General features: G+C 58.4%; 48 protein-coding genes and 1 riboswitch (2 of these 49 only partly in view). Of the genes, 21 read left to right on the top strand and 27 right to left on the bottom strand.

Going from position 1 to position 57,671, the window contains the following annotated elements; translation table 11 throughout:
- Positions 1–356, top strand: partial view of a response regulator transcription factor gene (locus ACR3E7_RS22745; protein WP_170789956.1) — the end only. Its footprint begins 376 nt before the window's first position; only the last 356 of its 732 coding nucleotides appear in the window; its start codon lies off the left edge, out of view; it ends in the stop codon at positions 354–356.
- A 9-nt stretch (positions 357–365) separates the two neighbouring features.
- Here the strand turns inward: ACR3E7_RS22745 and ACR3E7_RS22740 are convergent, their stop codons facing one another.
- The 3 genes from ACR3E7_RS22740 to ACR3E7_RS22730 form a co-directional block, all read right to left on the bottom strand.
- Positions 366–1,781: an FAD-binding oxidoreductase gene (locus ACR3E7_RS22740; RefSeq protein WP_480503738.1), complete on the bottom strand. Its 1,416-nt coding sequence runs from the start codon at positions 1,779–1,781 to the stop codon at positions 366–368.
- Between the two features lie 91 nt (positions 1,782–1,872).
- A complete protein-coding gene (locus tag ACR3E7_RS22735; protein ID WP_170773377.1) occupies positions 1,873–2,130 on the bottom strand; it encodes a DUF4242 domain-containing protein in 258 nt (85 codons plus the stop codon).
- A gap of 29 nt (positions 2,131–2,159) precedes the next feature.
- The gene (locus ACR3E7_RS22730) at positions 2,160–5,708 is read right to left on the bottom strand and encodes an adenylate/guanylate cyclase domain-containing protein (RefSeq protein WP_480503739.1); all 3,549 of its coding nucleotides are present in this window, start codon (positions 5,706–5,708) and stop codon (positions 2,160–2,162) included.
- A gap of 353 nt (positions 5,709–6,061) precedes the next feature.
- Here ACR3E7_RS22730 and ACR3E7_RS22725 point away from each other — a divergent pair, with 353 nt between their 5' ends.
- The 15 genes from ACR3E7_RS22725 to ACR3E7_RS22655 all read left to right on the top strand — a co-directional run bounded on the left by ACR3E7_RS22725 (position 6,062) and on the right by ACR3E7_RS22655 (position 24,095).
- Positions 6,062–7,312: an ABC transporter substrate-binding protein gene (locus tag ACR3E7_RS22725; protein WP_170773381.1), complete on the top strand. Its 1,251-nt coding sequence runs from the start codon at positions 6,062–6,064 to the stop codon at positions 7,310–7,312.
- A gap of 102 nt (positions 7,313–7,414) precedes the next feature.
- Positions 7,415–8,308, top strand: a complete 894-nt coding sequence (locus ACR3E7_RS22720) for a carbohydrate ABC transporter permease (protein ID WP_170773383.1) — start codon at positions 7,415–7,417, stop codon at positions 8,306–8,308.
- Positions 8,308–9,189, top strand: coding sequence for a carbohydrate ABC transporter permease (locus ACR3E7_RS22715; protein ID WP_170773385.1), 882 nt, complete (start codon positions 8,308–8,310; stop codon positions 9,187–9,189). The genes ACR3E7_RS22720 and ACR3E7_RS22715 overlap by 1 nt, the downstream gene beginning before the upstream one ends.
- Before the next feature lie 6 nt (positions 9,190–9,195).
- Positions 9,196–10,308 carry an ABC transporter ATP-binding protein gene (locus ACR3E7_RS22710; RefSeq protein ID WP_480503740.1) on the top strand — a complete coding sequence of 371 codons (1,113 nt, stop codon included), beginning with the start codon at positions 9,196–9,198 and terminating at the stop codon, positions 10,306–10,308.
- Between the two features lie 26 nt (positions 10,309–10,334).
- Entirely contained in the window at positions 10,335–11,924 is a 1,590-nt protein-coding gene (locus tag ACR3E7_RS22705) for a GMC family oxidoreductase (RefSeq protein WP_480503741.1), read from the top strand.
- A 285-nt stretch (positions 11,925–12,209) separates the two neighbouring features.
- Positions 12,210–13,139 carry a sugar kinase gene (locus ACR3E7_RS22700; protein ID WP_480503742.1) on the top strand — a complete coding sequence of 310 codons (930 nt, stop codon included), beginning with the start codon at positions 12,210–12,212 and terminating at the stop codon, positions 13,137–13,139.
- A 93-nt stretch (positions 13,140–13,232) separates the two neighbouring features.
- The gene (locus ACR3E7_RS22695; protein WP_480503743.1) at positions 13,233–14,210 is read left to right on the top strand and encodes an NAD(P)H-dependent flavin oxidoreductase; all 978 of its coding nucleotides are present in this window, start codon (positions 13,233–13,235) and stop codon (positions 14,208–14,210) included.
- A gap of 74 nt (positions 14,211–14,284) precedes the next feature.
- Positions 14,285–15,463 (top strand): acetyl-CoA C-acyltransferase, encoded by a 1,179-nt coding sequence (locus ACR3E7_RS22690; RefSeq protein ID WP_480503744.1) that lies wholly within the window; start codon positions 14,285–14,287, stop codon positions 15,461–15,463.
- A gap of 95 nt (positions 15,464–15,558) precedes the next feature.
- Positions 15,559–17,064, top strand: a complete 1,506-nt coding sequence (locus tag ACR3E7_RS22685) for a class I adenylate-forming enzyme family protein (RefSeq protein ID WP_480503745.1) — start codon at positions 15,559–15,561, stop codon at positions 17,062–17,064.
- Entirely contained in the window at positions 17,057–18,244 is a 1,188-nt protein-coding gene (locus ACR3E7_RS22680; RefSeq protein ID WP_480503746.1) for an acetyl-CoA C-acyltransferase, read from the top strand. The genes ACR3E7_RS22685 and ACR3E7_RS22680 overlap by 8 nt, the downstream gene beginning before the upstream one ends.
- A gap of 5 nt (positions 18,245–18,249) precedes the next feature.
- The gene (locus ACR3E7_RS22675; protein WP_480503747.1) at positions 18,250–18,978 is read left to right on the top strand and encodes an IclR family transcriptional regulator; all 729 of its coding nucleotides are present in this window, start codon (positions 18,250–18,252) and stop codon (positions 18,976–18,978) included.
- 15 nt (positions 18,979–18,993) lie between these two features.
- Positions 18,994–21,054, top strand: a complete 2,061-nt coding sequence (locus tag ACR3E7_RS22670) for a 3-hydroxyacyl-CoA dehydrogenase NAD-binding domain-containing protein (RefSeq protein ID WP_480503748.1) — start codon at positions 18,994–18,996, stop codon at positions 21,052–21,054.
- 2 nt (positions 21,055–21,056) lie between these two features.
- On the top strand, positions 21,057–22,244 hold the full coding sequence (locus ACR3E7_RS22665; RefSeq protein WP_480503749.1) for an acyl-CoA dehydrogenase family protein: 1,188 nt from the start codon (positions 21,057–21,059) through the stop codon (positions 22,242–22,244).
- A gap of 3 nt (positions 22,245–22,247) precedes the next feature.
- Positions 22,248–23,306, top strand: coding sequence for an acyl-CoA dehydrogenase family protein (locus ACR3E7_RS22660; RefSeq protein ID WP_480503750.1), 1,059 nt, complete (start codon positions 22,248–22,250; stop codon positions 23,304–23,306).
- 3 nt (positions 23,307–23,309) lie between these two features.
- Positions 23,310–24,095 carry an oxepin-CoA hydrolase, alternative type gene (locus ACR3E7_RS22655; protein WP_480503752.1) on the top strand — a complete coding sequence of 262 codons (786 nt, stop codon included), beginning with the start codon at positions 23,310–23,312 and terminating at the stop codon, positions 24,093–24,095.
- 79 nt (positions 24,096–24,174) lie between these two features.
- On the opposite strand, the gene ACR3E7_RS22650 is transcribed toward ACR3E7_RS22655, so the two are convergent.
- From ACR3E7_RS22650 to rtcR, 4 genes are all read right to left on the bottom strand, one after another.
- The gene (locus ACR3E7_RS22650; protein WP_237215859.1) at positions 24,175–25,518 is read right to left on the bottom strand and encodes a TRAP transporter large permease; all 1,344 of its coding nucleotides are present in this window, start codon (positions 25,516–25,518) and stop codon (positions 24,175–24,177) included.
- A 15-nt stretch (positions 25,519–25,533) separates the two neighbouring features.
- Positions 25,534–26,865 carry a TRAP transporter small permease subunit gene (locus ACR3E7_RS22645; protein WP_170789970.1) on the bottom strand — a complete coding sequence of 444 codons (1,332 nt, stop codon included), beginning with the start codon at positions 26,863–26,865 and terminating at the stop codon, positions 25,534–25,536.
- A gap of 74 nt (positions 26,866–26,939) precedes the next feature.
- A complete protein-coding gene (gene dctP / locus ACR3E7_RS22640) occupies positions 26,940–28,040 on the bottom strand; it encodes a TRAP transporter substrate-binding protein DctP (RefSeq protein ID WP_480503754.1) in 1,101 nt (366 codons plus the stop codon).
- Positions 28,041–28,193: 153 nt separating this feature from the next.
- On the bottom strand, positions 28,194–29,771 hold the full coding sequence (rtcR, locus tag ACR3E7_RS22635) for an RNA repair transcriptional activator RtcR (RefSeq protein ID WP_480503756.1): 1,578 nt from the start codon (positions 29,769–29,771) through the stop codon (positions 28,194–28,196).
- A 173-nt stretch (positions 29,772–29,944) separates the two neighbouring features.
- Here rtcR and ACR3E7_RS22630 point away from each other — a divergent pair, with 173 nt between their 5' ends.
- Positions 29,945–31,501 carry a vWA domain-containing protein gene (locus ACR3E7_RS22630; protein WP_480503757.1) on the top strand — a complete coding sequence of 519 codons (1,557 nt, stop codon included), beginning with the start codon at positions 29,945–29,947 and terminating at the stop codon, positions 31,499–31,501.
- 478 nt (positions 31,502–31,979) lie between these two features.
- Positions 31,980–33,392 carry an RtcB family protein gene (locus ACR3E7_RS22625; protein ID WP_237218015.1) on the top strand — a complete coding sequence of 471 codons (1,413 nt, stop codon included), beginning with the start codon at positions 31,980–31,982 and terminating at the stop codon, positions 33,390–33,392.
- A gap of 54 nt (positions 33,393–33,446) precedes the next feature.
- Here ACR3E7_RS22625 and ACR3E7_RS22620 read toward each other — a convergent pair whose 3' ends face one another.
- From ACR3E7_RS22620 to ACR3E7_RS22560, 13 genes are all read right to left on the bottom strand, one after another.
- Positions 33,447–37,469, bottom strand: a complete 4,023-nt coding sequence (locus ACR3E7_RS22620) for a beta strand repeat-containing protein (protein WP_480503758.1) — start codon at positions 37,467–37,469, stop codon at positions 33,447–33,449.
- Positions 37,470–37,970: 501 nt separating this feature from the next.
- A complete protein-coding gene (locus ACR3E7_RS22615; protein ID WP_170773424.1) occupies positions 37,971–38,228 on the bottom strand; it encodes a hypothetical protein in 258 nt (85 codons plus the stop codon).
- A 13-nt stretch (positions 38,229–38,241) separates the two neighbouring features.
- A complete protein-coding gene (locus ACR3E7_RS22610) occupies positions 38,242–38,943 on the bottom strand; it encodes a NapC/NirT family cytochrome c (RefSeq protein ID WP_170773426.1) in 702 nt (233 codons plus the stop codon).
- A 29-nt stretch (positions 38,944–38,972) separates the two neighbouring features.
- The gene (locus tag ACR3E7_RS22605; protein ID WP_170789976.1) at positions 38,973–39,410 is read right to left on the bottom strand and encodes a nitrate reductase cytochrome c-type subunit; all 438 of its coding nucleotides are present in this window, start codon (positions 39,408–39,410) and stop codon (positions 38,973–38,975) included.
- Positions 39,411–39,422: 12 nt separating this feature from the next.
- Positions 39,423–40,340 (bottom strand): quinol dehydrogenase ferredoxin subunit NapH, encoded by a 918-nt coding sequence (gene napH, locus ACR3E7_RS22600; RefSeq protein ID WP_480503759.1) that lies wholly within the window; start codon positions 40,338–40,340, stop codon positions 39,423–39,425.
- Positions 40,337–41,155: a ferredoxin-type protein NapG gene (gene napG, locus ACR3E7_RS22595; RefSeq protein ID WP_480503760.1), complete on the bottom strand. Its 819-nt coding sequence runs from the start codon at positions 41,153–41,155 to the stop codon at positions 40,337–40,339. Before napG ends, napH begins: the two co-directional genes overlap by 4 nt.
- A gap of 27 nt (positions 41,156–41,182) precedes the next feature.
- On the bottom strand, positions 41,183–43,675 hold the full coding sequence (napA, locus tag ACR3E7_RS22590) for a nitrate reductase catalytic subunit NapA (RefSeq protein ID WP_480503761.1): 2,493 nt from the start codon (positions 43,673–43,675) through the stop codon (positions 41,183–41,185).
- Positions 43,672–43,965: a chaperone NapD gene (locus ACR3E7_RS22585; protein ID WP_170773436.1), complete on the bottom strand. Its 294-nt coding sequence runs from the start codon at positions 43,963–43,965 to the stop codon at positions 43,672–43,674. Before ACR3E7_RS22585 ends, napA begins: the two co-directional genes overlap by 4 nt.
- Entirely contained in the window at positions 43,962–44,477 is a 516-nt protein-coding gene (locus tag ACR3E7_RS22580) for a ferredoxin-type protein NapF (protein WP_480503762.1), read from the bottom strand. The genes ACR3E7_RS22585 and ACR3E7_RS22580 overlap by 4 nt, the downstream gene beginning before the upstream one ends.
- Before the next feature lie 205 nt (positions 44,478–44,682).
- On the bottom strand, positions 44,683–45,696 hold the full coding sequence (locus ACR3E7_RS22575) for a FecCD family ABC transporter permease (RefSeq protein ID WP_170773440.1): 1,014 nt from the start codon (positions 45,694–45,696) through the stop codon (positions 44,683–44,685).
- 1 nt (position 45,697) lies between these two features.
- Entirely contained in the window at positions 45,698–46,645 is a 948-nt protein-coding gene (locus tag ACR3E7_RS22570) for an ABC transporter substrate-binding protein (protein ID WP_480503763.1), read from the bottom strand.
- A complete protein-coding gene (locus ACR3E7_RS22565; RefSeq protein WP_170789982.1) occupies positions 46,642–47,448 on the bottom strand; it encodes an ABC transporter ATP-binding protein in 807 nt (268 codons plus the stop codon). The genes ACR3E7_RS22570 and ACR3E7_RS22565 overlap by 4 nt, the downstream gene beginning before the upstream one ends.
- Entirely contained in the window at positions 47,445–47,789 is a 345-nt protein-coding gene (locus tag ACR3E7_RS22560) for a DUF1636 family protein (protein ID WP_170789983.1), read from the bottom strand. The genes ACR3E7_RS22565 and ACR3E7_RS22560 overlap by 4 nt, the downstream gene beginning before the upstream one ends.
- A gap of 102 nt (positions 47,790–47,891) precedes the next feature.
- Positions 47,892–48,091, bottom strand: a riboswitch (cobalamin riboswitch).
- 237 nt (positions 48,092–48,328) lie between these two features.
- Between ACR3E7_RS22560 and ACR3E7_RS22555 the strand changes: the two genes are divergently transcribed.
- The gene (locus tag ACR3E7_RS22555; protein ID WP_480503764.1) at positions 48,329–49,723 is read left to right on the top strand and encodes a bifunctional enoyl-CoA hydratase/phosphate acetyltransferase; all 1,395 of its coding nucleotides are present in this window, start codon (positions 48,329–48,331) and stop codon (positions 49,721–49,723) included.
- Positions 49,716–50,888 (top strand): acetate/propionate family kinase, encoded by a 1,173-nt coding sequence (locus ACR3E7_RS22550; RefSeq protein ID WP_170789985.1) that lies wholly within the window; start codon positions 49,716–49,718, stop codon positions 50,886–50,888. Before ACR3E7_RS22555 ends, ACR3E7_RS22550 begins: the two co-directional genes overlap by 8 nt.
- A gap of 1 nt (position 50,889) precedes the next feature.
- On the opposite strand, the gene ACR3E7_RS22545 is transcribed toward ACR3E7_RS22550, so the two are convergent.
- From ACR3E7_RS22545 to ACR3E7_RS22515, 7 genes are all read right to left on the bottom strand, one after another.
- Complete coding sequence (locus tag ACR3E7_RS22545; protein WP_480503765.1) at positions 50,890–51,360, bottom strand: phage holin family protein; 471 nt, start codon at positions 51,358–51,360, stop codon at positions 50,890–50,892.
- Between the two features lie 9 nt (positions 51,361–51,369).
- Positions 51,370–51,612, bottom strand: a complete 243-nt coding sequence (locus ACR3E7_RS22540; protein ID WP_480503766.1) for a hypothetical protein — start codon at positions 51,610–51,612, stop codon at positions 51,370–51,372.
- A 92-nt stretch (positions 51,613–51,704) separates the two neighbouring features.
- Positions 51,705–52,703, bottom strand: a complete 999-nt coding sequence (locus ACR3E7_RS22535; protein WP_480503767.1) for an endonuclease/exonuclease/phosphatase family protein — start codon at positions 52,701–52,703, stop codon at positions 51,705–51,707.
- The gene (locus tag ACR3E7_RS22530) at positions 52,700–53,746 is read right to left on the bottom strand and encodes an ABC transporter ATP-binding protein (protein WP_480503769.1); all 1,047 of its coding nucleotides are present in this window, start codon (positions 53,744–53,746) and stop codon (positions 52,700–52,702) included. The genes ACR3E7_RS22535 and ACR3E7_RS22530 overlap by 4 nt, the downstream gene beginning before the upstream one ends.
- An 11-nt stretch (positions 53,747–53,757) precedes the next feature.
- Positions 53,758–54,651 (bottom strand): ABC transporter permease subunit, encoded by an 894-nt coding sequence (locus ACR3E7_RS22525; RefSeq protein ID WP_480503770.1) that lies wholly within the window; start codon positions 54,649–54,651, stop codon positions 53,758–53,760.
- Positions 54,652–54,662: 11 nt separating this feature from the next.
- Positions 54,663–55,544 carry an ABC transporter permease subunit gene (locus tag ACR3E7_RS22520; protein WP_170773471.1) on the bottom strand — a complete coding sequence of 294 codons (882 nt, stop codon included), beginning with the start codon at positions 55,542–55,544 and terminating at the stop codon, positions 54,663–54,665.
- Positions 55,545–55,616: 72 nt separating this feature from the next.
- Entirely contained in the window at positions 55,617–56,921 is a 1,305-nt protein-coding gene (locus ACR3E7_RS22515) for an extracellular solute-binding protein (protein ID WP_170773473.1), read from the bottom strand.
- A gap of 219 nt (positions 56,922–57,140) precedes the next feature.
- Between ACR3E7_RS22515 and ACR3E7_RS22510 the strand changes: the two genes are divergently transcribed.
- Positions 57,141–57,671, top strand: the 5' portion of a protein-coding gene (locus tag ACR3E7_RS22510) for a LacI family DNA-binding transcriptional regulator (RefSeq protein ID WP_480503771.1). It continues 483 nt past the right edge of the window; only the first 531 of its 1,014 coding nucleotides appear in the window; its start codon is at positions 57,141–57,143; its stop codon lies off the right edge, out of view.

The following is a 57,671-nucleotide window of genomic DNA, read 5'->3' as shown; positions in this document are numbered from 1 at the left end:
CCCAGATCATGGTCGACCGTGAGATTCACCAAATTCAGCGGGATCAAAGCCGGTCGGGCGAGGCGCTGACCGAGGTCGAACTGGCGATCCTGACCGATCTTGCGCTAGGTCTTCCAGACAAGGCCATTGCCGTGCGCAGAAAACTGGCGCTGCGCACTATCCAGAACCGTTTGCTGTCGATCTACGAAAAACTGGACGTCAACGACTTGCTGATCGAAGCCGGAGATATTGCGATCAACAAACGCGTGCGCGCCGTGTCCAAGGCGATGACCTCGCAGATTTTGAACAACGAAGCCATCGTCGCTGCTGAAAAGGACCTGAGCGCGTGGCTGGCGCGCTCGGCCTTGTCGCTCTGAAATCTGCGCTCAGGTTGGCACGATATTGTGGTTGATCCGAAACAGGTTCTGCGGGTCGTATTGTCCTTTGATCTGACCCAGTTTTGCGCCATTGGAACCATAGGCTCCAGCCATGTGATTGGCCTCATCTTCGGGCATGAAGTTCACATAGGCGCTGCCTGTGGCGTGAGGTGCCATCTGATCGTACAACGCCCGCGCCCAACTGATGCAGGTAGCGTCTTTTGAGGGATCTTCCCATCGGGTGTGAACGTTCATGATGAAATGAGCGCTGCGCTCGGGATAGGCCGTTGCATCCGCGGGTACCCGCGCCATGGCACCGCCTACATGTGCGATGAACACTTCGCAAGCCGGATCAGGTAGCGTGGCGATTGCGGCAAGCAGGTCGGATGTCGCGTGGGATGTCAGCGTGCTGAAATCGTGGCTTTTCCAGTAATTGCGCGCGCCGGGCGTCAGAAGCCCATCAAAGGCCGCTTGCCAGTCCACGAATGCATGGGGCGAGATGACATCTGCAATCGGATCACCAAGACCGCGCAAGCCGGCCATAGCTTTTTCGCCGTCGGCCATTGGTCCGGCATAACACGCGGCAAAGATTAAGACCTCGCGCCCATGCCATTCCTCGGGCAAGAAGGGCAGAGGCGGGGCCTTGCGCATCACGGTCCAGACCGTCAGTTCATCTGGCGCGGAATCCGCGATTGTCACGTATTCCGGCAGTAGGTCGGGGGCCGCTTCGATCGGGTGAACGACCAAACCTGACAAGACATCGGGGCCCAGCGGATGCAGTTGGAATTCGAACGATGTGACGACGCCAAAGTTGCCACCTCCGCCCCGCAGGGCCCAAAACAGGTCAGGGTGACTTTTGGCAGATGCGGTGACGATTTCGCCGTCGGCGGTTACAACCTGGGCAGAGATCAGGTTGTCGATGGTCATCCCGAATTTCCGGGTGATCCAGCCAAAGCCGCCACCCAGTGTCAAACCAGCCGTTCCGGTGGTCGAGTTGATGCCCAATGGGACCACCAGCGCATGGGCTTGTGTCTCGCGGTCGACATCGCCCAATACGGCGCCGGGTTCTACGCGCGCAGTTCGGTTGACCGGGTCCACATGTACCGAACGCATCTGCGACAGGTCCAACATAACCGCATCGTCGGCGACAGCATGGCCCGCGATCTGGTGACCACCCGACCGAATGGACATGGTCAACCCGGCCTCGCGCACGAAATTCACCGCTTTTTGCACGTCACTGGACCCAAGCGCGCGGATCACGAAACTTGGGTGCCGCTCCACGATGCTATTCCAGGTTGTGCGGGCCTGATCATACTCGGGACTGCCGGGCAAATGGACGCCGCCGCGCAGCGTTGCGTCCAAAGTGTCCAAGGCAGCGCGCTCGATCCGAGCGGCGCTGCCGTCCAATGTCTTGACGTCAAACATCTTAAATTCCTTCCTGGTTCAAGGAAGGTTTCTTGCCCCTGTGCCCCGCCTGTTGTCCGGCGGGTACGCGCCTTTCGTCGTTTGCGAAAACTCAGGCAAAAACGCCGGGGTCGATGCGATCTACCGGAGTAATCACATCTGCCGGAATATTCAGCCGTTTGGCGGCCTGTCTCAGGCTTTCTTCGTCAGGGGCCTCGTAAAGGCAATAAGTCTTGCGCTTGTCCGCGCTGAGGAAAGAAAAGATCCATTCGATCCCTTCTTCGTCATTTATTTCTTTAATATGTGCTTTGTCGCCTTCGGTCAGGTTTACCTGTTCGGCGAATTGGCGTTCAATAATATACCTTGGCATATTTCCCCCCCAGGAAATGAAAACAGGGTTCAGCTTGCAGTTCCTTCAAGCCTTTCCCTAAGGGAAACCATACTCAATTTCTGAGCTGTTGCCAACGCCTCGGCCTCGAGATGGATGGCCTGTTCAAGGTTGTCCTTGCCGCCAAGCCTGCGCAGAGCCGCCGCATAGGCGGCTTTGCTGTGTGCCACCCAGGGCGGGCAATCCATGTCCGTGTCAATCTGGATTGCCTTGGTAAACATCCGTTCTGCAGTTGGCCAATCTTCAAGCAATGCAGCCAGATTTCCCAACCGCCGCGCACCCGCGCCAGTACATACTGTCGTTGCCCCAGCGGTAATGGTGAGGTCTTCGTAAGGGGCCAACATCTCGAACAGCGTTTGCGCGTGCGTGGTATGACCGACTGCGACGCAAATATCGGACAGATAGGACAATGTGGTCGAATACATGGCGTCTGACGGCAGATAAAATCCGCTCTCGGCGACCTCGTTCAGGATGCGTTCAGCGGGGTCATGAAACCCCAGTTCAGCTGCGATGACGCCAAAACCGGGCTTCCAGGTCATGTCGTCAGCGTTTTCATCCATCAGTTTTTTTATGACCGGAGCCACTTCGTGCAAACGGCTTTGTTCTCGGCGCAGGGTGAACATCTGAACGCCAAACACGCCCTCGATATGTTTCCCGTGGGTTTTGCGGCCGATTTTCACCGCCTCGGTAGCTAGCTTTTCGGCCTTGCCAAAGTCGCCCTCCATGATCGCTATCATTGCCCGGGCATGGGTCTGAACCCAATAGAGCTGCAAGTGATTGTCTTTCTGGGACACCTCGGTCAGCAGTTTCAATGACCGGTCCAGCAGAGCCCGGTCAGCCATTTCGGCCCCAACAAACAGGCTGAGTGTGCGGTCCCGACCCTGATCAATCGAGCCAAGATGCTGCGCTACTTCGTGCATCTTGTCCAGGTGTTCCCGCCATTTGTGCCTTTCGTCGGCGGGTCTTGCGATAAATGGCGCGCCGTATTGCATCATCATGACCGAGAACTGGGATTTGTTGTCTCCCAGCTTGGCGGCAAGCTCCATCGATTCCTGGGCGTATCGGGCACCCTCTGAGGCTTGACCAAGGAACAGACAGGCGCGGGCAAGCTGACTTTTTAGCTGGCACTGGCGTCTTTCGTCTTGCGCGGGCAGGTTTTTCAAAGCGGCCTCGCACAGGGAAATCACTTCGCCATGTCGTTGCCCAGCCATCATGCAGGAATCCGAAAAATGCAGGGCTACATCGGCGGCCAATTCGACATCCCCAAGGGCATTTGCCGCGTCCGAGGCGCTTTTGAGTTCCGCAATGCCTTCGGGTAGCTGTCCCAAACTATCAAAGCTGCGCCCGACAAGAACAGTTGCCCGGATTGTTTCGGACTGATTGTCGCCCTCAAGGTTCCGTGCTGCATTCAGCGCCTCGTGCGCGTTAGTCATTGCCTCGTGACTGGCGGAACGAGCCAGCGCCATTTCGGTTGCCGCCTGCCATTTTTTGAACGCCGCACTCCAGTCTTCGGCCTCGGTCAGGTGTCGGGCGACAAGTTCAGGTCGACGTTCAATCTCGGCGGACCGCAACGCTGCCAACGCCTTGGCAACATGGGCATGCTGCGCCCGCCGAGTTGTGCTGAGCATGGATTGATAGGCAGTGTCGCGGATCAGTGCGTGACGGAAAACGAAGTGACCTCTGGAGTTGCCGCTTTCGAAAACCAGTCCGGTTTTGCACAGTTCGTCCAGGCCCTTTGCGGTGTCGACCGTGGCATCCGTCAGTGCTGCACGTAGCAGGCCAGGTTCAAACTCGCGCCCGATCACCGAGCCTGTCAGTGCCACCTGTTTCGCGTCTGATGAAACCGCATCCAACCGCGCCATCAACGCGCCTTTTAGTGACGAAGGAACAGCCACTGCACCCTGCCCACCTGTGGTTAGATAGGCGCGGGTCAGTTCTTCGACGAATAGTGGGACGCCGTCCGTCTTTTCTATGATCAGCTGAACCAGATCGGTGTCAGGGGTTTTACCCGAGACATTGCGGATCAAGTTCGCCACATGGTCTGGATCAAAGCGGCGCAGGTGTAGGGTTTGAGTGTGTGCTTCCCCTTCGTCCCGCGCAAGATCCCAGCCGGGGCGGTGGGTGATCAACATCATCAATGGCAGGTCCGAACAGATGGACTTGAACCTTTCCAGCAAGGCGTTTGTCGAGGGGTCGATCCAATGCGCGTCCTCAACACACAAAACAACCGGTCGCACGGTTGAGCGGGCCTTGACCGTGTCGATCAACGTCTGGATGGTCAAATCCCGCTGTTCCTGTGGTGACAGGTCAAGAATCTTTTCGGCCACATCACTGTGCGGGGCGACCAGCGCCGCAAAAACCGGCAGGACGTGATCCAGTTCGATCCCCTCGCGTTTCTCAAGCATGGCGCGGACCAGCTCTACCACCCGATCGTCATCCAGATCCGGTCCGACACCTGCATCCTGCGAGATGCGCTCGGTCACCGGGTGAAAGGGGCTGCTGGTCAGATAGGGCGAGCAATTCAGTCGTATGACGTCTGCCGTCGCAGCGATGTCGTCGCCGCTCAGAAACTCTTCCGTCAGGCGGGATTTGCCGATCCCGGCTTCGCCAGACAGCAAAACGACCTCACCATGCCCGGCAGAGGCCCGTTGCCAAGTTTGATGCAGGATTCCTTTTTCGAAGTCCCGCCCGATCATTTCCGTGCTTTCACTTTCACGATGCAACGCCTGAAAACGGCTGTCGGCGCTGCGCTCGGCCGTGACCTGCAGCAAGGTACGCGGGGTTTCAAAGCCCTTTAGCGAAACAGGGCCAAGTGAGGAAATCGAAAAGACCCGTCGCAGGCTGGCATCAGAATCCTCGCTTGTAGTCACGACCGAGTTTGGCTGCGCGTTTTCCTGCAACCGCGCCGCCAGGTTCAGAACCGGACCGGTCATTGCGCCCTCTTCGAAGGTATTTTCACCAACGGCGTCGCCTACGACCACGTCACCGCTTGCGATACCGATCCGAACGGACAAAGGCTCGCCGTCAGGGGTTTTCAGGATTTTCACGTGCGCAACTGAATCCAATCCCGCCTTCACCGCACGGATGGCGTGGTCTTCATAGGCCTGTGGCCAACCAAAAAAGACCAGCAACCCATCACCCAGATACTTGGCGACATAGCCACCAAAACGCGTCACTGCCCCAGCGACACTGTCTTGATAACTTTGCAACAAGGCGCGCATATCTTCGGGATCGAACTTGTTTGTCAATTCGGTCGATCCGACAAGATCGGCAAAAAACACGGTCAGATGGCGTCGCTCGGCAGCAGGTGCTCGGGTTTCGGTTTCACCGGGATTGTTTCCATCTGGTGGGGCGTTCGTGATGGGCAATCCGGGGTTGCCATCCAACTTTGCTATGGCGGCAAGGACGATCTTCCTGTGGCCAAGGGACAAGCCAAGTTCTTTGAGGTCCTCATTGGAGAGCAGCGGTAAGGCACGTGCATCGACGTCATTTTGCAGGAACGTGTCAGCATATTGCTCCATTCCAAGGTCTTTCAACCATAACGTGACTTCAAAACTCATTTCGTGATCATGCGGGCTATTGGCCCACGGATCAAGCCGAGCGACGTTTCGGTCTGGCGGCCCTGCCATGTGCCCGAACGAACCGATCGAAAAGACTCGGGTATTTGAAACCCTTCTTTTGACTTTGGCGTTCAAAACACTGGACGAAGCCGGTTCCTTGATCAATGATAGCGCTGACATTCACTTTGGCCGGGACTTCGGTAAGAATGAACTTAAGTGTTTGGGAGTATTTCGCCGAGAAAACGCAATAAACGTTTCGGGTGAATGTGCGGTTGGAGGATGGCCGCAAGAAGGAAGAAAGAGACCCCGAAAAGGGGCCGTGCAAAAAAGATCGCATATTGGGAGGAAAGAAAATGCGTAACTTACTGAAAACAAAATCTCTGATTGTGGCAGGGCTGTTGTGCACAACCAGCCTGGCGCAGGCGGAAGAGGTTGAGGTTCTGCACTGGTGGACGTCCGGTGGTGAAGCCGCCGCACTGAATGTTCTGAAAGACGACCTGTCCGGGCAGGGTATCGGCTGGACCGACATGCCTGTCGCCGGTGGCGGTGGTGAGCAGGCGATGACCGTTCTGCGTGCCCGTGTCACAGCCGGGAATGCCCCGACTGCCGTTCAGGCACTGGGTTTCGACATTCTGGACTGGGCCGATCAGGGCGCATTGGCGGACCTGAACGAAGTTGCAGCCAAAGAAGGTTGGGACGATGTGGTGCCAGACGCATTGAAGGCTTTTGCCAAGCATGACGGCAAGTGGGTTTCGGCTCCGGTCAATGTGCATTCGACCAACTGGGTGTGGGCAAACAAGGCGGTCCTGGATGCAAACGGTATCGCCCAGCCCACCAACTGGGACGAGTTCGTCGCGGCTGTCGAAGCGCTGAAAGCCGCCGGGATCACCCCGATCGCCCATGGCGGTCAGGCCTGGCAAGACGCAACCGTGTTTGACGCAATCGCGATGTCAACCTTGGGGGCGGACGGTTACAAGGCGGCGTTCATTGATTTGGACGAAGAAACGCTGGGCAGTGATGCTATGAAAGAAGCGTTCGATCGCATGTCCTTCATCGCCGCCAATGTGGACGAGAACTTCTCGGGCCGCGACTGGAACCTTGCCACCGCGATGGTGATCAATGGCGAGGCCGGTTTCCAGATGATGGGTGACTGGGCCAAGGGTGAATTCCTGAACGCGGGCAAAGTCCCGGGTCAGGACTTCCTGTGCTTCCGCTTCCCCGGCACGCAGGACCAGGTCACCTTCAACGCCGACCAGTTCATGATGTTCGACCAAGGCGGTTCGGTTTCAGCCGAGCAGGCCGCGTTGGCGAGCGCCATTCTGTCGCCAAGCTTCCAGATTGCATTCAACAAGGTGAAGGGTTCCGTTCCGGCCCGGACCGACGTGGATGGCAGCGACCTAGACGCTTGTGGTCAGCAAGGCATGAAGGATCTGGCCGCCGCTGCATCGTCGGGCAACTTGTTCGGTTCTATGGCGCACGGCCACGCGGCGCCGGCTTCGGTGAAAAACGCGGTCTATGACGTCGTGACGGCGCATTTCAACGGCGAGTATGACAGTGAAACAGCTGTGACCGAACTGGTCGACGCGGTTTCCATCGCAAAGTAATCCCGACTTGAACCTTCTGACGGGGCGGCTGCCTGGCCGCCCTGTCTTGAAAGGGGCAGGATAAGCCCCAAAACACCAACTCTGGAACGAGGAGGGCGCGCCATGGCTGCTTCAGCCGACGCGGATTTCAAGACACGCCTTCAGAACTGGATTCCCAAACTGGTCCTGTCGCCTTCACTGGCGATGGTTCTGGTCTTTGTCTACGGGTTCATCCTGTTCTCGGTCTACCTGTCCTTCACCGACAGTCGTATACTGCCCAGCTTCGGCTGGGTCGGCTGGGAGAATTACGACAAGCTCTGGCGATTGAGCCATTGGGAAACCTCGCTCATCAATATGGGGATTTTCGCGGGGCTTTATATCGTGATCTGCACCTGTATCGGCTTGGGATTGGCGATCTTCCTCGATCAGAAAATTCGCGGTGAAGGCCTGCTGCGTCCAATTTACCTGTATCCGATGGCGCTCAGCTTCATCGTGACCGGAACGGCGTGGAAATGGTTCCTCGATCCCGGCATCGGGCTGGAAAACGTGATGCATACTTGGGGTTGGACCAGTTTTGAGTTCGATTGGATCAAGAACCGCGACTTTGCGATTTACACCGTCGTGTTAGCGGCGGTCTGGCAGACCTCGGGCTTTGTCATGGCGATGTTTCTGGCCGGTCTGCGGGGTATCGACAATGAAATCCTGCGCGCGGCACAAATGGACGGGGCGTCGAACTGGAACCTCTATCGTCGGATCATCATCCCGCAGCTGAGGCCCGCTTTCCTGTCGGCTTTCGTGATCCTCAGCCACCTTGCGATCAAGACCTTTGACCTTGTAATCGCGTTGACCGGCGGCGGTCCGGGCCGCGCGACCGAGCTGCCCGCAACCTTCATGTATTCCTACACGTTCACGCGGAATCAGATGGGGATCGGGGCAGCCTCGGCCACGATCATGCTGATGACCATAGCCGCGATCATGATCCCTTATCTCTACGCTGAATTGCGGGAGAAACGCTGATGTCTCAGGCCTCTCAAGATACCGCAATCCGCACGGGCCGCGTTACGCGCACGCTGATCTATCTGGTTTTGCTGCTGTTTGCCCTGTTTTACCTCTTGCCGCTTTACGTGATGCTGGTGAATTCGGTCAAACCCTTGGAGGAAATTACTGGCGGCGGCATGATGAACCTGCCAGAGGTCTTCACGCTCGAGCCGTGGCTGCAAGCCTGGTCCTCGGCCCAGATCGGGGTCGAACCGACGGGCTTGCGCCCGTATTTCTGGAATTCGATCAAGATGGTTGTGCCCGCCGTTATCGTCTCGACCATTTTGGGCGCGCTAAATGGATACGTACTGACCAAGTGGCGCTTCAAGTATGACACCATCCTGTTCGGGCTGATGCTGTTTGCCTGTTTCATCCCATTCCAGATCGTTCTGATCCCGATGGCGCGGATGCTGGGCCTGATGGGCCTAGCGGGCACCACATGGGGTCTGGCACTGGTGCATGTGGTTTACGGCATTGGCTTCACCACGCTTTACTTCCGAAATTACTATGCCGTTTTCCCTACCGAACTGATCCGGGCGGCACAGATCGACGGGGCGGGGTTCTTCCAGATATTCTGGCGCATCCTGCTGCCCAGTTCAGGCCCTATCGCGGTGGTGTCGATCATCTGGCAGTTCACCAATATCTGGAATGACTTCCTGTTTGGAGCGTCATTTGCCGATGCCAACAGCCAGCCAATGACGGTCGCGCTCAACAATCTTGTGCAGTCGTCGACGGGGGTAAAGGAATACAACGTACATTTTGCAGGCGCCATTCTGGCCGCGCTGCCAACGCTGCTCGTTTATATCGTGGCCGGTCGTTACTTCGTCCGCGGCCTGATGGCGGGTTCAGTGAAAGGATAACGGACCATGGGATTTCTTGATATCGACAACGCAACCAAGTCCTACGGTGCGGTCGAGGTGTTGCACAAGGTGGACATCTCGGTGCAGGAGGGCGAGTTTCTGGTGCTCGTCGGGCCCTCGGGCTGCGGCAAGTCCACCCTTCTGAACATGATCGCGGGGCTGGAAGAGATCACCAGCGGTGAGATCCGCATCAAGGATCAGGTGATGAACGGGGTTCATCCCTCAAACCGCAACATCGCCATGGTGTTCCAGAGCTACGCATTGTACCCCAACATGACCGTGGGGCAGAACATCACCTTCGGACTTGAAATGCACGGCGTGCCGAAACCCGAACGTGAAAAGGCCATGGCCGAGGTTGCCAAGCTGTTGCAGATTGAGCAGTTACTGGATCGTAAGCCGGGCCAATTGTCGGGCGGTCAGCGTCAGCGCGTGGCCATGGGGCGGGCTTTGGTGCGCAACCCTGATGTGTTCCTGTTCGACGAGCCTCTGTCCAATCTGGACGCCAAGCTGCGCGTCGACATGCGGACCGAGATCAAGAAACTGCACCAGAACCTTGGCACGACCATTGTCTACGTGACCCATGACCAGATCGAGGCGATGACCCTGTCCAGCCGGATTGCCGTCATGAACGGTGGCTACGTGCAACAACTGGGCACTCCTCAAGAGATCTATGACACCCCCGCCAATATCTTCGTCGCCACCTTCATGGGGTCGCCCGCGATGAATGTGGTGCCTGCCAAGGTGGTGATGGTGGATGGGTGCCCCCATGCCGAGGTTGCCTTGCATGACGGCGCGATGGCGCAACTGCCGTTCAGCCAGGACAACCTATCCGATTGGGACGGGCGCGACATCCTGCTTGGTATCCGACCCGAGACGATCACGGATGTAGACGGGGCAGATCGGAAATCGTCGAATATCGCGCAGATGACCAATCGGATCGTCGTGACAGAACCGGCGGGGTCCGACACATTTGTGTCCATGACGCTGGGTGGTCGGGATGTGATTGCACGCATGCGGTCGGATGCCGAGGTTTCGCCTGGGCAGGACTTCACCTTTGCGGTCAACATGGAAAAAGCGGTGGCCTTCGATCCTGAAACCGAAAACCGCATTCAGGGCTAATTCACTGTGATGAAGGGGCTAAACGCATGACAACCGGCTACGACTTTGTCGTCGTGGGCGGGGGGTCTGCCGGGTCCGTCATCGCCGCACGCCTTTCGGAAAACCCTGATCTGAGGGTTCTGCTGCTTGAGGCCGGAGGCGGCGACCGTCACCCCTTGTTCCATCTGCCCGCAGGCTTCGCCAAGATGACTAAAGGCATTGGGTCATGGGGGTGGAGCACCGTGCCACAGCAGCACATGCAGGGCAAGGTGTTCACCTATACACAGGCCAAGGTGATCGGTGGTGGTTCGGCCATCAATGCCCAAATCTACACCCGCGGAGCGGCACAGGACTATGATGACTGGCGTCAGATGGGCTGCGAGGGTTGGGGTTACGCGGACGTTCTGCCTTATTTCAAGAAATCCGAAGACAATGACACATATGGGGGAGAGTTCCACGGCCAAGGCGGCCCGTTGGGGGTTTCCATGCCCGCAGCCCCTCTGCCGATCTGCGATGCGTTTATCGAGGCCGCCGGTCAGTTGGGTATACCAAAGACAACGGATGTGAATGGGGCCAAGCAAGACGGGGCAGGGTATTATCAACTGACCCAGCGCAGTGCACGTCGGTCCTCTGCCGCGATGGCCTTCCTTGCGCCTGCGCAATCGCGGCCCAACCTGACCATTCAGACACACGCGCAGGTGCGCCGGATCACGGTTGAAAACAGGCGGGCAACGGGCGTCGAATTACTGGACGGCCGCAAAATCGTCGCTGAGGCTGAGGTGATCCTGTCCTCGGGAGCCATCGGCTCGCCCCGGTTATTGCAGCTTTCGGGTATTGGTCCGGCAGACACGCTGAGAGCTTTGGGAATTGGTGTCGTCTATGACCAACCCAATGTAGGGACGAATTTGCAGGATCATCTGGACCTCTATGCGATATGCGAGGTTACGGGCCCACATACCTATGACCGCTATGCCAAGCCGCATCTGTCAGCGCTGGCGGCTTTGCAATACCTGCTCACGCGCAAGGGCCCGGTTGCCTCCAGCCTGTTTGAGACGGGTGGGTTCTGGTATGCAGATGAAAACGCACGCTCACCCGATATCCAGATGCATCTGGGCCTTGGCACCGGGATCGAAGCCGGTGTCGCGGCAATGCCAAATGGCGGTGTGACGCTGAACGCCTGTCATTTGCGGCCACGGTCACGGGGATCGGTTCGGTTGCGCAGTGACAATCCCGCCGAAATGCCTCTGATCGATCCGAATTACCTGTCAGATCCTTATGATCGTGAGATGTCCGTTCGCGGGCTGAAATTGGTGCAGCAAATTCTGGCACAGGAGGCGCTGAAACCCTACATTCTGGCCGAACGCCTTCCGGGGCCGGATGTACGCACGGACGAAGACTATTTCAATTTCATCTGCGAACATTCCAAAACCTCACACCATTGCGCCGGCACTTGCCGGATGGGCGGCGATACCGGAGCTGTTCTGAACCCGCGTTTGCGCTTCAATGGGATCGAGGGGCTGCGGGTCGCAGATGCGTCGATCATGCCAACTGTCAACTCATCAAACACAAACGCGCCGTCGATCATGATCGGTGAAAAGGCTGCAGATATGATCAAACAGGACCACAACGTCTTCTAAAAAATGGCCATGCTGACGGGTCTGGATTTCTCGTGGTCCAGGGCCCATGGTCGATGGGTCTGAAAGGGCGCGCTACAAGAAACCGTTGTCGATTGCGATACATTGACGATACAAGATTGTTATCGCCATCAATCCGTTGGAATTTTGAATGATAAACCCGCATGTGAGTGGCGGAATCGCTGAGTGTTTTTTGGCCCGTTCTCGCATCGCGAAGGCGTTTCTATTGCCAGATAAAATCTGCTGCGCGCGGCCGCCCGGCGGAAAGCCCGAATTGGAGGTTGCCCAGTGTTAGCGTTTGGATCCCGAAAGGCGCTCGCTATCGGCGAAGCGATGATCGAAATGGCGGATGTAGGCAACGAAACCTATCGCCGGGGCTTTGCCGGCGATACGTTCAACACCGCTTGGCACATGGCACAACTACTTGGGGATGCGGCCGAGGTCGGGTTTGTTACCAAAGTTGGCATGGATTCCGTTTCAGATGCTTTTGTCGAGCAGTCGCAGCAGGACGGGCTGGATGTCTCGGGTATTGGTCGATCAGAGGCTCGTACGATGGGTCTTTACATGATTGAGCTTGATGGGGTTGAGCGCAGTTTCCAGTATTGGCGGGATACGTCAGCGGCGAGGTTGTTGGCTGACGATCTGGAATGGCTGGAACAGGCCGTGACCGGTGCAGGGTTGATCCATCTGTCGGGTATTACACTGGCCATTTTGTCTGAGCCCGCCCGTGAAACTCTGTTTGAAGTTTTAACCAAGGCGCGGGCGCAGGGAGCGATCGTGTCATTCGACCCTAACGTGCGCCCGCGACTATGGAGGTCTGCTGAAGAAACGCGGGCTGTTCTGGCCAGGATCAATACGCTCACCGATATCGCGCTCCCCAGCTTTGACGATGAAAGCGCCCTGTGGGGCGACGAGTCGCCGGTTCAGACAGTTGAACGTTTGCGTCGCGCTGGCGTCGTTGAAATTGCCGTCAAAAATGGCGCGGCGGCTCTGACGGCGTTTTGCGACGATCATCTGAGCGAAGTTCCGACCCAATACGTGGATGGTGTTCGCGACACATCGGGTGCCGGAGACGCATTCAACGCTGGATATCTTTCCGCTCGGTTCAAAGGCTGTGATCAGGAAAAGGCAGTTCATTGGGGGCAGAGGACGGCGGGCGAAGTTATCCGACATTTCGGCGCGCGCATTCCCAAGGACAGAATGAAGGAAATAGACTGATCATACAGTCTTGAGGCAGAACCTGTTCCCAAGACGGTTCTTTGGCATAGATGGCAGATTGAACGATCGAAGATTAAATTTGAAGGGCAGAGTATGAAAACCCGAATTACCGAGTTGTTCGACATCCAACACCCCATCATGCAGGGGGGAATGCACTACGTGGGTTTTGCAGAACTGGCGGCTGCGGTCTCAAACGCGGGCGGGTTGGGGACGATCACTGCACTGACACAGAAGACACCCAAAGATTTGGCCAATGAGATCGCGCGTTGCAAGGACATGACCGACAAGCCTATCGCGGTCAATGTCACCTTTCTGCCAACGGTAAACGCGCCCGACTACCCGGCCATCATCAAAACAATCATCGATGGCGGGGTGCAGATTGTCGAAACGGCCGGACGCAATCCTGTGCAGGTGATGCCCTACCTCAAAGAGGCCGGGATCAAGGTCATCCACAAATGCACGTCGGTTCGCCATTCGCTGAAAGCGCAAGAGATCGGCTGCGATGCGGTGTCGGTCGACGGGTTTGAATGCGGCGGTCATCCGGGCGAGGATGATATCCCGAACATGATCCTGTTGCCGCGCGCAGCGGATGAACTGGAGATCCCCTTTGTCGCATCGGGCGGGCAGGCAGATGGGCGCAGTCTTGTGGCTTCGCTTTCGATGGGGGCGGACGGGATCAATCTGGGTACGCGGTTCATCGCCACGAAAGAGGCTCCGGTGCATCAGAACGTCAAGGACGCCATCGTCGCGGCCTCGGAACTGGACACACGCCTTGTCATGCGCCCCTTGCGCAACACGGAACGCGTTCTGACCAACACAGCCGTCGAACGTGTTTTGGAAACGGAGCGTGCCAATGGTACAGAGCTGCAATTCGAGGACATCATGAATGAAGTGGCCGGTGTCTATCCGCGCGTCATGCAAGATGGTGAGATGGATGCAGGCGCGTGGTCCTGCGGGATGGTTGCGGGGTTAATCCATGACATCCCTACCTGTCAGGAACTGATTGATCGGATCATGTCGGATGCCAACGAGATCATCACAGATCGTTTGGCCGCTTTTAGCCGCGATTGATCCGGGCGGAGTGCCATTCTTGTTACAAGGTCACGGTGTCGCCAAACACGTAAAGCAAAAGGAGAACCTACCAGATGAAACAAGCCGTTCTGGTTTCAACCGCTCGTACGGGTTTGGCCAAGTCCTTCCGGGGTGGGTTCAACAACACGTTTGGGGCCTCTTTGATGGGGCATTCGATCCAACATGCGGTTGACCGCGCCGGCGTAGATCCTGCCTTGATCGAAGATGCCTTCATCGGGTGCGGGTTTCCCGAAGGCACGACCGGCGCAAATATAGCCCGCCAATCCGTGCTGCGCGCAGGGTTGCCCGTGACCGTGGGCGCGACGACCATCAACCGGTTCTGTTCCTCGGGCTTGCAGGCGATTGCCATGGCAGCGCATGCAGTGGTGCAGGACGGGGTGCCTGCCGCGATTGCGGGTGGGGTGGAATCCATCACGCTAAGGGATCAGACACCGGGGCCTTTTGACCGCGACCCGTGGCTGTTGGAACATAAGCCCGACGTTTATCTAACTATGATCGAAACCGCCGACATCGTAGCCGCGCGCTATGGTGTCACCCGTGAAGCGCAGGACGAACTGGCGTTGGAGAGCCAGAAGCGCACCGCCTCTGCCCAAGCCGCCGGTAAGTTCGACGACGAGATCGTGCCGATGCAGGCGGTGCAACGGGTCAAAGACAAAGAAACGGGCGAAATCTCTGAAAAAGCTGTGACTATTGATCGGGACGATTGCAATCGGCCGAACACGACGCTCGAAGGTCTGGCCGGGCTAGAGCCGGTGCGCGGTGCGGACCAATTCGTGACGGCAGGGAACGCGTCGCAACTGTCCGATGGGTCGTCAGCCTGTGTGGTGGTGGACTCGGATTTCGCGGCGCGAGAAGGGCTGGAGCCGTTGGGTGCGTTCATGGGGTTTGCCGTTGCCGGTTGTGAGCCAGATGAGATGGGAATTGGCCCGGTTTTTGCCGTGCCGCGCCTGCTGAAACGTCATGGATTGACGGTGGATGATATCGACTTGTGGGAGTTGAACGAGGCTTTCGCCTCGCAAGCGCTGTATTGCCGTCAGACGCTGGGGATTGATCCAGAGATTTGTAATGTGAATGGCGGCTCGATCTCGATCGGGCATCCGTTTGGGATGACCGGCGCGCGGATGGCGGGCCACCTGCTGATCGAGGGCCGACGCCGCGGGGCGAAATATGCCGCGGCAACCATGTGTATCGGTGGCGGAATGGGCGCGGCGGGCCTTTTTGAGGTATTCTGACGAGTTTGTGTTCTGCATTGCGGAACAGAGTGCCGAATATTGACGCCTTTCTGACGGATTGCTAGAACAGTCGCACCGCATCTGAGGAGAATGCGTTGCACCGAATTCACGACTTGATCGACGGCAAGGACCCGGCAACGCTGGCGATCATCGACCATGATGAAACGCGGCTCAGCTATGAGGAGTTGCGGGGTGCGGTAAGGGAGGCCGCCCGGATGCTGCGGGCACATGGCGTGCGTCCGGGCGACCGGGTTGTTGTACTGGCCGAGAACTGCGCCACTTATGCGGCAGTTGTTCTCGCGCTCAGTGACTTGGACGCGTGGATCGTCCCGCTGAATGCGCGTGCGACCGAACAAGAGGTCGACACGGTCATCGCCCATTCCGGCGCGCGTTGCGTGATTTGCACATCGGATGTGTCCGATGCTGCGCGGGCTCATGCGCAACGGTTGGGGGCCGTTTCATCGGGGCAGTTGTGCTGCGGGTCTCTTGTGGTCTCACCTTTGCGGGATGAAACGCCCGAACCGGTCGAAGCCGGTGCGGGGCAGGTGGCGGCGATCCTCTATACCTCTGGCACCAGCGGCGCACCCAAAGGGGTGATGCTGACCCATGATAATTTGCTGTTCACGGCCAACGCCTCGAAACAACGTCGGCAGGCAACGGCGGCCGATCAGTCGCTGGTGGTTCTGCCGGGGACACATATTTTCGGGTTTTCCTCGATCATCCTGACCACGTTTCTGGCGGGCGGCTGCCTGCGGTTTCAACCCCGGTTCGACCCGGTGCAGGTGATCGCTGGGCTGCACAGCGGTGCAACGATGCTGTCGGGCGTGCCGCAGATGTTTGCGTTGATCCTCAAACATTGCAAAGACAACGGCATGGACCGCGTGGACAGTGGATTGCGCTATCTGTCTTCGGGGGGCTCGCCTCTGGACCCAAGCTGGAAGCGCCGGGTCGAGCGGATATTCGGTTGTCCGATCCATAACGGCTATGGTCTGACTGAGGGGTCTCCGGGCATTGCCACCACGCAGCCCGAGAACCCGCCGCAGGACGACTCGGTAGGTCCTGCTTTGCCGGGGATCGACGTGCGGTTGGACAATCCCGGCGCGGACGGAGTCGGTGAGTTGCTGGCGCGCGGACGTAACATCATGAAGGGATATTACCGTAATCCGGAAGCAACCGCGCAGGCCTTTACCCCGGACGGCTTCCTGCGCACTGGTGATCTGGCGCGAATAGAGGAAGACGGGCGCATCTACATCGTAGGGCGCTGCAAAGAGGTCATCATCCATTCCGGCTTCAACGTTTACCCGCCCGAGATCGAAGCCGCGCTGAACGCCCATCCATCCGTCACGCAAGCCGCCGTTGTGGGCCGCGCGCGGGATGGGAATGAAGACGTGCTGGCCTTTGTGACCCTACGCGTTCCAGCGACCGTGGCCGAGTTGAAGGCTCATCTGGGGGAAACTCTGGTCCGCTACAAAATCCCCCATCACATTGTTGTCACCGACGCGTTGCCAGAAGCCGCGACGGGGAAAATTCTGAAACACAAGTTGGTTCGGGCCTTTGCGCCCGAACTGGCACAACTGGATCTAGAGGCCAAGAATGCTTGACGCTTACATATATGACGGGCTGCGCAGCCCTTTTGGCCGCCATGGCGGTGCGCTGGCCTCGGTTCGGCCCGACGATCTGGCCGCACAGGTGCTGGAGGCGCTGGTTCAGCGCAGTGCTTTTGATGCTGCTGAGATTGAGGATGTCATTCTGGGCAATGTCTGCCAGTCGGGCGAAGACAGCCGCAATGTCGCCCGCTACAGCGCTCTGCTGGCCGGTCTGCCGGTCGAGGTCGGGGGGCAAACCGTCAACCGCCTGTGTGGTTCGGGCATGTCGGCGGCGCTGGACGCGGCGCGGTCGGTCACGGTGGGCGAGGCGCCTTTGTATGTGGCGGGCGGTGTCGAAAGCATGACCCGCGCACCCTTCACAATAGCCAAATCTGAAACTCCCTATGCCCGTCAGACCCAAATCTACGACAGTGCCATTGGTGCGCGGTTTCCCAATCCGCGCATTGCCCAGATGCATGGCGAATATCCAATGCCCCAGACCGCCGACAATCTGGCGCAGGATTACCAGATCACCCGCGAAGCCTCGGATCAGTTTGGATACGCCTCTCAGGTCCGGTTCGAAACCGCCCGCGCGCGGGGGTTCTTTGATGCCGAGATCACTCCGATCACGATCAAAGGCCGTAAAGGCGCGACCCATGAGGTGACGCAGGACGAACATCCTCGCCCGGATGTACAGCTTGAGAAAATGGCATCGCTGCGCACGATCTTTCCCGAAGGTGTGACGACGGCGGCCAACGCCTCGGGCGTCAATGACGGCGCGGCGATGCTGATGATCGGCGCCAAGACCGACCGTGCCAAGCCACGCGCCCGTATCGTGGCCGGTGCTATCGCAGGCGTGCCGCCCCGGATCATGGGGATCGGGCCGGCGCTGGCCATCCCAAAGGCCTTGGACCGCGCGGGACTGACCATGAACGACATGGACCTGATCGAAATTAACGAGGCATTCGCCGCGCAGGTTCTGGCCTGCTGCAAACATCTGGACCTGGACCCCGCTGACAGCCGCCTGAACCCGAACGGAGGCGCGATTGCGGTTGGGCATCCGCTGGGCGCGTCGGGCGCGCGGATCATCCTAACCGCTATGCGCTATCTTGAGAAAACCGGCGGGCGCTATGCCTGTCTGTCCATGTGCATTGGCGTAGGGCAGGGGATCGCGCTGATCCTCGAGCGCGTCTAAGCCGGATGCCGGACGCGGAACGAGACCGCCGCTTCGCCGCGACCCTGGCCAAGGGATTGCGCATTATGCAGGCGTTCAAGCCCGACGATGCGTCGCTGGGCAACCGCGAACTGGCCCGGCGTACAGGCATGCCGCCCTCGACCGTGGCGCGGATGACGTTCACGCTGGCCTCGATGGGGTTTTTGGAACAGTTGCACCCGTCCGAGGCGTACCGGCTTGGGCCCTCGGTCATGGCGCTGGGGTACACGGCGCGGGCGGGATTGTCCTTTTTGCCAATGGCCGAAAACATCATGCAGCAGTTGGCCGATGACACCGGCGTTCTGGTCGCCCTGACCATGCGCAACGGCGACGCGGCGATGCTGACGCGCTGCTGGCGACCGCGAAACGCGTCGTCACTGTGGTTGAGTGAAGGGCATCGCATTCCGATGGAACAAAGCGCGGCGGGCCGGGCCATTCTGGCCGTGGAACCCGCGCAAGCGCAGGAAACAGATCAGGTGCGCACGGATCGCGAACAGTTGGAAAGCATGGGCTATGTGTCGTCTCTGGGAGGGTGGAACTGGGCCGTCAACGCCTGTGCGGTTCCCTTCAGCCCCGCCCCCGGTGCGCCGCCCTTTGCGTTTCTTTGCGGGGCCAACACGTCTGAATTGGATCGCGAGAAACTGGAACAGATCGTGGGGCCGAAACTGCGCGACACGGTACAAACGCTTGGGCGCAGCCTAGGCATATGTGGTTGAGGACAGGAGGTTTTTATGGCAGCGGTTGAAACAAAACTCGAAGGTCAGGTTGCGCTGGTGAAAATCGACAACCCGCCAGTCAATGCGGCGGGGATTGATGTGCGCATCGGGTTGGTGAATGCGGTGCGCGCGCTGGAGGGGGATGAACGCGTCAAGGTCATCGCGCTTTATGCGGCGGGCCGCACCTTTGTCGCGGGCGCCGACATTCGGGAATTCGGCCAACCTCCGAAACAGCCTATGCTGCCTGAAGTTTGCGAAATCCTTGAGGGCAGCGCCAAGCCCATTGTTTGCGTATTGCACGGCACGACTTTGGGCGGCGGTCTTGAAATCGCGCTGAGCTGTCAGGCACGGGTCGGGATCAAGGGTCTTAAGTTGGGTCTGCCAGAGGTCAATCTGGGTCTTCTGCCCGGTGCTGGCGGCACGCAGCGCCTGCCGCGGCTGGTCGAAGGGATGACCGCGCTGACCATGATCACCTCGGGGAAACCGATTTCCGCCGAGACCGCCTTAGAGGCCGGACTGTTGGATGATCTGCAAGATGGCGACCCGGCCAAGGTCGCTCTGGCCGCCGGTCGACAGGTTTTGGACGGCGCGCTTACACCACGAGTAACGGCGCATCTGGATAACCGCATAACCACTGACGATCTGGACGCCTTCCGCGCAAAGACAAGGGGCGAGGTCGCGGAACGCGCCTTGAAAGCGGCCGAGGCCAGCAATTTGCCGCTGTCTGATGGACTAAAAGAAGAGCGGCGTCTATTCACCGAGGCTATGGCGAGCAATGCCCACAAGGGCCTGAAACATGCCTTTTTTGCCGAACGGGCCGTTTCTCATATCCCCGAATCCAAGGCCGAGGCGCGCGATTTGCAAACCGGTGGGGTGATCGGCGGCGGTACCATGGGGTCGGGCATTGCCACTGCGATGCTTCTGGCCGGGATGCCGGTCACTCTCATCGAGATGGAAGAGGACCGCGTGGCCTTCGCGCGCGATACGATCACCAAGAACCTCGAGGGTGCTGTGAAACGCGGCAAGCTGAACGCGGAACAGCGCGATGCGACGCTGGCGAAACTGACTTGCACCACCGATATGTCCGCGCTTGCCGATGTAGATGTGGTGATCGAAGCGGTATTTGAATCCATGGATGTCAAGCGCGAGGTCTTTGGCAAGCTGGATCATATTTGCAAACAAGGTGCTATTCTGGCGACCAACACCTCGTATCTGGATGTGAATGAAATTGCGGCCTCGACCAACCGACCGCAGGACGTGATCGGGTTGCATTTCTTCTCGCCCGCGCATGTGATGCGATTGCTGGAGGTTGTCGTCGGCAAAGACACGGCCCCCGAGATCGTGGCGACCAGCTTCAGGCTGGCGAAGAAATTGCGCAAGGTCGCGGTCCGATCTGCGGTGTGTGATGGCTTCATAGGAAACCGCATTCTGGCACATTATCGCAAGTCCTCGGCCTATATGCAGCTGGACGGAGCACCGTTCGAACAGATCGACGCTGCACTCGAAGATTTCGGCTTTGCCATGGGGCCGTTCGCCGTGTCCGATCTGGCGGGGCAGGACATCGGATGGGCCACGCGCAAACGTCAGGCCGAGTTCCGTCCGGACGAAGAGCGCTATGTCGAGATTGCCGACCGAGTGTGTGAACAGGGTTGGTTCGGGCGCAAAAGCGGCAAGGGTTTCTATATCTACGACGGCAAAAATCGCAGCGTGAACCCGGCCGTGGCGGAATTCGCACAGGCCGAGCGGGAGGCTAAGGGTATCACTGCCCGCAGTTTTACCGATGCCGAAATTGTGGATCGTTATATGGCCGCGATGGTGTCCGAGGCCGCGCGGGTGGTCGAAGACAAGATCGCACTGCGCCCGATCGACGTGGATGCGGTCTTTCTGTTTGGCTACGGTTTCCCGCGCCACTGGGGCGGTCCGCTGCAATATGCTGACATCACCGGGTTGGCTGTCATCGTGCAGCGGATCGAACAATATGCGCAGGAAGACCCCTATTATTGGCAGGTGCCCGCCCTGCTGCGCGAACTGGTCGAGGCGGGCAAAACCTTCAACGACCTCAACAAAGAGGGCTGAGCATGGACCTGAGTTTCACCCCCGAAGAAGAGGCTTTTCGCGCTGAAGTCCGCGCCTTTCTGTCGGAAAACCTGAGCCCGGAGCTGGTCCGAAAAGGCCGTAACTCGGAAAGTCTGACCAAAGAGGAAATGGAAGGTTGGCATGCCCGGCTGAATGCGCGGGGCTGGCTTGCTGTGACCTGGCCCACCGAATATGGCGGCCCCGGCTGGGGCGCGGTTGAGCGGCATATTTTTGACGAAGAATGCGCCCTCGCCAACGCCCCGCGCATCGTGCCCTTTGGCCTCAATATGCTGGGGCCGGTGCTGATCAAATTCGGCACCAATAAGCAAAGGGCTGAGATTCTGCCACGTATTCTGGATGGCTCAGACTGGTGGTGTCAGGGCTATTCAGAGCCGGGCGCTGGCTCGGATCTGGCCAGCCTGAAAACTCGCGCGGTGCGGGACGGGGGTGACTACGTCATCAACGGTCAAAAAACCTGGACCACGCTGGGTCAACACGCCAACAAGATCTTCTGCCTTGTGCGCACGTCGACCGAGGGCAAGCCGCAGGAAGGCATCAGCTTTGTTTTGGTCGATATGGACGCCCCCGGCGTTGAGCTGCGCCCGATCAAACTGTTGGAAGGCGGGCATGAGGTGAACGAGGTCTTTTTCACCGAAGTACGGGTGCCGGTGGAAAATCTGGTCGGTGAAGAGAACAAAGGTTGGACCATCGCCAAATATCTGCTGACGCATGAGCGGACCAATATCGCGGGTGTCGGGTTCTCGACCCGCGATCTGGAAAAGCTCAAGGACTTGTCGCAGATGCTGGTGCGCGCGGGCAGGCCCTTGGCGCAGGATCCGTTGTTCGCCGCCGAAATGGCCGAGGTCGAGATTGATTTGGAGGCGTTGCGCGTGACGAACCTGCGGATGTTGTCGGCAGCCAAGGAAGGCGCGGCCTCGGGTACGCAAAGTTCGATGCTGAAGATCAAAGGCACGGTGATCCGGCAGCGGATACTCAGCTTGACGCGCACTGCCCTGGGGGCAGCCGCCGCGCCGTTCCCCGTTGAAGATCTGCCCGAAAACGCGGTGACGGTGCCCGAAGACGCCCGGCGTGCGGCGGCGAGCTATTTCAACAATCGAAAACTCTCGATCTTCGGTGGATCGAACGAAATTCAGCGCAACATCATTGCCAAAGACCTGTTTGGAGGCTGACCTATGGATTTCAACTTAACCGAAGACAGGCAGATGTTGTCGGACACGGTGAGGCGCTATCTGGCGGATCAGTATGATTTCGACACCCGCTACGGCGTGCTGGACGCTGCGCCGTTCCATTCCCCGGCCAAATGGGCTGAACTCTCCGAATTGGGCCTGATCGGTGCCTTTGTCCCGGAACAGCAAGGCGGCTTTGGCGGCACAGGTTTCGACATCACAACCATATTTGAGGAGCTGGGCCGTGGTCTGTGCCCCGAGCCGATGCTGACCGCGTTGATGTCGGCTCGCGCCGCCGCCGATTGTGGTGCTACAGCCTTGGTTGAAGAGTTGGTCACAGGTGGAAAGCGGATTGCTTTGGCTGTGTTTGAACCGGATGCGGACAGTCTGGCGTTGATCCGCACCAGCGCAGACAAATCCCGCGATCACTGGGTGCTGAATGGTCGTAAATCGGTGGTCTATGGATTGCCTGGGGCAGATGGCGTGCTGGTCGCAGCACGCCTTGATGAGGGGCTTGGCCTGTTTCTGGTCGAAAATCCTGAAACCGTCGACTATGCGATGATTGACGGCGGTGGAGCAGGGGAATTGATCCTCGACAGCGCAACCGCCATTTGCCTGAGTGAGAATGCTGGTGACATCATTGAATCCGCCCTGAACGCGGGTCGGTTGGCGCTGTGTGCCGAGGCTGTGGGCGTGATGGAGGTGTTGGTCAACATGACGGTCGATTACCTCAAGCAGCGCACGCAGTTCGGGCGACCGATCGCCAGTTTTCAGGCGTTGCAGCATCGCACGGTCGATATGGCCATCGAGATGGAGCAATGCCGCTCGATCACTATTCTGGCAGCAAGTAAACTGGGCTCCGATGCCGAGGCGAAGTATATCGCAATGGCCAAGAACTTGATCGGACGCGCAGGTACGATGATTGCAGAAGAATGCATTCAGCTTCACGGAGGGATCGGAATGACCTGGGAATATCCCGGCTCGCACTACGCCAAACGATTGATGATGATCGACCACCAATTGGGCGATCACTATGCGCAATTGCACCGTGTCATGGAGAGCTGATCCATGAGCGAGGCTGTTTTGTTCGAAACTCGCGATGCGGTGCTGATCATCACCATCAATGAACCGGCACGGCGCAATGTTTTGTCGCGTCTGGTCTATGAACCGGTTGAGTCAGCGCTGCGCGACGCTACCGCAGCTGAAACCGGCGTCCGCGCCGTGGTGATCACGGGTGCCGGCGGGTTTTTTTCTGCCGGGGGCGATTTGCGGATGCTCAAGTCCCGTCGCGAAATGATCCTGCCGGAGCGTGAGGCACAGATTGAATACCTGCACCGCATGATCCGGGCCATCCGAGCGTGCCCTGTCCCGGTGATTGCGGCTGTGGAAGGGGGGGCTGCAGGGGCGGGTGCTTCATTGGCATTTGCCTGCGACATGATCGTTGCCGCGGAAGATGCAAAGTTCACGCTGGCCTATGTCAAAGCGGGGCTAGTGCCTGATGGGGGTGGTTCGGGATTCCTGACCATGAACTTGCCACGTCAGCTTGCAACCGAGATGTGCCTGACCGGCAGGCCAGTTCTTGCCCCGCGCATGTATGACGTAGGTGTCGTGAACCGGGTGGTTGTACCCGGTTCGGCGTTGAAACAGGCATTGGAGCTAGCACGGGATCTGGTCTCGGGACCGCCAGAGGCGCAGGCGGCGATCAAGGCGCTGCTCTCTGCCCCCGATACGGCCGAGTTTGAGGCACATCTGCTACGCGAACGCCGGGAGATGGGCCTTGCTCTGGGCCGGGACGAAGCGCTGGAAGGCATCCGTGCGTTTGAGGAAAAGCGTAAGCCGGACTTCACGAACTGAACCAATAGAAAATGGCGGCAGAGACCGACAGAACGGTCAAACGAAAACGGGCGGGAGAATTCCCCGCCCGTTATTTTGTCTACCCGTAGACGATATTGGGTAACCACGTCACAACCCACGGGAACATCATACAGATGACCAATCCGACAATCTGCAGGAACAGGAAGGGCAGCGCCGCCTTGAAGATATCCGTCATCGGAATCGACGGTGGGGCCACGCCGCGCAGATAGAACAGCGCATACCCGAAGGGCGGCGACAGGAAGCTCATCTGCATGTTTACCAGATAGAGCACGCCAAACCACAGCACGAGATCGTTAGGGTCATCAAAGCCAAAGGCCGCAGCCCCCAGCGCCTTGATGATCGGCACAAAGATCGGAACGCACAGCAACAGGATGCCGACCCAGTCCAGGAACATCCCCAGCACCACCAGCAGGATTTGCATGACGATCAGGATACCCCAGGGCCCCAGACCTGCGCCTTGCATGGTTTCCTGCACGAATTGCTGTCCACCCTCCAACACGTAGAGACCCACAAAGATCGTGGCGCCGAACATGATCCAGATCACCATGGCCGAGGCTTTCAGAGTGGTCAGACATGCCTCGCGTACGGTGGGCCAGTCCAGCTTGTTGTGGATCGCCGCTACGATGAAGGCACCAAAGGTGCCGATACCCGCCGCCTCAACCGGGGTTGCAACGCCCGAGAAGATCACGCCCAGAACAATCACGATCAGCGCAATCGGAGCGGACATTTTGCCCAGCAGGCGCATTTTTTCTCGGTTCGAGATGCGCTCGTCAACCGGGATTGGCGGGCCAAGGACCGGATTGATATAGGACCGAACCACCACGTAGATGATGTACATGCCCGACAACATCAGGCCGGGAATGACCGCGCCGATGAACAGCTCCCCCACCGATTGTTCGGCAACAACCGCGTAGATGATGGCTAGAATGGAAGGTGGGATCAGGATGCCCAATGTCCCCCCGGCCATGATCGAACCCATAGCGATCTTGGTGTCATAGCCGCGTTTCAACATGGCGGGCAGGGCAATGATCCCCATTGTCACCACAGCTGCGCCGATCACACCGACCATAGCCGCCAGAACGGTCGACGCAATAATCGTCGCCGCAGCAAGGCCGCCTTTCAGACCGCCAAGCACCTTGTAGATCACATCGAACATATCGTTGATGATCCCGGCCCGTTCCAGCATTGACGCCATGAAGATGAACAAGGGAATGGCGGATAGCTGATAGTTCGTCATCAGCGGGAAAATCCGGCTGGGTACGATATTCAGCGCACGCGCATCCCCCAGAACGAACAGAAACACACAGGCCAGGCCTCCGGTCACAAAGGCCAGCGGGAGGCCTGCCATTAGCAGAACCAGCAGCGAGCCGAACATTACGAGCGTCAACAGCTCGATGGACATATCAAGACCCATCGGTCAGTACCCCCGTGCAATCGTTCGGATGTCTTTGGATAGTTTCGACACCCCTTGCAAAATCAACAGAACCGCGCCCACGACCATCATCCATTTCATTGGCCAAAGCGGGATTTCCCATTCGTTAAAGCTGATTTCGCCCCAGCGGATGTTCGGATCGGTCCAGTCGCCGAAGGTCAGTGCGCCGAACATCTGGAAGAAGCTCATCTCGCCCCGCGCCCAGTCTGAGACGACGGAGTTACCGGTCGGAACGGCAATCGCGTCCATCGCGAAGATGTAGGATGTCACCAGGAGGGTTCCGGCGAAGATGAAGAAGAAAATCGAAGTGAACAGGTCCGCCCACGCGCGCTTCGGCTTGGTCAGCGGTGCATAGAAGATGTCCACACGCACATGGCTTTCGGTCAGCATCGCATAGGACCCGGCGATCAGGTACTGCATCCCGAACATCAGATACATGGATTCATGCGCCCAGTTGGTAGGGGCGTTGAACACGTAGCGGACGATCACTTCGTAGTAATAGACGAATACGGCAATCACGGCCCAATAGCTGACGAACTCACCTGCATAGAGAGACAGGCGGTCAATCCAGTTCTCGGCATAATCCTGATCAGCCTTACGGGCACCGGGGTCCATTTCCGCCGCGCGGGCTGCGGTTTCTTCGTCGATCTCCATCTCGGGCTCATGTGGATCCGCAGCCGCCTTGACGCGCGCACTGGCCACAAGGCGCGGCAGCATCAGCGCATCAATCGCCAAGAAGGCGAGGATCGTGAAGAACGCATAGCGCGCTACCGAGCTCCAGAAGGCACGATCAGCACCGGCAATTTCGGCCAGCGGTTGCGCCTCAGCTAGCGCTGCCTCGGATTCCGCAAGCCGTTCGCGCCCGGTCTCAATAGCTTTTTCCGCCCGATCCAAAGCGCGTTCTGCCCGGCGTTTTTGCAGCGCAGTGCCATTTTGCGCGGCCTCAGCGGCGGCGCGCAGATCTTCCAGCCCTTCTTCGGCAGTGGCGACCCGTTCGGTTTCGCGCGTGATCGTGCGTTCGGCCTGACGGACGATATTGACCGCGTTCGAGAATTCGTTGCGGGCCGTACGCTCTTCGCCATTGGCGAACAGGATCAGCAGGAAGACCGGTAGATAGACCAACCCCAGCAGGCTGCGCAGGTAGAAGCGGTGCAGACCCAGCATTCCCCCAGTGACAAGGATCAGATAGCCCAGCGGCAACCCATAGGTGCGCTGTTCAGGTTGGGCTTTGCGCGCCAGCACCATGGCCAGGGCCGGGAAAGCGATTAGCCCGACCCAGTATAGCCAGTGCGGCAGCGTGAAATCGACGCTCGGCATAGTACGTTCCGAATTCCAAAGAAAAGGCACGTCCGCGCGAAATTCGCGCGGACTTTTGATTAGGCTTCAGCGGATTACAGGTCCAGTGTATAGCCTTCGATCATTTCAGGCGTCACATAGCCCAAGGAACCCGACATCATGTAGTCAAGTTGGATCTTGAAGACACGCGCCGCGTCTTTGTCGCGGTTGGCATATTTGAACCAGATTGGCACGGCGACTTCGGTCATCAGCTCGACATCGTCCTGAGACAAGCGTGTGATTTCGGTGCCTTCTGCTTCGAACTTTTTCCAGGCTTCCTGGTCGGCGGCCTGAATGGCGGCGTGATGCAGATCGGAATAGACGTGAGTTTCCATTTCCACGAATTCCTGCATCTGCGGGCTCAGTTTGTCCCATGCGGCCTTGCCCACGGTGATGTCCATGATGTCGACCGGCTGATAGACCGACATGAAGCCCGGAGGACCCATCACAATATAGTCCGTCACCTGACTGAAGCCCAAGGCGTGGTTCACGGCCGGACCCACAAAGTCTGCCACGTCGATAGTGCCTTTTTCCAGCGCCGGGAAGATTTCCGAGCCCGGCAGAACGGTTGTTTCAGCGCCCAGCTCCGAGAATACCTCGGCCACCATACCGCCCGGCAGGCGCATTTTACGGCCCGCGAAGTCGTCAACCGACCGGATCGGAACTTTCGAGTGGATGATGTTCGGTCCGTGATGCACCGGTCCGACAAAGTGCAGACCCTGACGGCCTAGCAGCTCGCGTGCGATATCGATCCCGCCCAGGCCATAGTAGAAGGTGTCGTATTCATGCGGTTGGCGCAGACCCAGCGGGTACGAGCTGAGGAACACGGCGGCGGGAATGATGCCCTGATAGTAGATGGTGAACGGGTTGATGGCATCAAGCACGCCATTTTTCACCGCATCTGCCAATTGGAAATCCCCAACCACGTCATTGGCACCAAAGGCCTGGAAGGCCAGCTCACCGCCGGTTTTTTCTTCGATCGTGGCGCACCAGTCTTTGAAGGTCTGCAACCCGATTCCGCCGGGCCAGGATGTCTGGATCTTCCAAGTTGTGGTCTCACCTGCTGCGGTGGCGATATGCGGTGCAGCGAAAGTTGCCGCCCCGGCACCGGCAAGGGTGCGAAACGCGCTGCGGCGTGTAATCAGTTTATTGGTCATTTGATCCTCCCATAGATCATCACCATGCTTTCGCCGAAAACATGCTGATAGCTAGAGAGCATAGAGGAGACTTTAGGAATTGGTAATATTTTTTTTCCAATTTAGAAATCTCTCACCGTTCCGTGATGGCTCCAGCGAAAAAATACTGGCTGACTATTGGCTGGGGACGGTTAGTTTGTGCCAGTCGAGGTTGAATTTCTGCAGGTATTTCCGCAGCCTATCCGCATCGTTCTGCGTGCTGCGCTTTTCCCGTGAGACCGAAAACAACGCCCGACCCGCCGCGCTGAGATTGGGCGTGCGTTGACATGTTCGGATGACGTTCGCCAATTGCACCAGGTCGAAAGGATCAATGTCACGCGTGGCTGATCCCAAAATACCGCGCACCAGCGTCTCGTCGCTGTCTGAGGTCGAGGATGCCCAATCTTGTTGCAGCGCGGCTGTCTCATCCTCGACCATTGTTCGGGTGATCCGGCCCCGCGGGGCCAGTGTGCAGAGGCGTTTCACCAATCCGCTGAAGTCGCGGAAATTGCCCGGCCAATGGGTCGATGGGTTGGTGGCGAACTGTATGAACTTCTCGCGCGCGTCGATGTTGAAGCCGACCTGAATGCCCAGGCTGCGCTCCGACCGTGCGAGTTCATAGTGAAGGTTGGCCTCGATATCCTCACGCCGGTCGCGCAGGGCGGGCAATCTGAAGTTCCACATGCTCAGGCGGGCAAGCAAGTCAGGGCGAAAACGTCCCTCGGCCGTCAACGCGCGCAAATCGTGGCTGGCACCTGCGATGACCTGAAACCGGCTGGACACCTCGTGATCCGATCCAAGTGGGTAAAACCGTCCGGTCTCGATCGCGCTGAGCAAGATGGATTGCTCGGACCAGCCTAATTCATCAACTTCGTCCAGAAACAGGACGCCGCCATCTGCTTCACGCAGCAGCCCGCCACGTTCGGTCCCGGCCTGCCCCAGATAGCTGCGTCGCTGGCCGAACAGGGTGGCCAGCGCATCAGGGCCGTTGAGCGTGGCACAATTGACATGGACTAGTCGTCCCTTGACCCTGCGTCGATCCAGTTTGAGGTTGTAAATCCGCTGAGCCAATTCCGTCTTGCCGGTCCCGGTCTCGCCCAGCAGCAGGATCGGTTCGTCGGAATTGCTCGCAACCAACTCAATCCGGTCGATCAAGGTGTTATATTGCGCGTTTCGTGTTTCGATCCCGCCTTTTAACTGATCGCTATATTCACGCGAAAGCTGGTCGAACCGTTGTTGAAGGGCATTGTAGCGGCTCAGGTCCAGATCAATGACATCGAATTTCGGGGTTGGATCCTCCGGGCCGGGCGGGCCGGTTTGGATCAGCCGCGCCGGGACATGGCGACTTTCTGTCAGTAGGAACCAGCAGATTTGCGCCACATGCGTCCCGGTGGTCAGGTGCACATGATACTGCTCGCGATCTTCGTCAAAGCCATAGGCGCGGGCAAAGTCAAACAGCTTGCCGTAGACCTCTTGGAAGTCCCATGGGTCATCCAAATCCATCTGTTGCAGCAGGACCTCGGTCTCGGGCGATATCTCGGCGATCTCATGTTTGACCTGATGGGCAAGCCGGTTGAACTTGCGGTCGTGCAACAATTCGAGCCGATGCACAGGAAAATGATCATGCGATGTCAGGCTGGGCGTCGGCTTCCAGCGCCGTTTTTTGCCCATATCCAGCTGCGTGCCAAGAAACCCGATGACCACATTCTTCACGATATATCCAATTCTATAATATAAGATACAAAAGTATAATATCGCGAGTTTACGCGTATCGCAAATCGCCGATTACTATATTATAAACAACAGCTTATACTATTTTCACTTTTTTCTCTGCGCTTTAGCTGGACCATGAGAAAACATCCTCAAGACAAAACGAGGATAGGAAAATGGCGAACAAATCCGTGTTTGCATCGTTGAAAGGCCGGTTGCTGCCGAAAGCAACTGCGAAGAACGCCCATGGCGCGCCGGCTTTTGCATATTCAGATGCCCATGCTCTGGCGCAGGTCGCCGTGACGGGAACATTTGGCGGCATGTTCTATCAGTCGCCGCAGGAAGAGTTGGAATACGTTCTGGATGTGGCTGAGACCGTTGAGCCAAAGTACTTGGCGCAGGCTGCGATCTATGCCCGCCAGTCGGGGTACATGAAGGACATGCCTGCTGTCTTGTTGGCTGTTTTGGCCCGGCGTGATCCGGTCCTGTTTCGGGCGGCTTTCGCCCGTGTGGTCGATAACGGCAAGATGCTGCGCACGTTCGTGCAGGTTGTCCGGTCGGGTCAAACGGGGCGTAAGTCTCTGGGGTCTGCACCGAAAGCGATGGTCCAGACCTGGTTGAACACCGCCTCTGACCGGGCGCTGCTGAATGCCAATATCGGGAATGACCCGTCTTTGGCGGACGTGATCAAGATGGTGCACCCGAAACCGGCCTCGGCCGAGCGGGAGGCGCTGTTTGCCTGGATCGTCGGGCGGCCGTGCAATCTGGCACGGCTGCCGCAGGCCCTGAGGGATTGGATCGCGTTTCGGGAAACCGGCAAGGGTCCGTTGCCGGACGTGCCGTTCCAGATGCTGACGCAACTGGAACTGACGCAGGTCCAATGGGCGCGGATTGCGCGCAAGGGCTCGTGGCAGATGGTTCGTCAGAACCTGAACACATTCCAGCGTCACGGCGTTTTCGACGTGTCCCGCAACGTGGATCACGTGGCTGCTTTGCTGCGCGACCCAAAAGCCATCGCCAAGGCACGGGCCTTTCCGTACCAGTTGATGGTGGCCGCGCAGAACGTGGCGCCGGATATGCCGCGCCTGATCGTGGACGCGCTGCACGACGCGATGGAGATCGCCGCGCAGAACGTTCCGCAGGTTGCGGGGCAGGTGGTTGTGTGCCCAGACGTGTCAGGGTCGATGACGTGGTCCGTGACCGGGTATCGTCCGGGGGCGACCTCGGCCGTGCGGCATGTGGATGTGGCGGCGTTGGTGGCGGCGTCCTTCCAACGGGTGAACCGTGGGTGTCAGGTGTTGCCGTTCGATTTCGATGTGCGTGATGTGCGTCTGGAACCGCGCGACACGATCCTGACCAATGCCGAGCGTCTGGCCGCACTGGCCGGTGGCGGGACGAACTGTTCCGCGCCGCTGGCCTGGCTGAACAAGCGCGGCCGCGCGCCGGATCTGGTGGTGTTCGTATCCGATAACCAGTCCTGGGTGGATGCCCGGAACGGTGGACAAGGCACAGCGATGTTAAAGGAATGGGAGGTGATCAAGCGTCGCAACCCGAAGGCCAAGCTGGTCTGCATCGACATCGCCCCATACGGGACCACGCAGGCGCAGACACGTGCCGATGTGTTGAATGTCGGCGGGTTCTCGGATGCGGTCTTTGACCAGATCGCGGCATTTGCCAGCGGTCAAACCGGCCCGGATCATTGGGTCGCTGAGATCGAAAAGATCGACGTATAAACAAGGCTCGGGCGGTGCGCTGCCCCGGCCATCAGAACAACATCAGGCAGAATGCCGGTGGGACTACATCGCTGTTACCGATCCGCGCCCTGACCAGGGCGTGGTCTCATCACCCCTTGTCTGCCTGACCCGAACGAAAGGACATGTCTCGGCGAATGCCGGTGGAACTACAGATTGTTAATCTCCAGGTCGCGGGTTCGAATCCCGCTCGTCCGAGCCCCACGGGGGACGGACGGTAGCTCAGTTGGGTAGAGCAGGGCGTTTCACCAAACTCTTGTCGTCGAGACCCAAAACGAAAGGACACCCCCGGCGAATGCCGAAGGAACTACATGGCACCTCAGGGACAGGTCGAGCGGGTTCAACTCCCCTCCGTGCCGGCGCCCGGACGGCAAACGCATCCGCCCATTCAGATGCGGGGCGGGCCTCCCGAACTGTTTCTTCCCCACCTGTCGCCGGGGCCTGAATTTGAGTGAATATGATGATGGAAAACACATTTGATCCCGTAACGGGTGAACATCTGAAAGACTGGGGGCATCGCCCTGGCAAGCAATTCCCCGCCCTGCTGGCGCGCGCGAATGAGATGCGGGCCGAAGGCTTCGGTCTGGTGCGCATCCGGCAGGAGCTGGAGGGTGAGATCCTTCCGACTCCGCCTACGCTGGATCTGCGCGCGCCCGGTGAGGTGCCGTTTCACGAAAATATCGACGCCAGCGATCCGGATGAGGAGGACAACGTCGAGAAAGTCCGCGAAACGATGACCGCGCTGATGCGGACCCCGACGATTGAGGCCGGGGCGATTATGCCCGATGCCTGTCCGGCCGGTCCGGTCGGCACGATCCCGGTTGGCGGCGTCGCGGCGGCGCGCAATGCGATCCATCCTGGGATGCATTCGGCCGACATTTGCTGCTCGGTCATGATCACCGATCTGGGGAATGCCGACCCAAAGGCCGTGCTGGATGCGGCGCAGTCGGTGACGCATTTCGGACCGGGTGGTCGGCCGCAGGGCAAGCGCTTCACAACCTCGCTGAAACTGCTGGACGCGTTCCGTGAAAATCCGTTTCTGGACAACCCGAAATCGCTACGTATGGCGCAAGAGCATATGGGGACGCAAGGCGACGGGAACCATTTCCTGTTTGTCGGCCGGTCGCGCAAAACCGGGCGGACGGCGATTGTGACCCATCACGGTTCGCGCGGGCCGGGGGCTGTTCTGTATAAGAACGGCATGACCGTCGCGCATCGCTTCCGCAAGGAGCTGTCGCCGGGTACGCCGAAGCAAAACGCCTGGATTCCAGCTGACACGCAGGAAGGGCGCGACTATTGGGATGCACTGCAACTGATCCGCAAATGGACCAAGGCCAACCACAACGCGATCCATCAGGCAACGGTTGAGGCCGCGCGAGTGGGCGATGTCGGGGACCGGTATTGGAACGAACATAACTTCGTCTTCAAACGGGGCGATCTGTTCTATCACGGCAAGGGCGCAACCCCGGCGTGGGGTGACTATGCCGCTGATGCGACCGGGCTGACCCTGATCCCGCTGAACATGTCCGAGCCGGTTCTGGTCGTGCGCGGCAAGGATGCGGGTCACGGTCTGGGCTTCAGCCCACATGGGGCGGGGCGGAATTTCTCGCGTTCCGAACATAAGCGCCGGATGGGGTCTGTTACGCCGGATGAGATGTTGAAGGCGGAAACCGAAGGTCTGGATATTCGCTTCCATGCCGGCGGTGTGGACGCCTCGGAACTGCCGTCCAGCTACAAAAGTGCGGACAGTGTTGTAGCGCAGATCAAATCCTATGATCTGGCCGAAATCGAGGATTATATCGACCCCTACGGCTGTATCATGGCAGGTGATGTGCCGCCTTTCTGGATGAACAGGAAGAAAGGCCGCCGCTAAAGCAAGGGCCGAAGTGTTCAACCACTTCGGCCCTTGTTCTTTAAGATCGGTTCCTCAGAACGACCAGCGAATGCCCGCAAGGAAATTCGGTCCCTGCGCATCGCTGCCAACCTCGTGCGAGGCGTTGGCCTCGAACTGCATGTTGGGGATGAACTCATGCTCATATCCAATCAGAACACTCCCGCCCGAGAAGTCGGTGGCCGCAAAGCTGAGGCTTTGGGTTGAGCCAAAGACAGTGACATCCGCATCCGAGTCGCCCAGACCCTGCCGGACAACGCCGGAAAGCTGACCGACCAACACGCCGCCTGTGTTCAGAGCCTTGGAGGCTTCGACACCCAAGCGGACCTCAATCACGCCAGTTGTGGCGTCGTCCACGGCCGCGTTCGCAGATGAGCCGGTTTCGGTGTAGCTGTCATCCTCTTGCCGGGTATAGCGGAGGTCGCCAAAACCGGTCAGGCCGATGGTGCCTGTGGTCTCGAAATCCCGCTCGACACCGGCGTAGACCGTCAGCAAGGTGCTGTCGAAATCGGCATCCGCATCAGCACTGCCCGAAATCTCGCGCGTGCGGTCGGTGGACAGCCAGCCATAGCCCAGCCCGGCCTCAACCGTATAGGCGCCGATCTGACGTCCGATCGAAGAGTCGATATAAAAGCCGTCCGTGTCAAAATCGGTGGTGTCGGTGTCGCCATCCGTGCGGAACACGCCCAGCCCAAAGGCCAGCGCGGTGCCATTGTCCAACTGTCCCGAAAAGCCGACGCTACCGTTGATCGCCGTGACATCCGTATCAATGCCCGGCACATTCTCGAACCGGCGTGAGGCCGCGTCGAGATGCACATAAGGACGGAAGCCGCCAATGCTCAGGCCCGAGACATTGCCGGTTTCTGCATTGCGTGTGACCTGCGCAGCCTCATAGCGCAGCGCGCCGTTCGAGCTGCCGATGAGAGTGCCGTAATAGGCTACGATATCGGCCGATGTCAGAATTTCGGCCGGGTCGACAGCGGCATAGACCGGTGCCGGGCCACCTTCATCCTGCACGAACCATCCCGACCGGCCGTCCGAGACAATCGTGTTGAAATCCTCTGTTCCTGGCGCAGCATCTTCGAAAAAGAACACCGAGCTGCCGCCTTGGGCGAACAGATTGACCTGATGATCCTGAACGCGGATCAAGCCGTCGACATTGTCCTGAGTGTCCAGATTCAGCGTCCCGGTTCCCGAGCCCAAGAAGATGGCATAGGCATCATCTGTGTCCGAACGCGCCGAGATAGAGCCAACCTCGGTAATCTCGCCGTCGAAATTCTGGATGTTCAGACCAAAGGCCTCGGACGTGTCGCCGCCCGAAGCAGCGACATTGATCACGCCAGTATTGGCGAATGTGCCCTGCAAATCGGCAATAAACACACCACTGGCGTCGGCATCACCGGTTCCGTTTGCGATAGCGGCGACTGCCGTCAACTGGCCCGAGTTGGTGACTGCGTCATTGTAGACCCCGCCCAGAGACAACGCCTGCGCCGTTGCACCCAATGCGCCGGTGGCAGACGCAGAGACATTGCCGGTATTACTTGCGGCTGCATCGCTGCTGTTGCCCGTGAAAATACCCTGCGACAGCGCTTCATCGGTTTCTGAAATCGCCGTGGTCGAGATCGTACCCGAATTGGCAAAACTTCCCGTCAGTCCACCATTCGCGACAATGCCAGTTGCACGGGCCGAAGAAAGGGCCGAGGCTTCGGCAATCAGGGTGCCGTTGTTGGTCAGCACGCCATCAATGCCGCCATTCACAAGCAGACCAAAGGCGCGACCGTCGCCGGTTTCGGCTGATCCATGGGCCATGATTGTGCCTGAGTTGGTGAAATCTCCGTCCAACCCATTATTGGTCACGAAAACCCCGGCAGCGACACCCAGAGTTTGTCCGTTGGTTTCAACAGTAAGCGTGCCCGAGTTTTCAATATTTCCGGTCATGCCGTTGGCAATAAACGCCCCGAAAGCAGAGGCCGAGGAGCCACCGGACAGATTGTCCGCTTCGGCGCGGACGGTGCCGGAATTGACAAAGTCGCCATTCAAGCCGCCGCTGATATCGATGGCGGATGCAAAGGCGTTGGTCGATCCTTCGGCCCGCACGTTCAGTGTGCCACTGTTTTCGATCTGTCCTGTCGAGGTGCTAGTGATGTCCAGGGCATGGGCGCGGGCCGACCCGGTGCTGGCTTCGGCCATTGCCGTAATTGTCTGGGTGTTCAGGAAGTTACCGTCAAACGGCCCGCCGACAATAAAGCCTGTAGCCACCGATGTTTGCGCCGCACTGGTTTGAGCGGCAATCGTGCCAGAGTTCGTGATGTCCCCATCGACCCCGCCAAAGGCGCGCAGGCCGAAGGCACGGGCCTCGTTCGTGCTGCCAATGGCCGACACCATTAGGGTACCGCTGTTGCTGAAACTGCCAACCATCCCGTTAGTGATCGTATAGCCCCCGGCAGTTGCGGTCGAAAACGCTTCGGCCTGAATACGCAGAGTGCCAGTGTTGGTGATTGATCCGGTCAGGGTGTTGCGGATATCGGCAGCCGCCGCAAAGGCCGAGAAATCGCCCTCGGCTTCGACTGTGATTGTGCCGTCATTGATGATGTCACCGTCCATTCCACCAAAGACGCGCAGGCCAGAGGCCGTTGCCTCGGAGGTATCGCTTGTCACATTGATCTGAAGCGTGCCGGTGTTGGCGAAATTCCCGGTCAGCCCGTTGCGGATGTAAAAGCCGGTGCCAGATCCCTCGGAGGAAGCGTTGACCTGGATCATAAGCGTGCCAGTGTTGCGAATTTCCCCGATCAAGCCGCCATTGATCGTCAGGGCCCGGGCTTCGGCCGAACTACCCGTGGCGCTTATGGTGATCGTGCCACCATTGGTGAAATCACCGTCCATTTGTCCGCTGACAAACAGGCCAAAAGTCTCTGCCTCGGACGCGGTGGAGTCAGAGGCCAGCAGAATGGTGCCCGAGTTTTCGAAATCGCCGTCGAAATCGCCGCCTAGATAATAAGCCGCTCCGCTGGCAGATGCCGTCCCGGTGCCGCGTGCATCAATCGTCCCGCTGTTGGTGATGTTGCCAACCGTGTTGCCCTCAACATAGACAGCCGCGCCATCAGCGCTGCCCGAGGTCGTTTGCGCCGTTGCGACGATGGTGCCCGAGTTGATCAGGGCACCGTTCTGGTCGCCTTCGACATGGATGCCCCAGGCAATCGCGTCATCCGCTGAACCATTGGCCAGAACTGAGATAGTGCCGGTGTTGTTGATGTCGCCGTTTACATCGGTGATCACCTCAACCCCGATGGCATAGACATCGTCCACCCCGTCCGTGGCCGTAGCGCTGATCGTGCCCGAGTTGGTCAGATTGCCGTTCAGGCTTCCTTCAAACTGAAAGCCGAAGGCCGAGGCCTGTTCGCCCGTCTGGGCTGTGACTTGGATCGTACCGGCATTGTCGATGTCTGTTTCGGCGGGGTTCACGAACAGAAACCCGGCCGCAGCCGCGTTTTCAGTCGGAACCGACGAGGACTGTACCAGTATGTCCCCGTTGTTTTCGATCGTCGCCGTTGATTGAGCAACACCGTCGACCACAGTTCCAATCGCCAATGCGACGGCATTGTCGCTGCTGACCTTGACGTCGATTGTCCCGTTGTTCTGATATGTTCCGGCAAGATCGTCGTCAAACAGGACACCAAGGCCAAGTGCGGACCCATTGGCGTCGATATCAATGTCGATCGACCCGTTGTTGATAACCTGTCCGGTTTCACCCAGATCTCCATTTAGCTCCAGGCCGAACCCAAGTTGTTCTCCGGGGGCGGGGCCTGAGATCGTTCCGTCATTGGTAAAGACGCTGGTGTAATCGGTGTTGATCTGCACGGCGGGGCCAGAATCCGCGGTCAGATTAACAGCCCCGGTTTCGGTGATCGTTATGTCCTCGTCGATGAGAAAGTCCGCCGGGGTCGTCTGCGGTGCAGAAATGACAACATCCGCAGAAGCAACAGTTGCGCAAGCGCTTACCGCTATCGAGGCCAGGAATACCGAAGGCGCAACACTGGCCACCCGGCCCTTCCACTTCACAACACGACCGCCTCTTGCCACACGTGCCGGCGTGTGCTGCTTTGCGCAACTATTCATTGCATATCCCCAAAGATGAACTCGTTAACGATATGTTAACATTAGTAGCCAATGCGAGTTGGGGGCGTAAATGGTGGAAAGTGTTTAGTTGGAAAATTTTTTCAGATTGCAATTTTGCAACAGCGGTCTTCGTATTGCGACTTCAAGATGCCCATCGTATCTTCTGGTCAACAAGCGTCGGAAAACGTTGAAATAAAAATTCAGCGCGTTTGTGCAAAAACCGAACCTTGTTGCACCCCAATGGACACCAATTTTTGAAGTATCTATGTGCCCTGGTGTTTCAACAATCCGCTAAAATGAGTCAGATTGTTTGATGTTTTCTATGTTTGTGGGCCGTTTTCGTCGAGCGCAACTTTTGCGCGAAAAGAGAAGGCGGCGCCAATTTAGCACCGCCTTCAACTGTTCAATGCAAAGTTTGCTACGGCAAACCTGTTTGTCAAAACATCAAACAGTAGCGCCCTTGATGCGAATTGCCGAACCCAAGGCCCCTGCGCACATCCCGACGACCACTGCGATAAGCAGTTCGCCTGTTCCGAAATTGGCGAATGACCAATGCGCAAAGATTAGCGTTTCAGCGACTCCAACAACGCCTCCCATCACCGCGCCAAGCAAGGGGTTGCGGGTCATCATACCCAGTGCCAGGCCCAATATACCGGGCAGGCTGATTATGTTGGCTCCGATTGTTCCCAGAAGTTCCAGCATATCTGCCTCCTTTTTACTCGGACCGATTGGTCAGGAATGACCGGATTTCTTCACTTCCGTCCGCCACCTGTTGACCCAGCGGTGTCGGTGCGTCAGCAGCCAGCTCTTCGGTGATTTCCTGATACCGCTGCAGATGTCCAGGTGGTAGGCTGTGGGCAATCCCCTGGTGGCAATCAATACAGGTCATGCCGGTGTCGATGGCACGCTGATGCTCGGACGCCGCACGATTTTCCTGAAGGGTGAAGTCCATATAGTCGAAGTTGTGACAGTTGCGGCATTCACGACTGTCTGAAGCTTTCATCTTTTTCCACACGGCGGTGGCCATGCTCAGTCGATGTTCTTCGTATTTCTCGGGCGTGCCGATGGTGCCAGCCAGCTCGTGATAGACATCCTTGACCGCCATGATCTTGGCTTTGATCTTGTGGTTCCACTCATGCGGCACGTGGCAATCCGAACATATAGCCCGCACGCCCGAGTGGTTGTTGTAGTGGATCGTCTCGCGGTATTCGCCAAGGTTCGTTTCCATCGTGTGGCACGAGGTGCAGAACTCTTCGGTATTGGTCAGTTCCAGGGTCCAGTGGAACCCACCCCAGAACAGGATACCGGCCAGAAACCCTGCCAGCACCAGAAAGCCCGAGCTGAACAGAACGGTCGGTGTCCAGATCGCATTCCAGATGCGGCCGATCCAGCCGCGTTTTTCGGGGGAGTCTGCCATTTCGGTGCTCCTTTCAGTCAAGCGTTGGATCAGTTTCCGGAAGAAGGTTCAAAAACGTTATCGACAAGCGCCGGCGTGTCTGCCTGTGGGACATGACACTGGTTGCAGAAGTACCGAGTACCGGCGATTTGATCCAGTTCACGTCCTTCGCGGTCCAGATAGTGCGTCATCGATAAAGTGGGTGCGTTGCGCTCACCCGCCTTTGTCCAGTCGTGGCAGGACAGGCATTGGTTGGTCCGCAGATCGATTTGGTATTGTTCGATTGAATGCGGGATCAGCGGGGGTTGCTGCCGGTAATTCCTCTGCATACGCCCTTCGATAGTGCGGTGGACCTGATCGAGTGGAACGGGTTCATCAACCTCGGCCCCGCGCAGGGCTTCGACTTGCGCGGATTGGGCAAGGGCGAAACCGCTCAGGAGTATGACGGGGATCAGGGCTGTGACGCCGGTCAGGATTAGCTTGTTCATCTTGGCACTCCCTTAGGTGGGTCTGGCTGCGCGCTGAATGGGCGCGGGAACGGGATCGGAAGGTGCGGCGACGTGGTCGTCGAACCGGTGAGTAAACTTGAAAACATCAACCGCGCAAACATCGATACAGCGGCCGCAATTCGTGCAGTCGGGCGACAGGATCAGCGGTGTGGTGCCGGTTTTGCCGCGCAACGCGGGTGAGATGACGTGGTTTTCCGGGCAGACGGCAAAGCAATCCATGCAGTCGTCACAGGCTGCGCGATTGGGCGCGCTGACACGCAACATCGCTTTGGTGCCGATTAGGCCATAGAATGCTCCGACCGGGCACAGGTGCCCGCACCATCCGTGGCGAGACACGAACAGGTCGAAGAAGAAGATTGCAACGATCATCGCCCAGACAAAGCCCGCGCCAAAGATCAGGCCACGATGCAGCATGGTGATCGGGTTGATCAGTTCCCACGCGATGACCCCGGACAGACCCGAGACGATCAGTACCGTGGCCAATATCCACAGCCGCGTACCGCGTTTGGGTTGCCAGCCTTTGGGCAGGCCTAGCTTGCGGTGCAGCCAATGGACGGCATCGGTTACCGGGTTGATCGGGCAGACCCAGGAGCAATAGACGCGCCCGCCGATCAGCGCGTAGGCGACCAGAACAATCAGGCCTCCGATCAGGGCGGTCAGTTCGGGCCAGTGCCCGGCAATCACGCTTTGCAGCAGAACAAATGGGTCAGTCAGCGGCAACACGCCAAGGGTCAGCGACCCGGCCAGCGTGCCTTGAACGATCCAGATGCCGAACCATGGGCCCAGCAAGAACAGGACCAGAAAGAACAACTGTGAGGCTCGGCGCAGCAACAGGTATTTGTGCGCACCTAACCAGCCTTTGGCTTCGATTGCCTCTTGGCCGACGGGGAGATGTGTGCGTGCACTCATTGTCCAGCCCCCGGCAAATTGTATTCCGGCGCAAAGCCGCCCGGCGTGACCAGATTGTCGGTACCCGGACCGGGCAGGCGGTCGGGCAGGTCGATGATGCCTTCGACCACTGGTGCGCCCTTGGCCTCTTTCTCTTCCCAGCCTTTGCGATAGTGATCGGCGCCGGAACCGCGCGCCAGCCGGGCGGGCAGAACCTTGATCGCTGCCTCTGGCAGAACGCAGCTTTTCTCGCACATGCCACAGCCGGTGCAGCGATTGGCATGAACGGTGGGGATGAACAGCGCATGGTGGCCAGAACGGGTGTTGTGCGCGGTTTCAAGCGTGATCGCTTCGTCAATCACCGGGCAGACCCGGTAGCAAACATCGCAGCGCAGGCCCTGAAAGTTCAGGCAGTTTTCCTGATCGACCAGAACGGCCACGCCCATATCGGCGTCGTCGATATTGTCAAGCGCAGGGTCCAGCGCCCCGGTGGGGCAGGCGGCGACACAGGGAATGTCGTCGCACATCTCACAGGGCACGTCGCGCGCGGTAAAATAGGGTGTGCCGGTGGCGACGGCATCGACGCCAAGCTCGGCCAGCTTCAGAGTGTTATAGGGGCAATCCCGCACGCACAGACCGCAACGGATACAGGCGGACAGGAAGTCTTGTTCCGGCAAGGCACCGGGGGGACGCAAGGCCTCGGCTGGCAAAGCCCGCGCGTCGCGTGCCAGCCAGGCCAACAAGGACCCGGCCGCCACGCAGCCGCCAGCGGCGCGCGCCGAGTCCTGCAGGAACCGGCGCCGCCGCGGCGAGAGGGGAGAGCCAACACCAGACATGGGTCTTACCTTTACCTTGCCAGTCTCTTACGCGCGCTCGACCTTACAGGCGCATTTCTTGTAGTCGGTTTCCTTCGACAGCGGGCAGGTTGCATCCAGCGTCAGTTTGTTAGTCAGTTGGTGCTCGTCAAACCAAGGCATGAAGACCAGCCCACGTGGCACTTTGTTGCGCCCGCGGGTTTCGACCCGGCTGGTCACCTCGCCTCTGCGAGTGGACAAAACAATTTCCTGACCGCGCCGCAGACCGCGATCCCGGGCGTCGTCGGGGTGCATGAAAACAACAGCTGACGGGAAGGCGCGGTGCAATTCCGGAACCCGGCGGGTCATCGAACCCGAATGCCAGTGTTCCAGAACCCGACCAGTACAGAGCCACAAGTCGTATTCATTGTCCGGCTCTTCAGCAGCAGGTTCGTAAGGCGCGAAGATAATTTTGGCCTTGCCGTCCTTGTGGCCATAGAATTTCACGTCGGCCCCTTCGGGTACATAGGGGTCATAGCCCTCGCGGAAACGATAAAGCGTTTCTTTACCGTCCACGACCGGCCAACGCATACCGCGTGCCTGATGGTACATTTCGAAAGGTGCCAGATCGTGCCCATGGCCGCGCCCGAATTCGGCGTATTCTTCGAACAATCCTTTCTGCACGTAAAACCCAAAATGCTTTGCTTCGTCATTGTCGAAACCTTCGGCGGTTTCAGAAAGCGGGTATTTGTCCACATTCCCGTTCTGGAACAGAACCTCGAACATCGTCTTGCCGCGATGCTCTGGCATCTTGGCCAGCAGCTCTTCGCCCCAAACTTCTTCTACGGTGAAGCGTTTCGAGAATTCCATCAGCTGCCAAAGGTCGGACTTAGCCTCGCCCGGGGCTTTAACCTGTTGATGCCAGAACTGAGTGCGGCGCTCGGCGTTTCCATACGCGCCTTCTTTCTCGACCCACATAGCCGTTGGCAGGATCAGGTCAGCTGAAACTGCGGTGACGGTTGGATAGGGATCTGAAACTGTGATGAAGTTTTCAGGATTGCGATAACCGGGGTACCCTTCCTCATTGATGTTCGGGGCGGCTTGCATGTTGTTGTTGCATTGAACCCAATACGCGTTCAGCACACCGTCTTTCAGCATTCGGTGTTGCAAAACAGCGTGGAAGCCAGGTTTTGGCGGGATTGTACCTTCGGGAATTTTCCATGCGGTTTCGCAAATCTCGCGGTGCTCGTCATTCGCGACAACCATGTCCGCGGGCAGGCGATGGGCAAATGTGCCAACCTCTCGGGCGGTGCCGCAGGCAGATGGTTGGCCGGTCAGCGAGAAGGGCGAGTTGCCGGGTTCGGAAATCTTGCCAACCAAAAGGTGGACGTTGTACATCAGCGAGTTCACCCACGAACCGCGCGTATGCTGGTTGAAACCCATGGTCCAAAGGCTCATGACTTTCCGGTTCGGATCCGCATATTGTTTCGCAAGTTTCTCAAGCTTGTCAGCGGGAACACCTGAGAGTTCAGATACATATTCCAAAGTGTAAGGCTCAACAGCTTTGGCATATTCTTCGAAGCTGATGGGTTCCATTTTGCCCGAGTTCGGGTTTTCCGCGTCTTGCTGAAGTTGGTTTTCGTCGCGCAGGCCGTAACCGATATCGGTTGCCGTCTTGGTGATGTTTACGTGCTTTTTGACGAAGTCTTCGTTCACCGCGCCATTCTGAATGATGTAGTTGGCGATGTAGTTCAGGATCGCCAAATCGGTCTGTGGGTTGAACACGATGCCATTGTCCGCCAATTCGAAAGAACGATGTTCAAATGTTGACAGAACATGAACTTCGCTGCCCGGTTTGGTCAGACGCGTGTCTGTCAGGCGCGACCACAGGATGGGGTGCATTTCGGCCATATTGGAACCCCACAGAACGAATGTGTCTGCGTGCTCGAAATCGTCGTAGCAGCCCATCGGCTCATCTATGCCGAAGGTCCGCATGAACCCAACAACAGCAGAAGCCATACAATGGCGCGCGTTGGGGTCGATGTTGTTGGAGCGGAAGCCCGCTTTCATCAGCTTGGCGGCGGCATAGCCTTCCCAGACCGTCCACTGACCCGAGCCGAACATGCCCACGCTGGTCGGGCCTTTCTTGGCCAGCGCCTCTTTCCACTTAGCGGCCATGACATCAAAGGCTTCGTCCCAGCTGACCGGTTCGAACTCGCCATTCTTGTCGTATTCGCCATTGGTCTTGCGCAGCAACGGAGTGGTCAGGCGGTCTTTGCCATACATGATCTTGGACAGGAAATAGCCCTTGATACAGTTCAGGCCGCGGTTCACCGGCGCGTCCGGGTCGCCCTGAGTGGCCACAACGCGACCTTCCTTGGTGCCAACCAGAACGGAACAGCCCGTTCCGCAGAACCGGCACGCGGCCTTGTCCCAGCGGATATCCGGCGTCGCCGCCTGAGCGTCGGCCGTGCCTGTGGCCAGCGGAATACCGGCGGCCGAGGCCGTGGCTGTGGCCGCAGTGGCCTTGAGGAATGTCCGGCGTGATTCAGAATGTGTCATAGCGTGAGCCTCCGGCTGGTGGTTTGGCTTAGGGCATCGGGACGCGGGCGGGTCTCTGCAAGGTCCTCGAAATGGTGATAGGTCAACGTCAGAGACACGACCCCGGGGATCTGGTGCAGATCCATGATGGTCTCGGACGCAAGGCGTTCAGGGGTATCTTCGACCACGACGACGAAACGGCCGTCTTCGGTCTGGGCGTGGATTTCCACACCCGGTGTATCGCTCATGGATTGCGCCGCAGCCGTAGCGTAGTCGGGCGCGACATGGGCAAGGCAACCGCAGATGTTCATTGCACAGCTTCCATTTTGGGTTGAGGGGTGTGGTCCAGCGAGATGGCATCCGCCGGGCAAACGGTAGGGCAGAGCCCGCAGCCGGTGCAGGCCGCCACATCCAGTGTCGGTTTGGCCCGACCACCGGTTTGCAGCGAGAACCGGATCGCGCTTTCTTCGCAATTGTCCTGACAGAGGCGGCAACTGACGCCATTCATCGACAGGCAGGAGTCCAGCTTTAGCGCGGCACGCCAGGGCCAGTTGGACACAAGGTCGATGTCCAAAGCAGGGGTTGGGCAGGCATTGGCGCAGTCACCGCAAAAAGTGCAGGGATTGTCTGAGGGTTGAAAAACAGGAAAGCCGTCCGCAGCGATTGCAATCACGTCCTCAGGACAAGCCGAGGCGCAATCGCCGCATTTCGTGCAGTGCTTCAGAAAGTCAGGCCCGACCGATCCCGGAGGTCTGGCTGTCACACCGTCCTCATCGTGAAATCTCGCGCTCAGGAAGGCGCGCCGGGTAGTCACTTGGCCCATTCTCAAAGACCTGGCTTTGCTAGATTCTGTTCGTCGCTATTCCCGATTAACGGCTTCGTTCAGCGCCGGATTTGATATTGATCAATTTCTTGGCAGTTTTTGCATGGAACTTAAAAAAATATGCATGCAAAAAATCTGTTTTGTCAAATTGTTGCAGGTGCGCTGACAGCTCGGCAAGCGTCGGGACTGACAAAGACAAGCCAATTTATCTTTTGGGCTTCGCCGTTCTGAGCAGCAGAATGAAAACGAAAATCGACCCCAGTGAGGTCGTCACAATTCCGACCGGCAGTTCTTGCGGGGCAAGCATCAGGCGGCTGAGGATATCGGACCCGGTCAACAGCACCGCGCCAACCACGGCTGCCGTCGGGACAAGGTGATTGTGCAAAGGACCAGCGATGCCGCGCGCAATATGTGGAACCATCAGGCCAACAAAGCCGATCACTCCGGCGACCGACACAAAAACGGCGGTCGCGAGCGCTGCAACAAAGAACATTTTGAACCGTAGCGACTGAACCGGAACGCCCAGTGTTGTTGCCGTGACATCTCCGGTCAGCAGCGCATCCAGCCAGCGGCTACGATAGAGGGCATAGGCCAGAATAAGCGCCAGCCCGGCGCAGACCAGCGGGAAGGTTTCCCATCGCGCCAGACCCAAACCGCCAAGCATCCAGAAGATGACGGAATGGGCAGCACGGTTGTCGCCTGCGAAAATCAGGTAATTGGTTAGGGCTGAGAACAGGAAGGACACCGCAAGCCCGGCTAGAATCAATTTTTCAGGCGCGCTCGTCCGCAATCCGTGTACCAAAGCCAGCACGATGCCAGAGGCCACCAGCCCTCCGCAAAACGCCGCCAGCGGCAAGGTCCAAAACCCCAGAATGTCCCCGGTTACGGTGATGACGAACACAGCACCCGCTGCAGCGCCCGAAGACAGCCCGAACAGAAACGGGTCGGCCAGATCGTTCCGAGTGGTTGTCTGCAAGACAACGCCGACAATCCCCAAACCAGCGCCGATCACGGCCGCAAACAGCGCGCGGGGCAGGCGCAGGTCAAAGACGATACGGTGCAGGGGCGACACGTCTCCATCCACAAGGCCTGTGCCCAGCAATATGGCCTTGAATGTATCGGACAGAGGGATGGATGTGGTTCCGTAGATTGTTGAAACCAGAAGAAGGGCGGCCAGAATGACCGCCCCCACCAAAAGTGTCAGCCCCAGACGGCCCAAATTAGTTCAGGCCCTTATGCATGGCCTGTGCCATTTTCGAGATCGCCTGAATGTTCGCGGGTCCCGGCGTTAGTTCTTCGTACCGCAGACCGATCCAGCGCTCGTTTTTGACCGCATCGGTTTGCGACATCACCGGGTGCTCTTGCAGGAATTTGAACGTATCCGCCGCGCCATTTCCGGTTTGATAGTCCAACAGCACCAGGAACTCGGGGTTCGCGGCGGCGACGGCCTCCCAAGAGCTACGGCCCCAGCTTGTATCCATGTCATGGGTCACGTTCTGACCGCCCGCAGCGGCAATCATCGCATCAGGGATGGCGTATTTTCCGGCGGTGAAGGGCGCATCAGCGGGCCCGTCCAGCAGGAACACGCGCGGTTTCGGCAGATCGGCGGTTTTCGCCTCAATCGCGGCCAGCTCGTCTTTCCAGCTTGAAACCAACGCTTCGGCCTTGTCTTCAACATGCATGACCTTGCCCAGACGCAGGACATCGTCAAACAGCAGGTCCATGCTGGCCTTTGGGCGGTCCTTATGCAGGTGAACGCAGCTTTCCGACAGGATCATAGTCTTGATCCCGAAGGGCGCCAGCGTTTCCGGTGTCACATCACCGCCGGGCCGCATTCCGTAGTACCAACCGGCAAAGAACAGGTCGGGTTCAACGGCCACCAGGTTCTCGACCGTCGGATATTTCGGGGCCAGTTCCGGGATATCGCCGCGCAGCGAGTCGAACTCGGGGCTGGTTTTGTACCAGCCGGTAATCCCGGTCAGGCCGACGATCTTGTCTTGTAGACCCAGTGCAAAGGCCATGTCGGTCATGTTCATGTCATGCACGACCAGACGCTCGGGCTGGGTTTCAAACACCAGCGGTTCGCCGCAATTGTTGACGGTAACTTCATGCGCGGCGGCACCGCCCGCCATGGCTGTAACCAGCGCCACGGACAAGATGTGTTTCATTCGGAAATGCTCCTAACTGGATTGGAAACTGAGGTTTTTCGGATGTCCAGCGCCGGGATCAAGCGGCCCTCGTGCTGGAAAAACAGGTAATCGACACCGAACGTGTCACGCACGCGGTCGGTGGTCAGCACGTCGGCCACAGGTCCGAACCCGGTAAGACGGGTGGATTTCATCAGCGCGACATGCGTCGCAAATTCCGGGATCATGACCAGATCGTGGACGATCATCACCACTGTGATCCCCAGCCCGGCCACCAGTGACAACATCCGCCCCTTGGCGTCCGGGTCCAGATGGTTGGTGGGCTCGTCCAGAAACAGCAGTGCCGGGTTTTGTGCCAATGCCCGCGCGATATGGGCGCGCTGCCGTTCCCCGCCCGACAGAACCGCCATGCGCTTGTCGGCCAGATCGTTCAGGCTGGTCAGGTCCAAAATTCGCGCAAGATCGGCGGCATGGGCCTCGGCCGAGCGGTCGGACCGGATCGGGATCTGTCCCAGCGCTACATACTCGCGCAAGGAGAGCCGCCCGTCGGGATATTCCTGCTGGCTGACAACAGCGATCATCCGCGCACGCTCGGTCGCCGACATGCTGCGCAAATTTCGCCCCTTGAACAATACATTGCCGTCCGAAGGATGCTCGGACCCGCATAGAAGGTTCATCAGCGTTGTCTTGCCCGCGCCGTTGGGCCCGGCGATGGCCAGAACCGCGCCTTCGTGAAGCGCAAAGGTGATGTCCTGAAGCAGAACTTCGCCGTGATAGGCGTGATAACCGACGCCGTTGACCTGAAGGAACGCATGTTCGGTCATGTGGCCTCCGTCGCCAAGGGCGGCATCCGCGACAAGGTCTTGTGCAACAGCGCCTCGGGGCGATCCGTTGCCTTGGTCCAACCTGTGGAACTGTTTTGGTATTGCCGCGCGAAAGCGGCCAAAGCGTCGATATCGGCCGAGGTTTGAATTTCGCCAAACAGATATTGTGCCTTCGCACCCGCCTGAAATCCAACGGTCAGTGGGTGATCGCAGCCGGCCATACACTCGATCATCCGTGTGCCGTAGCCCTCGGGCAGGCGCTCGCGCAGGGCCTCGGCAATCGATAGCGCCGCCTCTGCCCCTTGGCAGGTCGTGCAGATCAGCACCACATGATCCGTCATGCTCCGCCCCACCTGCATGCCAGACGGGCAGGGAGAGGAACGGTTCTGATGACATCGGGTCGATGTGACATTGAGCCTCTTTCCAGGACACCCCGCCCCGGTTTGGTTGCGTTTGAGATGGCAGGTCTCCTGACTCGCGGGTCTGTGCTTGGCCACCCTTCCCGACCTGATCCGGCCAGTGGGATATTGGCGTCGCTCACCGCCTACAGTTGCGGGGGCAGTTACGGATTTGGTCTGCACCTTACCGTATTCCCTTTTCATCCCGCGCGTGCAGCATCGGGAACCATCGTAGCGTCACTGCCTCAGATCAGAGCATGGGTCAATATGGATTCCGCAACGTTCCGGTGAAGACAGCGCAAAGGATATTGCTGCTCAGTGGGCAATCAGTTATGCTGCGACGCAGCAAAATTTGAAAGCCGAGGCTACGTTTTGCGGGCTCAAGGGTGCTGGACGTACTATTGTGACCCCGAACTGACCTGCATCAATTAAACCCGCGACCCAAGTCGGTAAGACGTCCGAAAAACCAAAGTTGGCACGCTATGAAAATCCAGGAAAATAAAACCTTCGAGCAGCTCAAGGTTGGCGACGCGGCACAACTGACCCGCTTGTGCACGGTTGACGACCTTTATGCTTTTGCCTCGGCCTCGGGCGATCACAATCCGCTGCATCTGGCAACCTATGACGGGGATGGCGACGGCCTTGCCGAAGCCGTCGCACCCGCGCTGTGGCCCGCCGGTCTGGTCGCAGCCGTGCTGGGAAACTACATGCCCGGCGCCGGAACGCAGACTCGCCGCGCGGATTTGGCCTTCCACCTCCCGGTGCTTGCGGGTGAAGAACTGACTGCCTTTGTCGCTGTTGAGGAAAAGCGCGACGATGGTGATCTGCTCTGCTCAGCCGAAGTGCGACGGGTCGTTGACAATGCACTGGTTCTCAGCGGCACCGTTCAGGTCACACCGCCTTCGACGCATATGGAGTTCGACTCGGTCGAGGTCCCTGGCCTGATCGTGCAGCGGCACCGCCATTTCGACGCGCTGTTGGAAAAAGCGCGCCCACTAGAGCCGATGCCAACCGCCATTGTTGCGCCAGAAGAGCCCAACTCTCTGAGCGGCGCGTTGCTGGGGCATGCCAATCATATTATTTCGCCGATCCTCGTCGGGAACCCCGATAAAATCGCCGCTGCTGCCGCTGAGCTGGGGGCCGACTTGTCTGGCATCGAAATTGTCGAGGCCCGCAGCCACGGCATCGCCGCGCACCGTGCCGTGGATCTTGTAGTCGACGGACGCGCGCAGACCCTGATGAAGGGGTATCTGCATACCGATGAGTTGCTGCACGCGGTTTTGCGTCGTGAAAAAGGGCTGCGCACAGGGCGGCGACTGTCACATGTGTTCGTAATGGATGTTCCGGGCATGTCGCGCCCGATCATGGTGACGGATGCGGCGGTGAATATTGCGCCTGATTTGGAAACCAAGGCGGATATCGTGCAAAACGCGATTCACCTGGCACATTCTTTGGGAATCGAACAGCCCAAGGTCGGCGTGTTGTCGGCGGTTGAGACGATCAACCCGCATATGCCGTCATCGGTCGATGCGGCCTTGCTGTCGAAAATGGCCGAGCGCGGTCAGATCACCGGCGGGTTGGTCGATGGGCCGCTGGCGATGGACAATGCGGTTGATCTGAACGCCGCCCGTACCAAAGGGATCACGTCAGAGGTTGCCGGTGCTGCCGATATTCTGGTCGCGCCTAATATTGAGGCCGGGAATATGGTGGCAAAACAGTTGACCTTCATCTCTCATGCCGAGGCGGCAGGGGTCGTGATCGGTGCGGCCGTTCCCATCATTTTGACGTCACGATCCGATGATGATGCCTCGCGATTGGCATCCTGTGCTGTAGCCGCGCTTCATGCGCATGCAAACAAGGGTAAAATCCATGGCTGATCATGTTGTGGCGCTGAACGCCGGGTCTTCTTCCCTGAAATTCGCGCTTTATGAGCTGGTTGAGGGCAATCGTCCCAGTATGCGCTGGCGTGGCCAGATCGAACGTTTGGGCGACGCACCACGTTTGCTGGCCCAATCCGCTGGAGGACGCTCGATCGACCGTCCTTTGACCAACACCAAAAGCCATGACGAGGCGATCCACGCCTTTCTGGAAATGGCGCGGGAATACCTGCCGGACATCCATGTACGTGCCATCGGGCACCGCGTCGTCCACGGGGGCACTGTTTATTCCGAGCCGGTGCGCATTGACGCCTCGGTTGTCGAGACGTTGTCTGGGTTCATACCTTTCGCGCCGCTGCATCAGCCCTATAGTCTTGCAGGGATACGCGCAGCCAGCGCGGCCTTCCCGGACACGGCGCAGATCGCCTGCTTTGACACGGCGTTCCATCGGACACACCCTTGGGTCAACGACACCTTCGCCCTGCCGCAGAGCTACTATAACAAAGGCGTACGACGGTACGGGTTTCACGGGCTCAGCTACGACTACATAACGCAAAAGCTGAAAGAGATCGCGCCGGGCTTGTACGACGGGCGCGTGGTTATTGCGCATCTGGGTAACGGGGCCTCGATGTGTGCGGTTTCGGGTGGTCGGGCGGTGGCCTCGACTATGGGGTTCTCGGCGCTGGACGGGTTGCCAATGGGAACGCGTAGCGGGCAGCTTGACCCTGGTGTTGTGCTTTACATGATGCAGCAGGAAGGCCTGTCGGCGGATGAGATTGCCGAGATTCTGTATCGCAAATCCGGTCTGCTGGGTCTGTCGGGGATATCGTCGGACATGCGCACCCTTCTGTCCGCTGACACGTCCGAGGCGCGTAAGGCCATTGACTATTACGTCTTCCGCATACGCCGCGAATTGGGCGCATTGTCAGCCGCACTGGAAGGGATCGACGCGCTGGTCTTTACGGGTGGTGTTGGCGAGAACTCGGCCGCAATCCGGCAGATGGTGTGTGACGGCATGCGCTGGATCGGGATCGAGATGGATCACGCCCGGAATGCCGATGGTGGCACGGTTCTTTCAACCGATTTCAGCCGCGTGCGGATTCTGTCGATTCCGACGAATGAGGAAATGGTGATCGCCCGCGCGGCTGCGAACCTAATGGAGTGACCTAGTCCTGCGGCTTTTTACGGGTCTTGGCGTATTTCAGCAGGACCCCAAGAAGTGCACTGACAATTTCAGGTGTCAGCGTGCCAAGCGGATCGCGCCTAATGCCGGTTACGGCGTTGCGCGCATCCGCGAAGTTTTCTCGGATTTCGGTTTCAATATCTCGCAAAGCCATGTCGCGCAGTTCGACGGCATCCGACGTGTCTGTCTGTGCCGTCATGGAATTCGCAACTACCGCAAGCAGAACGGCCACCACCAGATCAATCCCGGCCACAATCAGCGCGGCCGAGGTCGTCGACAGAGTCTCTGACAGCCAGAAAAACCCGGCCACGTTCAGCATCACGGCGGCAAGACCCACGGCAAGACCTGCTGCGGCATAGATGCCTGTGCGCTTTGCGGCAACTGCGACTTGACGCTGTGCAATCAGCCGTTCAGCGCGCAAAATGATCGAGATATTTCGGGAAATGCGGCTCATGTCAGACTCCTACCGGGATCGACCGATCATGTACCCAAGCGCAAAGACGCCAAGGGCGAATAGGATGGGCTTTTTATGCGGCAAATCCTCGAATTCTGTCAGAACTTCATCAATTTGGGCAGTCCAATGGCCGAGGTTGTCGACGAATGCATCGGCTGGTTCCGGGGCATTGGGTGGCTCGGGGTTGGCGTGTTCGGCCAACTGGCGGCGCAGTTCGGCGACCTCTGCTTCCAATTCAGCTTTTGTTACCATGGTTGCGTCCCTCTACCGCGATGAACCGCATGTTAGACGGTTTTTCTGTTTCGGTAAAAGGGACTTATCCAGATAGTTGAGCGGGCCAGTGCTTAGCCTGTGCGACACCAGACGCAATCATGATCCGAAAGCGGCGTACCTTCGTCCGAGATTGAAGTCAGAATGCCATTGTCTAGACACTTCAGACCCCGTCCGGCTAGCCAATCCAGTTTCATGACCCGCTCAGGATGCGGAGTGATCAGGCTGGGTCGGGTTGTAGGACCTTCTGCGGTGAAAGACCATGAGTAGCCTTCGCGTTCGGCCAACCCAAACAAGGTTTCACGTCGCCAGTCAAAATCGGGGGGCAGATGGTTGCCGGTGTTCAGGTCCCCACCGATCAGAACGGGCAGTCCGGGCGCAAACGCGTCGATTTCATCTGACAACCGTTGGAACTGTTGATGGCGGTGCGCTGCATCTGCGTTGCTTTCCAGATGAGTGGACACAACGCAAAGCGAACCCTGCGTGGCCGGGATAATGGCGGCGATGGCATTGCGACCGCCGACCCGCGGTTGATCCGGGTCCGTCGCGCCAGTGTCCGAGGCAAACCAATGGCCGTGATCGTCCAGTCGGATCAGTGACGTGCGTTCAAACGGCACCGAGGACAGGATTGCGTTCCCATGCCAGCCAAGACTGTTGAAGTCATCCGTGCAAAAGCCCCGCTCGGTCGCGCCGCCGAGATCAAGTTCGTGAAACTCGACACCGAAGGCGTAGGTCATGCCAAGCGCGTCGGCCATCACTTCAGTGGTATGCCGCTGTGCAGTGCGGGCCATGCCGTGATCGACCTCGGACAACAAGACGATATCGGGGCAGACCTTGCCAAGATGTGCGGCGGTTTCTTCGGGGAAAAGACACCGTTCCACATTCCAGGCAGCCACTGTGAAATCGCTTTGCAAATGAGTGGACGTAGCACGGCCTCCAACTTGCACGGCATTCATGGCAGGCAGGCTGGACAGCAAATCGCGATGCGCTTCAGCCGTGCGCGGCGCAGCCAAGATCGCGTTACGCTGTTCCAGCGTCACGGCGGGCAATGTCTCAAATGTTTGCCCCGTCACAGTTTGCGCCCCGTTTCAGGATCAAACAGCCGCAGGGCCTCGGGCTTCAAATTCAATGTCGCGGTCCCGGTGGAGGCTGCATCATCCTTGCCGATCATCACCGAAAAAGGTTGTTCCCCCACCACGCCATGCAACAGGCGATGGGCGCCGAGCTCTTCCAGAATGTCCACACGGAACGGGATTTTGCCGTGATCGTCCAGTACCACATCCTCGGGGCGAATGCCCAAAGTCACCGGCCCGTTTTGCGAAGCAGGTGCTGGCATCAGACCGTCATAGCCATTGATGCGCACCTCGCCTTGCTCGACCTGAGCCCGGATCAGGTTCATCGGCGGTGCTCCCATGAATGAGGCCACAAAGGTCGAGGCTGGGTTGTGGTAGATTTCCGACGGCGTGCCGATCTGTTCGATCCGGCCAGCGTTCAGGACGATGATCCGGTCGGCCATCGTCATCGCCTCGACCTGATCATGGGTCACGTAGACGGCTGTGGTGTCAAGGCGGCGTTGCAGGGCCTTAATCTCGATCCGCATCTGGTTGCGCAGCTTGGCGTCGAGGTTCGACAACGGTTCATCAAACAAGAACAGCGCCGGATCACGCACTACGGCGCGGCCCATGGCGACGCGCTGACGTTGACCACCCGACAGCTGCGCTGGTTTGCGGTCCAGATATTCGGTCAGGTTCAGCATTTTGGCCGCGTCTTCGACCTTGGCCGCGATCTCGGAGGCCGGGTTGCCGCGATTCTTGAGGCCATAGCCGATATTTTTTCGGACGGTCATATGCGGGTAGAGCGCATAGTTCTGAAACACCATCGCGATGTCCCGGTCCGCCGGATCCACGTCATTGACCACCCGGTCGCCGATCTTCAGTGTACCTTCGGTGATCTCCTCCAACCCCGCGATCATCCGCAGCAGGGTGGATTTGCCACAGCCCGAGGGGCCGACCAGCACGACAAACTCGCCGTCCTGAATGGTGAAGCTGGTGGTCTGAACCGCCTGAAAGCCGTTGGGATAGACCTTGCGGATGCCCTCTAATGAAACCTGAGCCATGCGCGTATTCCTTACTTGTCGGATTCTGTAAGGCCCTTAACGAACCAGTTTTGGAAAAAGACGACGATCGCCACGGGTGGGATCATCGCGACAATGGCCAGCGCCAATGCCTGCCCGTGTTCTGGGATCTGACTATCTGTGTAGGACAGCACGATCTGTTTGATGCCCCGGACCAGGGTGAAAAAGCTCTCATCCGTCGTGATCAGTGTCGGCCACAGATATTGGTTCCAGCCAAAGACAAACATGATGATGAAGATCGCAGCGATCATCGTCCGGCTAAGCGGTACAAGGATATCGACAAAGAACTTCCATGGGCCTGCGCCGTCAATCCGGGCGGCCTCGGCCAGCTCCTCAGGGACGGACATGAAGAACTGACGGAAAAAGAACGTGCCGGTTGCGGATGCGATCAGCGGTACGATCAGACCGGTATAGGTGTTTGTCAGGCCCAGTTTCTGGATCGCCTCGTATGAGGGCAGGATGCGCACCTCCAGCGGCAGCAACAGGGTGGTGAAGATCACCCAGAAGGCCAGCGTGGCAAAGCGCAGGCGAAAATAGACGATGGCATAGGCCGCCATCATCGAGATGATAATCTTGCCCACCGCAAAGCCGATGCCAAGGATGAAGGAATTCATCAGCATCAGCGTACCATCCACCGTCTGGGTGAACCCACCCTTTTCGAACATGGCGGCATGGAAGTTCTTGCCCAGATTGTCGCCCAGCGTCAGCTGCAACCCCTCGCGGTGGATCGTCACCGCGTCATGGCTGGCCGTGGTCAGCGCCAGCAGCGATGGTATCATCATCAGCAAAGCGCCTAGGATCAGGACGGTGTGATCGCCGATCGCGCCCCATTTGATGCGGCGGGGACGATGGGTTTCAACGGGAGTTTCGAGTGTTGTCTCAGCCATGTCCAAAGCCCTTACGTATAGTGAATCCGGCGTTCCACCAGGCGGAACTGAAACACGGTCAGGATCAGCACCAGCACCATCAGGATCACCGATTGCGCGGATGAGCCGCCAAGGTCATTGCCCCGGAACCCGTCCAGATAGACCTTGTAAACCAGCGTCATCGGGTTGTTGCCCGGCTCACCCTTCATCAGCGCGTCGATCACGCCAAAGGTGTCGAACAGCGCGTAGGTGATGTTGATGATTAGCAGGAAGAACGCGGTGGGGGCCAGCAGAGGGAAAGTCACCTGCCAGAACCGTCCGGTTGCCGAGCGGTTGTCGATCATCGCCGCCTCGCGCACGGATCGCGGAATGGATTGCAGGCCTGAGAGGAAAAAGATGAAATTGACCGGGATCTGCTTCCACACGGCCACGATGACCATAGCGGTGGCCGTGGCGTTATAGTCCACGCCCAGTTTGAAATCCCAGCCGAACATCTGGAAAAACTTGGTCAGCGGCCCAGTGCTTTGATCAAAGAATAGGATGCCCAGAAACCCGGCCACAGGTGGTGCGATGGCATAGACCCACATCAGAAGCGTGCGATAGGTCTTTGCCCCTCGGATTACCTTGTCCGCCTTGACCGCTAGCAGCAGCGCGATGGCGAGCGAAAAGAACGTCACAAGCACCGAATAAAGGATCGTGAACCCTGCCACGCGCTTGTACTGATCATTGCCCAGCAGCGAGGTATAGTTTTCCCCCCCTACAAAGGTCGAGCCGAACCCAAACGGGTCCTGCAAGTAGAACGAGGATTGCAAAGCCCAGCCCGCAGGCCAGTAGAAGAAGATGGCAATGATCAGCAGTTGCGGCATCAGCAGCGCCACAGGAAGCCAGATCGTGTCAAAGCCCGCGCGTTTCATGAATGGTTCCGTGCGAATAATGAGCGATGGTCGCACCCGGAGGCGGGACCATCCAGGGGGTGATAACGGGGATTAACCCTGGGTCTTACCAAAGCGTGCCAGCAGTTCGTTGGCTTCTTTTTCGATTGTCTTGAAGGCGGTCTCGACGTCGGTTTCACCAGTCAGGATACGTCCATATTCGCGGTTCATGATGTCGCGGATCTGGACGTAAAAGCCCATGCGGTAGCCCTTGGTGTTGTCGCCCGCCTTAGCCTGCAACTGGTTCACACCAACTTCGGCGGCCGGGAAGCGGTCATAATGGCCGTCTTTCTTGGCAACCTCATATGCGGCTTCGGTGATCGGTACGTATCCGGTTTCCTGGTGCCAGAAGTACTGGGTTTCAGGCGCGGTCAGGAAGCGGAAGAACTCAGCCGTGGCCTTGTTCTCGTCGTCCGATTTGCCGGACATTGCGAACAAAGCGGCGCCACCGATGAAGGTTTGGGTAGGCTCGGCGGTCACGGCTTCCCAATAGGGCAGCTCGGTTGCACTGAATTCGAACGGCAGGTCTTTTTGCAGGAGGCCACCAAAAGAGCCCGACGAACCCAGCCACATGGCGACTTTGCCTTCTTCGAACGGCTTGGCGTTGTCGCCCCAGCCCGTACCATACCATTCGAACAGACCTTCGTCTTTCCAATCGGTCACGGCGGTGAAGTGGGCCTTGATGGCGTCATTGTTCACCAGGATCTGCGTGTCGATGCCGTCATAGCCATTGTTGTTGGTGGCAAACGGCAGGTTGTGGCGCGACATGAAGTTTTCGGTGAAAATCCAGGGCAGGTGCGACTGGCTGAGCGCGATGTAGCCCGCGTCTTTCAGCGCAGGAGCAGTGGTTGTCTGGAACTCTTCCCAGGTTTTCGGCGGAGTGACACCTGCAGCTTCCAGCGCGTCCACGTTGAAATACAGGATTGGCGTGGACGAGTTGAAGGGCATGCCGATCATCTTGCCGTCGCTGTCGGCATAGAAATACCGCACACCGGCGATGTAGTCGTTGATGTCGAAATTCACGCCATTATCGGCCAGCAGATCCTGAACGGGGATAGTTGCTCCCTTGGCTCCGATCACGGTGGCGGCACCGGCGTCGAAGACCTGCATGACGTTGGGCTGCTCGCCCGCACGGAAGGCGGCGATACCTGCGGTCAGTGTTTCTTCATAGCTGCCCTTGTAGACCGGAGTGATCTTGTAATCGTCCTGCGAGGCGTTGAAATCTTCGGCAATCTTGTTGACGGTTTCACCCAGTTGGCCGCCCATTGCGTGCCACCATGTGATCTCGGTTTCGGCAAAAGTTGCGGTCGCAGTAAAGGCGAGCGCGGCGGCGGTAGCGCTGAAGGTCAGCTTGGTCATGTCTCTCTCCGGTTTGGCCGCGGACCAAGGTTTTGGTCAGCGCACCAGGTTGCGGGGCCGAAGCCCCAGGCAGCGTCAAAAATCTGCACAAATAGGGCGAATCCCATTCGTGATGCACTTCTTGTGCACACGTGGTCACATACGCTTTGCATGTGACAGTTCGGTGAAAGATTTTTTGCATTATTGACAAATTATTCAGAAACAGAGGACAGCTAGTGCGTGAGCAGTGACAATGAATATAACACCCCGCGACCCCGGCGGGTGACTGCCCAGATTGTGGCCGAAGCGGCAGGTGTATCGCGGTCGTCTGTGTCACGCGCGTTCACACCTGGCGCCTATCTGGATGCGGATAAGCGGAAAAAGATACATGAGGTCGCGGCGCAGATGGGGTATCAGCCCAATGCGCTGGCGGCAGGGCTGAAAGATGGTCGCTCGCATCTTGTCGCTGTTTTTGTCGGAAATATGCGCAGTGCTTATGACACCGAGTTCGTAATGGCTTTGGTTGGGCAATTGAACGCGCTGAACAAATGGCCGATCCTGATCGACGGCGGCGATCAGTCTGCGGAAAAGGCAATTCAGCAAGTCTTGCGCTACCCGTTGGACGCGTTGATCCTGCGTGGTGGAAGTATGCAGGCCGAAGTCGTCACGCAATGCAGCAAGATCGGGGTTCCAATGATTTCCGCTGGGCGCGTCGTCGAGGCCCAGGGTGTTGACAATGTTTGTTGTCGAAACGCCGAGGGCACCCGGATT

The organism is Ruegeria sp. BK1, from assembly GCF_056535645.1.
Note: the sequence above shows the minus strand (reverse complement) of the source record. Positions and strands in the feature narration are given on the sequence as shown.

Bases quoted from the DNA above. Each gene is read 5' to 3' on its own strand.
- ACR3E7_RS22680 (WP_480503746.1), top strand. From the start codon at position 17,057: ATGCTTGACGCTTACATATATGACGGGCTGCGCAGCCCTTTTGGCCGC.
- ACR3E7_RS22730 (WP_480503739.1), bottom strand. From the start codon at position 5,708: ATGAGTTTTGAAGTCACGTTATGGTTGAAAGACCTTGGAATGGAGCAA.
- ACR3E7_RS22530 (WP_480503769.1), bottom strand. From the start codon at position 53,746: ATGGCTCAGGTTTCATTAGAGGGCATCCGCAAGGTCTATCCCAACGGC.
- ACR3E7_RS22610 (WP_170773426.1), bottom strand. From the start codon at position 38,943: ATGGCAGACTCCCCCGAAAAACGCGGCTGGATCGGCCGCATCTGGAAT.
- ACR3E7_RS22715 (WP_170773385.1), top strand. From the start codon at position 8,308: ATGTCTCAGGCCTCTCAAGATACCGCAATCCGCACGGGCCGCGTTACG.
- ACR3E7_RS22740 (WP_480503738.1), bottom strand. From the start codon at position 1,781: ATGTTTGACGTCAAGACATTGGACGGCAGCGCCGCTCGGATCGAGCGC.
- ACR3E7_RS22550 (WP_170789985.1), top strand. From the start codon at position 49,716: ATGGCTGATCATGTTGTGGCGCTGAACGCCGGGTCTTCTTCCCTGAAA.
- ACR3E7_RS22660 (WP_480503750.1), top strand. From the start codon at position 22,248: ATGGATTTCAACTTAACCGAAGACAGGCAGATGTTGTCGGACACGGTG.
- ACR3E7_RS22625 (WP_237218015.1), top strand. From the start codon at position 31,980: ATGATGGAAAACACATTTGATCCCGTAACGGGTGAACATCTGAAAGAC.
- dctP (WP_480503754.1), bottom strand. From the start codon at position 28,040: ATGACCAATAAACTGATTACACGCCGCAGCGCGTTTCGCACCCTTGCC.
- ACR3E7_RS22615 (WP_170773424.1), bottom strand. From the start codon at position 38,228: ATGCTGGAACTTCTGGGAACAATCGGAGCCAACATAATCAGCCTGCCC.
- ACR3E7_RS22725 (WP_170773381.1), top strand. From the start codon at position 6,062: ATGCGTAACTTACTGAAAACAAAATCTCTGATTGTGGCAGGGCTGTTG.
- ACR3E7_RS22555 (WP_480503764.1), top strand. From the start codon at position 48,329: ATGAAAATCCAGGAAAATAAAACCTTCGAGCAGCTCAAGGTTGGCGAC.
- napA (WP_480503761.1), bottom strand. From the start codon at position 43,675: ATGACACATTCTGAATCACGCCGGACATTCCTCAAGGCCACTGCGGCC.
- ACR3E7_RS22520 (WP_170773471.1), bottom strand. From the start codon at position 55,544: ATGAAACGCGCGGGCTTTGACACGATCTGGCTTCCTGTGGCGCTGCTG.
- ACR3E7_RS22540 (WP_480503766.1), bottom strand. From the start codon at position 51,612: ATGGTAACAAAAGCTGAATTGGAAGCAGAGGTCGCCGAACTGCGCCGC.
- ACR3E7_RS22565 (WP_170789982.1), bottom strand. From the start codon at position 47,448: ATGACCGAACATGCGTTCCTTCAGGTCAACGGCGTCGGTTATCACGCC.
- ACR3E7_RS22695 (WP_480503743.1), top strand. From the start codon at position 13,233: ATGAAAACCCGAATTACCGAGTTGTTCGACATCCAACACCCCATCATG.
- ACR3E7_RS22525 (WP_480503770.1), bottom strand. From the start codon at position 54,651: ATGGCTGAGACAACACTCGAAACTCCCGTTGAAACCCATCGTCCCCGC.
- ACR3E7_RS22650 (WP_237215859.1), bottom strand. From the start codon at position 25,518: ATGTCCATCGAGCTGTTGACGCTCGTAATGTTCGGCTCGCTGCTGGTT.
- ACR3E7_RS22515 (WP_170773473.1), bottom strand. From the start codon at position 56,921: ATGACCAAGCTGACCTTCAGCGCTACCGCCGCCGCGCTCGCCTTTACT.
- ACR3E7_RS22645 (WP_170789970.1), bottom strand. From the start codon at position 26,865: ATGCCGAGCGTCGATTTCACGCTGCCGCACTGGCTATACTGGGTCGGG.
- ACR3E7_RS22735 (WP_170773377.1), bottom strand. From the start codon at position 2,130: ATGCCAAGGTATATTATTGAACGCCAATTCGCCGAACAGGTAAACCTG.
- ACR3E7_RS22545 (WP_480503765.1), bottom strand. From the start codon at position 51,360: ATGAGCCGCATTTCCCGAAATATCTCGATCATTTTGCGCGCTGAACGG.
- napH (WP_480503759.1), bottom strand. From the start codon at position 40,340: ATGAGTGCACGCACACATCTCCCCGTCGGCCAAGAGGCAATCGAAGCC.
- ACR3E7_RS22570 (WP_480503763.1), bottom strand. From the start codon at position 46,645: ATGAAACACATCTTGTCCGTGGCGCTGGTTACAGCCATGGCGGGCGGT.
- napG (WP_480503760.1), bottom strand. From the start codon at position 41,155: ATGTCTGGTGTTGGCTCTCCCCTCTCGCCGCGGCGGCGCCGGTTCCTG.
- ACR3E7_RS22580 (WP_480503762.1), bottom strand. From the start codon at position 44,477: ATGGGCCAAGTGACTACCCGGCGCGCCTTCCTGAGCGCGAGATTTCAC.
- ACR3E7_RS22670 (WP_480503748.1), top strand. From the start codon at position 18,994: ATGGCAGCGGTTGAAACAAAACTCGAAGGTCAGGTTGCGCTGGTGAAA.
- ACR3E7_RS22605 (WP_170789976.1), bottom strand. From the start codon at position 39,410: ATGAACAAGCTAATCCTGACCGGCGTCACAGCCCTGATCCCCGTCATA.
- ACR3E7_RS22705 (WP_480503741.1), top strand. From the start codon at position 10,335: ATGACAACCGGCTACGACTTTGTCGTCGTGGGCGGGGGGTCTGCCGGG.
- ACR3E7_RS22655 (WP_480503752.1), top strand. From the start codon at position 23,310: ATGAGCGAGGCTGTTTTGTTCGAAACTCGCGATGCGGTGCTGATCATC.
- ACR3E7_RS22675 (WP_480503747.1), top strand. From the start codon at position 18,250: ATGCCGGACGCGGAACGAGACCGCCGCTTCGCCGCGACCCTGGCCAAG.
- ACR3E7_RS22710 (WP_480503740.1), top strand. From the start codon at position 9,196: ATGGGATTTCTTGATATCGACAACGCAACCAAGTCCTACGGTGCGGTC.
- ACR3E7_RS22690 (WP_480503744.1), top strand. From the start codon at position 14,285: ATGAAACAAGCCGTTCTGGTTTCAACCGCTCGTACGGGTTTGGCCAAG.
- ACR3E7_RS22560 (WP_170789983.1), bottom strand. From the start codon at position 47,789: ATGACGGATCATGTGGTGCTGATCTGCACGACCTGCCAAGGGGCAGAG.
- ACR3E7_RS22665 (WP_480503749.1), top strand. From the start codon at position 21,057: ATGGACCTGAGTTTCACCCCCGAAGAAGAGGCTTTTCGCGCTGAAGTC.
- ACR3E7_RS22585 (WP_170773436.1), bottom strand. From the start codon at position 43,965: ATGAACATCTGCGGTTGCCTTGCCCATGTCGCGCCCGACTACGCTACG.
- ACR3E7_RS22630 (WP_480503757.1), top strand. From the start codon at position 29,945: ATGGCGAACAAATCCGTGTTTGCATCGTTGAAAGGCCGGTTGCTGCCG.
- ACR3E7_RS22720 (WP_170773383.1), top strand. From the start codon at position 7,415: ATGGCTGCTTCAGCCGACGCGGATTTCAAGACACGCCTTCAGAACTGG.